The 56,816-nt window shown below is 71.6% G+C and carries 51 protein-coding genes, 1 pseudogene and 2 riboswitches (2 of these 54 cut by a window edge); of the genes and pseudogenes, 24 read left to right on the top strand and 28 right to left on the bottom strand.

What is annotated here, in order from left to right; genetic code table 11:
* Together xylA and HLI28_RS08595 are read left to right on the top strand one after the other, a co-directional pair.
* On the top strand, positions 1–992 hold the 3' portion of the coding sequence (gene xylA / locus HLI28_RS08600) for a xylose isomerase (RefSeq protein WP_171247105.1). Its footprint begins 172 nt before the window's first position; 992 of the gene's 1,164 nt are visible here — the last part of the coding sequence; the start codon falls outside the window, past its left edge; its stop codon occupies positions 990–992.
* Between the two features lie 101 nt (positions 993–1,093).
* Positions 1,094–2,590, top strand: a complete 1,497-nt coding sequence (locus HLI28_RS08595) for a xylulokinase (RefSeq protein ID WP_171247104.1) — start codon at positions 1,094–1,096, stop codon at positions 2,588–2,590.
* A gap of 58 nt (positions 2,591–2,648) precedes the next feature.
* On the opposite strand, the gene HLI28_RS08590 is transcribed toward HLI28_RS08595, so the two are convergent.
* Both HLI28_RS08590 and HLI28_RS08585 read right to left on the bottom strand, forming a co-directional pair.
* Positions 2,649–3,263, bottom strand: a complete 615-nt coding sequence (locus HLI28_RS08590) for a dihydrofolate reductase (RefSeq protein ID WP_171247103.1) — start codon at positions 3,261–3,263, stop codon at positions 2,649–2,651.
* Between the two features lie 2 nt (positions 3,264–3,265).
* Positions 3,266–4,096 (bottom strand): thymidylate synthase, encoded by an 831-nt coding sequence (locus HLI28_RS08585; RefSeq protein ID WP_171247102.1) that lies wholly within the window; start codon positions 4,094–4,096, stop codon positions 3,266–3,268.
* 57 nt (positions 4,097–4,153) lie between these two features.
* Between HLI28_RS08585 and HLI28_RS08580 the strand changes: the two genes are divergently transcribed.
* From HLI28_RS08580 to HLI28_RS15765, 6 genes are all read left to right on the top strand, one after another.
* Positions 4,154–4,744, top strand: coding sequence for a hypothetical protein (locus HLI28_RS08580; RefSeq protein WP_171247101.1), 591 nt, complete (start codon positions 4,154–4,156; stop codon positions 4,742–4,744).
* 36 nt (positions 4,745–4,780) lie between these two features.
* A complete protein-coding gene (locus HLI28_RS08575) occupies positions 4,781–5,248 on the top strand; it encodes an OsmC family protein (protein WP_171247100.1) in 468 nt (155 codons plus the stop codon).
* Positions 5,249–5,259: 11 nt separating this feature from the next.
* A complete protein-coding gene (locus HLI28_RS08570; RefSeq protein WP_171247099.1) occupies positions 5,260–5,742 on the top strand; it encodes an SRPBCC family protein in 483 nt (160 codons plus the stop codon).
* 10 nt (positions 5,743–5,752) lie between these two features.
* Positions 5,753–6,580, top strand: a complete 828-nt coding sequence (locus HLI28_RS08565; RefSeq protein WP_246246553.1) for a hypothetical protein — start codon at positions 5,753–5,755, stop codon at positions 6,578–6,580.
* A 10-nt stretch (positions 6,581–6,590) separates the two neighbouring features.
* A complete protein-coding gene (locus HLI28_RS08560; RefSeq protein ID WP_171247098.1) occupies positions 6,591–7,877 on the top strand; it encodes an aspartate aminotransferase type Ic in 1,287 nt (428 codons plus the stop codon).
* Positions 7,878–8,136: 259 nt separating this feature from the next.
* On the top strand, positions 8,137–9,201 hold the full coding sequence (locus HLI28_RS15765) for a hypothetical protein (RefSeq protein ID WP_171247097.1): 1,065 nt from the start codon (positions 8,137–8,139) through the stop codon (positions 9,199–9,201).
* A gap of 124 nt (positions 9,202–9,325) precedes the next feature.
* Here HLI28_RS15765 and HLI28_RS08550 read toward each other — a convergent pair whose 3' ends face one another.
* From HLI28_RS08550 to ehuB, 4 genes are read right to left on the bottom strand one after another with little or no spacing between them, the layout of a single operon-like run.
* Positions 9,326–10,114, bottom strand: a complete 789-nt coding sequence (locus HLI28_RS08550) for an amino acid ABC transporter ATP-binding protein (protein ID WP_171247096.1) — start codon at positions 10,112–10,114, stop codon at positions 9,326–9,328.
* Positions 10,115–10,142: 28 nt separating this feature from the next.
* Positions 10,143–10,787, bottom strand: a complete 645-nt coding sequence (ehuD, locus tag HLI28_RS08545; protein WP_171247095.1) for an ectoine/hydroxyectoine ABC transporter permease subunit EhuD — start codon at positions 10,785–10,787, stop codon at positions 10,143–10,145.
* A complete protein-coding gene (gene ehuC, locus HLI28_RS08540; RefSeq protein WP_171247094.1) occupies positions 10,784–11,536 on the bottom strand; it encodes an ectoine/hydroxyectoine ABC transporter permease subunit EhuC in 753 nt (250 codons plus the stop codon). The genes ehuD and ehuC overlap by 4 nt, the downstream gene beginning before the upstream one ends.
* Positions 11,537–11,540: 4 nt before the next feature.
* Positions 11,541–12,503 carry an ectoine/hydroxyectoine ABC transporter substrate-binding protein EhuB gene (gene ehuB / locus HLI28_RS08535; RefSeq protein ID WP_304603193.1) on the bottom strand — a complete coding sequence of 321 codons (963 nt, stop codon included), beginning with the start codon at positions 12,501–12,503 and terminating at the stop codon, positions 11,541–11,543.
* Positions 12,504–12,743: 240 nt separating this feature from the next.
* Between ehuB and HLI28_RS08530 the strand changes: the two genes are divergently transcribed.
* A complete protein-coding gene (locus HLI28_RS08530) occupies positions 12,744–13,511 on the top strand; it encodes a GntR family transcriptional regulator (RefSeq protein WP_171247093.1) in 768 nt (255 codons plus the stop codon).
* A 19-nt stretch (positions 13,512–13,530) separates the two neighbouring features.
* Here HLI28_RS08530 and HLI28_RS08525 read toward each other — a convergent pair whose 3' ends face one another.
* Positions 13,531–15,009 (bottom strand): serine hydrolase domain-containing protein, encoded by a 1,479-nt coding sequence (locus HLI28_RS08525; RefSeq protein ID WP_171247092.1) that lies wholly within the window; start codon positions 15,007–15,009, stop codon positions 13,531–13,533.
* A 106-nt stretch (positions 15,010–15,115) separates the two neighbouring features.
* On the opposite strand from HLI28_RS08525, the gene HLI28_RS08520 reads away from it, so the two are divergent.
* Together HLI28_RS08520 and HLI28_RS08515 are read left to right on the top strand one after the other, a co-directional pair.
* Complete coding sequence (locus HLI28_RS08520; RefSeq protein ID WP_171247091.1) at positions 15,116–16,135, top strand: ATP-binding cassette domain-containing protein; 1,020 nt, start codon at positions 15,116–15,118, stop codon at positions 16,133–16,135.
* A complete protein-coding gene (locus HLI28_RS08515) occupies positions 16,132–16,956 on the top strand; it encodes an ABC transporter permease (protein ID WP_171247090.1) in 825 nt (274 codons plus the stop codon). Before HLI28_RS08520 ends, HLI28_RS08515 begins: the two co-directional genes overlap by 4 nt.
* Positions 16,957–17,014: 58 nt before the next feature.
* Here the strand turns inward: HLI28_RS08515 and HLI28_RS08510 are convergent, their stop codons facing one another.
* From HLI28_RS08510 to HLI28_RS08490, 5 genes are all read right to left on the bottom strand, one after another.
* Positions 17,015–18,022 carry a DUF559 domain-containing protein gene (locus HLI28_RS08510; RefSeq protein ID WP_171247089.1) on the bottom strand — a complete coding sequence of 336 codons (1,008 nt, stop codon included), beginning with the start codon at positions 18,020–18,022 and terminating at the stop codon, positions 17,015–17,017.
* Positions 18,023–18,145: 123 nt separating this feature from the next.
* Positions 18,146–19,096, bottom strand: a complete 951-nt coding sequence (locus HLI28_RS08505; RefSeq protein ID WP_171247088.1) for a universal stress protein — start codon at positions 19,094–19,096, stop codon at positions 18,146–18,148.
* Positions 19,097–19,297: 201 nt separating this feature from the next.
* Positions 19,298–20,137 (bottom strand): NlpC/P60 family protein, encoded by an 840-nt coding sequence (locus tag HLI28_RS08500; protein WP_171247087.1) that lies wholly within the window; start codon positions 20,135–20,137, stop codon positions 19,298–19,300.
* Positions 20,138–20,139: 2 nt separating this feature from the next.
* Positions 20,140–20,304: riboswitch (cyclic di-AMP (ydaO/yuaA leader) on the bottom strand.
* A gap of 263 nt (positions 20,305–20,567) precedes the next feature.
* The gene (locus HLI28_RS08495) at positions 20,568–21,365 is read right to left on the bottom strand and encodes an NlpC/P60 family protein (protein ID WP_171247086.1); all 798 of its coding nucleotides are present in this window, start codon (positions 21,363–21,365) and stop codon (positions 20,568–20,570) included.
* A gap of 2 nt (positions 21,366–21,367) precedes the next feature.
* Positions 21,368–21,546, bottom strand: a riboswitch (cyclic di-AMP (ydaO/yuaA leader).
* Positions 21,547–21,666: 120 nt separating this feature from the next.
* Positions 21,667–22,368 carry an iron-dependent transcriptional repressor DtxR gene (locus HLI28_RS08490; protein WP_171247085.1) on the bottom strand — a complete coding sequence of 234 codons (702 nt, stop codon included), beginning with the start codon at positions 22,366–22,368 and terminating at the stop codon, positions 21,667–21,669.
* A 39-nt stretch (positions 22,369–22,407) separates the two neighbouring features.
* On the opposite strand from HLI28_RS08490, the gene serC reads away from it, so the two are divergent.
* Complete coding sequence (gene serC / locus HLI28_RS08485) at positions 22,408–23,535, top strand: phosphoserine transaminase (protein WP_171247084.1); 1,128 nt, start codon at positions 22,408–22,410, stop codon at positions 23,533–23,535.
* Positions 23,536–23,578: 43 nt separating this feature from the next.
* Here the strand turns inward: serC and HLI28_RS08480 are convergent, their stop codons facing one another.
* A complete protein-coding gene (locus HLI28_RS08480) occupies positions 23,579–24,892 on the bottom strand; it encodes an MFS transporter (protein WP_171247083.1) in 1,314 nt (437 codons plus the stop codon).
* Between the two features lie 84 nt (positions 24,893–24,976).
* Between HLI28_RS08480 and HLI28_RS08475 the strand changes: the two genes are divergently transcribed.
* Positions 24,977–25,444: a hypothetical protein gene (locus HLI28_RS08475; RefSeq protein ID WP_304603181.1), complete on the top strand. Its 468-nt coding sequence runs from the start codon at positions 24,977–24,979 to the stop codon at positions 25,442–25,444.
* 146 nt (positions 25,445–25,590) lie between these two features.
* Here HLI28_RS08475 and HLI28_RS08470 read toward each other — a convergent pair whose 3' ends face one another.
* Positions 25,591–26,607 (bottom strand): LCP family protein, encoded by a 1,017-nt coding sequence (locus HLI28_RS08470; protein ID WP_171247082.1) that lies wholly within the window; start codon positions 26,605–26,607, stop codon positions 25,591–25,593.
* 237 nt (positions 26,608–26,844) lie between these two features.
* Between HLI28_RS08470 and HLI28_RS08465 the strand changes: the two genes are divergently transcribed.
* Genes HLI28_RS08465 through HLI28_RS08455 form a run of 3 tightly spaced genes read left to right on the top strand, consistent with a single transcriptional unit; the run spans position 26,845 to position 30,931 of the window.
* Positions 26,845–28,323 (top strand): glycosyltransferase family 4 protein, encoded by a 1,479-nt coding sequence (locus HLI28_RS08465; protein ID WP_171247081.1) that lies wholly within the window; start codon positions 26,845–26,847, stop codon positions 28,321–28,323.
* Positions 28,320–29,945, top strand: a complete 1,626-nt coding sequence (locus HLI28_RS08460; RefSeq protein ID WP_171247080.1) for a glycosyltransferase — start codon at positions 28,320–28,322, stop codon at positions 29,943–29,945. The genes HLI28_RS08465 and HLI28_RS08460 overlap by 4 nt, the downstream gene beginning before the upstream one ends.
* Complete coding sequence (locus HLI28_RS08455; protein ID WP_171247079.1) at positions 29,942–30,931, top strand: LCP family protein; 990 nt, start codon at positions 29,942–29,944, stop codon at positions 30,929–30,931. The genes HLI28_RS08460 and HLI28_RS08455 overlap by 4 nt, the downstream gene beginning before the upstream one ends.
* Before the next feature lie 59 nt (positions 30,932–30,990).
* Here HLI28_RS08455 and HLI28_RS08450 read toward each other — a convergent pair whose 3' ends face one another.
* The 7 genes from HLI28_RS08450 to HLI28_RS08420 form a co-directional block, all read right to left on the bottom strand.
* A complete protein-coding gene (locus HLI28_RS08450) occupies positions 30,991–33,264 on the bottom strand; it encodes a trypsin-like serine peptidase (RefSeq protein ID WP_171247078.1) in 2,274 nt (757 codons plus the stop codon).
* A gap of 75 nt (positions 33,265–33,339) precedes the next feature.
* Positions 33,340–34,008, bottom strand: coding sequence for a LuxR C-terminal-related transcriptional regulator (locus HLI28_RS15955; protein WP_171247077.1), 669 nt, complete (start codon positions 34,006–34,008; stop codon positions 33,340–33,342).
* Positions 34,009–34,246: 238 nt separating this feature from the next.
* The gene (locus tag HLI28_RS08440; RefSeq protein WP_171247076.1) at positions 34,247–34,987 is read right to left on the bottom strand and encodes a methyltransferase domain-containing protein; all 741 of its coding nucleotides are present in this window, start codon (positions 34,985–34,987) and stop codon (positions 34,247–34,249) included.
* Positions 34,984–36,765 carry a methyltransferase domain-containing protein gene (locus HLI28_RS15525; protein WP_171247075.1) on the bottom strand — a complete coding sequence of 594 codons (1,782 nt, stop codon included), beginning with the start codon at positions 36,763–36,765 and terminating at the stop codon, positions 34,984–34,986. The genes HLI28_RS08440 and HLI28_RS15525 overlap by 4 nt, the downstream gene beginning before the upstream one ends.
* Positions 36,762–37,949, bottom strand: a complete 1,188-nt coding sequence (locus tag HLI28_RS08430; protein WP_171247074.1) for a glycosyltransferase — start codon at positions 37,947–37,949, stop codon at positions 36,762–36,764. Before HLI28_RS08430 ends, HLI28_RS15525 begins: the two co-directional genes overlap by 4 nt.
* Positions 37,946–38,893: a glycosyltransferase family 2 protein gene (locus HLI28_RS08425; RefSeq protein ID WP_171247073.1), complete on the bottom strand. Its 948-nt coding sequence runs from the start codon at positions 38,891–38,893 to the stop codon at positions 37,946–37,948. Before HLI28_RS08425 ends, HLI28_RS08430 begins: the two co-directional genes overlap by 4 nt.
* A gap of 57 nt (positions 38,894–38,950) precedes the next feature.
* Positions 38,951–40,546 (bottom strand): DUF2142 domain-containing protein, encoded by a 1,596-nt coding sequence (locus tag HLI28_RS08420; RefSeq protein WP_171247072.1) that lies wholly within the window; start codon positions 40,544–40,546, stop codon positions 38,951–38,953.
* Between the two features lie 129 nt (positions 40,547–40,675).
* On the opposite strand from HLI28_RS08420, the gene HLI28_RS08415 reads away from it, so the two are divergent.
* A complete protein-coding gene (locus tag HLI28_RS08415; protein WP_171247071.1) occupies positions 40,676–41,965 on the top strand; it encodes an ATP-binding protein in 1,290 nt (429 codons plus the stop codon).
* A 15-nt stretch (positions 41,966–41,980) separates the two neighbouring features.
* Here HLI28_RS08415 and HLI28_RS15950 read toward each other — a convergent pair whose 3' ends face one another.
* The 3 genes and pseudogenes from HLI28_RS15950 to HLI28_RS08405 all read right to left on the bottom strand — a co-directional run bounded on the left by HLI28_RS15950 (position 41,981) and on the right by HLI28_RS08405 (position 43,699).
* Complete coding sequence (locus HLI28_RS15950; protein WP_343035734.1) at positions 41,981–42,379, bottom strand: PDDEXK nuclease domain-containing protein; 399 nt, start codon at positions 42,377–42,379, stop codon at positions 41,981–41,983.
* Positions 42,380–42,635: 256 nt separating this feature from the next.
* Positions 42,636–43,016: pseudogene (locus HLI28_RS15945) on the bottom strand (DUF1016 N-terminal domain-containing protein); the annotation flags it as partial.
* 11 nt (positions 43,017–43,027) lie between these two features.
* Positions 43,028–43,699, bottom strand: coding sequence for a hypothetical protein (locus HLI28_RS08405; RefSeq protein WP_171247070.1), 672 nt, complete (start codon positions 43,697–43,699; stop codon positions 43,028–43,030).
* Positions 43,700–44,007: 308 nt separating this feature from the next.
* Here HLI28_RS08405 and HLI28_RS08400 point away from each other — a divergent pair, with 308 nt between their 5' ends.
* Positions 44,008–45,702 carry an ATP-binding protein gene (locus HLI28_RS08400; RefSeq protein ID WP_171247069.1) on the top strand — a complete coding sequence of 565 codons (1,695 nt, stop codon included), beginning with the start codon at positions 44,008–44,010 and terminating at the stop codon, positions 45,700–45,702.
* Between the two features lie 43 nt (positions 45,703–45,745).
* On the opposite strand, the gene HLI28_RS08395 is transcribed toward HLI28_RS08400, so the two are convergent.
* Entirely contained in the window at positions 45,746–46,711 is a 966-nt protein-coding gene (locus tag HLI28_RS08395) for a GIY-YIG nuclease family protein (protein WP_171247068.1), read from the bottom strand.
* Between the two features lie 147 nt (positions 46,712–46,858).
* Between HLI28_RS08395 and rfbA the strand changes: the two genes are divergently transcribed.
* Positions 46,859–47,722, top strand: coding sequence for a glucose-1-phosphate thymidylyltransferase RfbA (gene rfbA, locus HLI28_RS08390; protein ID WP_171247067.1), 864 nt, complete (start codon positions 46,859–46,861; stop codon positions 47,720–47,722).
* Here the strand turns inward: rfbA and rfbD are convergent.
* The gene (rfbD, locus tag HLI28_RS08385; protein ID WP_171247066.1) at positions 47,695–48,618 is read right to left on the bottom strand and encodes a dTDP-4-dehydrorhamnose reductase; all 924 of its coding nucleotides are present in this window, start codon (positions 48,616–48,618) and stop codon (positions 47,695–47,697) included. The genes rfbA and rfbD overlap by 28 nt on opposite strands.
* A 45-nt stretch (positions 48,619–48,663) precedes the next feature.
* Here rfbD and HLI28_RS08380 point away from each other — a divergent pair, with 45 nt between their 5' ends.
* Positions 48,664–49,284, top strand: coding sequence for a dTDP-4-dehydrorhamnose 3,5-epimerase family protein (locus HLI28_RS08380; protein ID WP_171247065.1), 621 nt, complete (start codon positions 48,664–48,666; stop codon positions 49,282–49,284).
* Positions 49,285–49,288: 4 nt separating this feature from the next.
* On the opposite strand, the gene rfbB is transcribed toward HLI28_RS08380, so the two are convergent.
* Complete coding sequence (rfbB, locus tag HLI28_RS08375; RefSeq protein WP_171247064.1) at positions 49,289–50,284, bottom strand: dTDP-glucose 4,6-dehydratase; 996 nt, start codon at positions 50,282–50,284, stop codon at positions 49,289–49,291.
* A 129-nt stretch (positions 50,285–50,413) separates the two neighbouring features.
* Between rfbB and HLI28_RS08370 the strand changes: the two genes are divergently transcribed.
* From HLI28_RS08370 to HLI28_RS08355, 4 genes are read left to right on the top strand one after another with little or no spacing between them, the layout of a single operon-like run.
* A complete protein-coding gene (locus tag HLI28_RS08370; RefSeq protein ID WP_171247063.1) occupies positions 50,414–51,355 on the top strand; it encodes an ABC transporter permease in 942 nt (313 codons plus the stop codon).
* Positions 51,342–52,283, top strand: a complete 942-nt coding sequence (locus tag HLI28_RS08365; RefSeq protein WP_246246551.1) for an ABC transporter ATP-binding protein — start codon at positions 51,342–51,344, stop codon at positions 52,281–52,283. The genes HLI28_RS08370 and HLI28_RS08365 overlap by 14 nt, the downstream gene beginning before the upstream one ends.
* A 26-nt stretch (positions 52,284–52,309) precedes the next feature.
* On the top strand, positions 52,310–53,452 hold the full coding sequence (gene wecB / locus HLI28_RS08360) for a non-hydrolyzing UDP-N-acetylglucosamine 2-epimerase (protein WP_171247146.1): 1,143 nt from the start codon (positions 52,310–52,312) through the stop codon (positions 53,450–53,452).
* Positions 53,449–54,960, top strand: a complete 1,512-nt coding sequence (locus HLI28_RS08355) for a DUF6270 domain-containing protein (protein ID WP_171247061.1) — start codon at positions 53,449–53,451, stop codon at positions 54,958–54,960. Before wecB ends, HLI28_RS08355 begins: the two co-directional genes overlap by 4 nt.
* A 314-nt stretch (positions 54,961–55,274) precedes the next feature.
* Here HLI28_RS08355 and HLI28_RS08350 read toward each other — a convergent pair whose 3' ends face one another.
* Positions 55,275–56,816 carry the 3' portion of a glycosyltransferase family protein gene (locus HLI28_RS08350; protein WP_246246549.1) on the bottom strand. Its footprint extends 591 nt past the window's final position, so only the last 1,542 of its 2,133 coding nucleotides appear in the window; the start codon falls outside the window, past its right edge; the stop codon is at positions 55,275–55,277.

The following is a 56,816-nucleotide window of genomic DNA, read 5'->3' as shown; positions in this document are numbered from 1 at the left end:
CCTCGGAGTCCGAGCGCCAGGCCGGCATCGACGCCGTGAAGAAGGCCGCCCAGGAGTCGGGCCTCGTCTGCGAGATGGTCACCACCAACACGTTCAGCCACCCGGTCTTCAAGGACGGGGCGTTCACCTCGAACAACCGCGACGTGCGCCGCTTCGGCCTGAAGAAGGTGCTGCGCAGTGTCGACAACGCCGCCGAGATGGGCGCCTCGACGTTCGTCATGTGGGGCGGACGCGAGGGCACGGAGTACGACAACTCCAAGGACCTGCACGCCGCGCACGCCCGCTACGCCGAGGGCATCGACACCGTCGCCGCCTACATCAAGTCGAAGGGGTACGACCTGCGCATCGGCCTCGAGCCGAAGCCGAACGAGCCCCGCGGTGACATCTTCCTGCCGACCATCGGTCACGCCATCGCCCTGATCGACACCCTCGACAACGGCGACATCGTGGGTCTCAACCCCGAGACCGGGCACGAGCAGATGGCCGGCCTCAACTACACGCACGGCCTCGCGCTGGCGCTGTACTGCGGCAAGCTGTTCCACATCGACCTCAACGGCCAGCACGGCCCGAAGTACGACCAGGACCTGGTGTTCGGCCACGGCGACCTGCTCAACGCGTTCTTCACCGTAGACCTGCTGGAGAACGGGTTCCCGAACGGCGGGCCGCGCTACGAGGGCCCGCGCCACTTCGACTACAAGCCCTCGCGCACCGAGTACCTCGACGGCGTGTGGGAGTCGGCGAAGGCCAACATGGAGACCTACGACATGCTCGCCGCCAAGGCCGCCGCGTACCGGCAGGACCCGGCGGTCCAGGCCGCCTTCGAGCACGCCGGGATCTTCGACCTCGGGCAGTCCACCCTGGCCGAGGGCGAGTCCTTCGACGCCTTCCTGGCGGACGAGTCGGTCGACGCGCTCGACGTCGACGCCGCCGCCGAGCGTGACTACGGGCTGGTCAAGCTGCACCAGCTCGCGCTGAAGCACCTGATCGGCTGACACCCGCCCCTCGTTGTGGGCATGATTTCTACCGGCCGCCGCCCGCGCGGGCCTGCAGAAATCATGCCCACAACCGGGACCGAGCCCCCTCTGGAGCGAAGATGCCCCTCGTGGCCGGCGTGGACACCTCCACGCAGTCCTGCAAGATCGTCGTCCGTGACGCCGACACCGGCGCCCTCGTGCGCAGCGGCTCGGCGAAGCACCCCGACGGCACCGAGATCCATCCCGACCGTTGGTGGGACGCCTTCCACGAGGCGGCACGGGACGCCGGCGGCCTCGACGACGTCGCCGCGATCGCGGTCGGCGGTCAGCAGCACGGGCTGGTCGCCCTCGACGCCGAGGGTCGGGTGGTCCGCGAGGCCCTCCTCTGGAACGACACCCGCTCCGCCCCGGCCGCCGAGGACCTGATCACCGAGCTCGGCGACGGAGACCGCGCCACGGGCGCCCAGCGCTGGGCCGACGCCACGGGTTCCGTCCTCGTGGCGTCCCTGACGATCACGAAGCTGCGCTGGCTGCGGGATGCCGAACCCGAGAACGCCGCCCGGGTCGCCGCCGTCGCCCTCCCCCACGACTGGCTGAGCTGGCGCATCGCCGGCTACGGGCCCGCCGACGACTCTCCGCTCGGCCCGGACCTCGGCGCCCTGTTCACCGACCGCTCCGACGCTTCGGGCACCGGCTACTACGACGCCGAGGCGCCCGGGGACGACGACGGCATCACCGGTGCGTACCGCCGGGACCTGCTGCGTCTCGCGTTCGATCGCGACGACGTCGCGCTCCCCCGCATCCTCGCCCCGTCCGCGTCCGGCGGGATCGCCCACCCGAGCGTGGCCGGCGCCGACGTCGACGGCGGCGCGCTGCTCGGCCCGGGCACCGGCGACAACGCGGGCGCGGCGCTGGGCCTGGGGATGCAGCCCGGCGACATCGCGATCTCGCTGGGGACCTCCGGCGTCGTCTCCGCCGTCGCGCCGCAGCGCACCGCCGACGGGTCCGGGGCCATCAACGGGTTCGCCGACGCCACCGGCAACGCCCTGATGCTCGCCGTGACGCTCAACGCCGCCCGCGTGCTCGACGCCGCCCGCAGCGTCCTGGACGCCGGGTTCGACGAGCTCTCCGACCTCGCCCTGGCCGCCCCGGCCGGCGCCGACGGCCTGGTGCTCGTGCCCTACCTCGAGGGCGAGCGCACCCCCAACCGGCCCGACGCCACCGGCACCCTGCACGGCATCCGGCTGGCGACCTCCACCCGCGAGCACCTGGCGCGTGCCTACGTCGAAGGGATGCTCTGCGGGCTCGCCGACGGCTTGGACGCGCTGCGCGCCCAGGACGTGCCGGTCGAGCGGGTCCTGCTCATCGGCGGCGCGGCGCAGTCGCCGGCCGTGCAGACGGTCGCGACGCAGGTCTTCGGGCTCCCGATCTCCATCCCGGAGCCCGGCGAGTACGTCGCCGACGGCGCCGCCCGCCAGGCGGCCTGGGTGCTGGCGGCGGCAGCGTCACCGGGTGCTCAGTCGCCGGCGTGGTCGGCAGCCGTGGCCACCACGCTCGAGGCCGACCCACGGCCGGCGGTCCGTGCGCAGTACGCCGCGGTCCGCGACCTCGTCTGACCCTCGCTCCGACGCACGACTCCCACACACGATGTCGCCCGCGAGGTCGTACCTTCCGTCAGGCGGTCGTACCCCGCGGGTGCGACCCCGTGACGGAAGGTACGACTGCGCGGCGGCGGTAGGTGCAGATCCGGTACCGCAGCCCGTCCGTGCCCGACGACGCGACCCAGCCTTCGTCGTCGGCCCCGGTATCCGCGGGTTCGGCCACGAGCTCCCAGACGCCCGGGTCGACGTCGGGGGCGAAGGCGTCCCCCGCGACCTCCAGGTCGACCTCGGTGACCACCAGCCGGTCCGCGAGCGCCAGCGCGTCGGCGTACACCTGGGATCCGCCCATCACCCAGACCTCATCGCCGCCGGGTGCCGCGGCGGCCGCGGCGAGCGCCTCCTCGACCGACCCCGCCACCGTCAGGTCCGCGCGCCGCTCCGCCACCGCGAGCGCCACGACGTCCGCAGCGGCACCGCGGGTGACGACGACGTTCGTCCGCCGGGGCAGCGGCCGCACCCGGTCCGGCAGGGACTGCCAGGTGAGCCGTCCCATGACGACGGGGTGCCCCGACGTCGTGCGCTGGAAGTGTGCGAAGTCCTCGGTCACGTGCCACGGGATGCCGCCGTCGGCCCCGATGACGGGCCGCCCGGCGGCGTCGCGTGCCTGGGCCCAGATGAGTCCGATCACGTTCAGACCGCGACCGGGGCCTTGATGCCCGGGTGGTGCTGGTACCCGAGGACCTCGATGTCCTCGAAGGTGTAGTCGAAGATCGACTCGCGCGGTGCGAGTCGCAGCTCCGGGTACGGGTAGGGCTCGCGGGCGAGCTGGGTCCGCACCTGCTCGACGTGGTTGTCGTAGATGTGGCAGTCGCCGCCGGTCCAGACGAAGTCACCGACCTCGAGCCCGGTCTGCGCCGCGACCATGTGGGTCAGCAGCGCGTAGGAGGCGATGTTGAACGGGACCCCGAGGAACAGGTCGGCCGAGCGCTGGTAGAGCTGGCAGCTCAGCCGGCCGTCGGCGACGTAGAACTGGAACATCACGTGGCACGGCGGCAGGGCCATGTCCTCGATCTCGGCCGGGTTCCACGCGGTGACGACGTGCCGCCGGGAGTCGGGGTTGGTGCGGATCTGCTCGACCACCGCCGCGATCTGGTCGAGGTGGCGTCCGTCCGGGGTGGGCCACGAGCGCCACTGGACGCCGTAGACGGGGCCGAGCTCGCCGTCGTCGTCGGCCCACTCGTCCCAGATGGTCACGCCGCGCTCCTGCAGCCAGCGCACGTTCGAGTCGCCGCGCAGGAACCACAGCAGCTCGTAGGCGATCGACTTCAGGTGCACCCGCTTGGTCGTGATCAGCGGGAACCCGGCGGACAGGTCGTAGCGGAGCTGGCGCCCGAACACGCTGCGGGTCCCGGTCCCGGTGCGGTCACCCTTGGGGGTGCCGGTCGCGAGGACGTCACGCAGCAGGTCCTCGTACGGAGTAACGACGGCAGCGGGCGCGACGGCGGGCACAGCAGCGGTCATGGCGTCGAGTCTGACACGGGTTCGAAGTGCCGACCTCCCTGGGCCTACCGTACGGCCATGGCTCCGACACGACTTGCCACCACCGGCGGACTGGCCGGGCTGGTCTCGGTGCTGGTCGTGCTGCTGGTCATGGCCCGGATCGGCCGCCGGCTGGACGAGCCCGGGGTGTGGCTGATGATCGGCGTGGCCGCAGCCGTGGCGGTCCTGGGCGTGCTGGCCTGGTTCGGTTTCGTCGCGGCGCGGGTGCGCGGCCAGGTGCGCCACGTGGCGCGTCACCGCCCGGGAGCGCCGCTGGTGGTGGGACGCCCGACGACGGCACTGACGGCCGAGGCGCGGTCCCTGCGTGCGGGGACACGCGGCCTGCCGCCCGACTGCCCCGACCGGGAGCACGTCGTCTACGCGTTCCTGCCCGACCGGGTCGAGCTGTGGGTCCGCGGCGACGACGCCCCGCGCTGGTGGGTGACGCTGCCGGCCCCGGTGGCCACCGGCACCGTGCGGCCCGGCCGCCGTGAGCTGACCGCGCTGACCGTCCGCGACGCGGCGGCACGGCTGCAGCTCGTGCCGACGTCGCACGAGGAGCGGGCCTGGCCGACGGCGGCGCACCGGGAGGCCGCCGTCGCGCGGACCCAGCAGCTGCTCGCGCGCTGACATCGGCACCCCGCGAGAAGGTGCGAGGATCGACCCATGACCGATCAGACTGTTGAGGACGCCCCGGCCGCCGTCACCCCGTCGCCGACCGACCCGCTGTGGGTCGAGCGCACCGGCACCCGCACCTACCGCGGGTTCAGCGCACGCGGCGCGACCGTGGAGATCGGCCCGTCGTCCGAGGGAGCCGTCTTCACCCCCGGCGAGCTGCTGAAGATCGCCCTGGCCGCGTGCGCCGGGATGTCCAGCGACACGAAGTTCTCCCGCGTGCTCGGCGACGACTACGAGACCACCATCCGGGTCGAGAACGGCAAGGACATGGAGGACGACCGCTACCCGGTGCTGAGCGAGATCTTCGAGATCGACCTGTCCGGCCTCGACGAGAAGACGCGCGCCAAGACGCTGCTGCTCGCCCAGCGCTCCATCGACCGGGCCTGCACCGTGGGCCGCACGCTCAAGGCCGGCGCCGAGGTGCCGCCCGCCGAGTTCCTCCCGCCCCAGGACTGAGCCGAGGAGCCATGCACCCGCACCGCGTCGAGGTCTCGCGCGTCGTCCCCGTGCCGGCGAACGTCGCGTTCGCCTGGGTCGCCGACCCGCGCACCCACCCCCGGTTCATCCCGCTGACGCACCTCTCCCCCGAACCGACGGCCCCGCTGGGTCCTGGCGACACGTTCACGATGGTGAGCGGTCCGGGGATCCGACGCGGACTACCGGGGTTCCCGGACCGCATGACCATCACCGCCGAGCAGCGGCCGTCCACGCGGGCCGGGACCATCGGACGCAGCGCGGTGCGCAAGGAGGGTCCGTACCTGCGGGGTGTGGCCGGTTTCGACGTCGTCCCCGTGGACCTGGACCGCACCCGGATCGTCTGGTGGGAGGAGGCGTACCTGGCGGGACCCTGGCCGCGCCGCGCCAACGAGGTGCTGGTGGGACTGATCCTGCGCGGCATGATGCACGCGTCGCTCTACCGTCTGAGTCGCCTTCTGCAGCGACGTCGGTAAAGTCGCGGAGATGACCACGCCGCACGACGCACAGCCCCCGCAGGAGCTGGAGTCCTGGACCCGGTACCGGCCGACGCCGGTGCTGGACGCGCTGCTGACCAAGGCCGTCACCATCCCCTCGGCAGCGATCCACCGGCACGTCGACTCCGTGCGCCGCCGCAACCCCCAGGCGGACCCTGCCGAAGTCATCCGGATCCTGGAGAAGGAGTACCTGACGCTCGTCGCGACGGCGGGCGGTGCCGTCGGCGCGGTGGCGGCCGCCCCCGCGGTCGGCACGAGCGCGGCCGCCGTGCTGACGACCAGCGACATCGCGACGTTCTTCGCGTCCTCGGCCGTCTTCTCCCTGGGTGTGGCAAGCGTGCACGGCATCGCGATCGAGGACGTCGCCCGCCGGCGCGCCCTGCTGCTGGCCACCGTGCTCGGCGAGGCCGGCGCCCGTGACGTCGAGAAGGCCGCGGCCGGGTCCCAGATGGCCTGGGGCAAGGTGCTCCTGACCTCGATGCCGCAGTCCACCCTGAAGCGGGTCAACCGCGTGCTCACCCACCGGTTCCTGCGCCGCCAGCTCGCCAAGCAGGGCACGCTGGCCCTGGGCCGGATGATCCCGTTCGGCGTCGGCGCCGTCGTCGGCTTCGCCGGCGGCCGTGCCCTGGGGCACGGCGTCGTCGCGCAGTCCCGCAGCGCGTTCGGCGTCCCGCCCGGCCGGTTCCCCCCGGTGATCGAGCAGCCCCCGGCCGACCTGATCGAGGGCCCGACGGCTCCGTCAGGTAGGCGTCGCCGCAGTTTTCGGCGCCGGAATGTGGCCGTTCCCGACGACGACCGCGGCACCACCGGCGCGTAGGCTCTGAGGCGTGAGTACCTCACCAGCCGACCATGCCGCCGTCGACCCCGCGATCGCCGCACGCCTGCCGGAGCTGCGCGAGCAGTACGCCGCCCTCCAGGCCCGGGACCTGTCCCTGGACCTGACGCGGGGCAAGCCGTCCGCCGAACAGCTCGACCTGTCCGAGCCGCTGCTGGCGCTGCCCGGCGAGGGACGCCACACCTCCGCCGCCGGCACCGACGTGCGCAACTACGGCGGCCTCGACGGCCTGCCGGAGCTGCGCGAGATCTTCGCCGAGCTGCTCGGAGTGCCTGTCGACCAGCTGCTCGCCCAGGACAACGCGTCGCTGCGCCTCATGTACGACTCCGTCGTGCAGGCGATGCTGTTCGGCGTCCCGGGCGGCGAGGGTCCGTGGTCGCAGCAGGGCGAGATCACGTTCGTGTGCCCGGTGCCCGGCTACGACCGCCACTTCGCGATCTGCGAGGAGCTCGGCATCCGCATGGTGACGGTGCCGATGACGCCGGAGGGCCCGGACGTCGACGCCGTCGCCGAGCTCGTCGCGCACGACCCGTCCGTCAAGGGCATGTGGGCGGTGCCGACGTACGCCAACCCCGACGGTTCGGTGATCACCGAGGACGTCGCCCGCCGCCTGGTGTCGATGCCGACCGCCGCGCCCGACTTCCGCATCTTCTGGGACAACGCCTACGCGGTGCACCACCTGACCGAGCACGAGACGCCGACGGCGGACGCGATCGGCCTGGCCGCCGAGGCCGGCGACCCGGACCGCGTGCTGATGTTCGCCTCGACCTCCAAGGTCACGTTCGCCGGGGCCGGGGTGTCGTTCTTTGCCTCGTCGCCGGCCAACGTGGCCTGGTTCAAGCAGCACCTGGCGTTCCGCTCGATCGGCCCGGACAAGGTCAACCAGCTCCGCCACGCGGCGTTCTTCGGGGACGCCGACGGCGTGCGGGCGCACATGGCGAAGCACCGCGAGATCCTCGCGCCGAAGTTCCGTGCCGTCGTCGAGATCCTCACCGACCGTCTCGGAGACACGGGCGTGGCGACCTGGACGGAGCCGGCCGGCGGCTACTTCGTCTCCGTGGACGTCGTGCCGGGCACGGCGTCGCGGGTGGTGCAGCTCGCGCAGGAGGCCGGGATCAAGCTGACCCCGGCCGGCGCGACCTTCCCGTACGGCGAGGACCCGCGGAACGCGAACATCCGTCTCGCCCCGTCGATGCCGCCGCTGGAGGAGGTCCGCGTCGCCATGGACGGCGTCGCGACCTGCATGCTGCTGGCCGCCGCGGAGGCCGCCTCCGCCTGACCCGCACCCTCGCTGTGGGCATGAGATCTGCGGTTCGTCCTCGCGGACGACCGCAGATCTCATGCCCACAAGCGTGTGCAGGGTCGTGAGGCGTCCGTCACAGCACGGAACCTCCCCGGCTCCTCACCGCGGGCGGCACAGCCGCCGACCTAGGCTGCGGGTGAACGCCCGCGGCCGACGCCGGAACCGCAGCAACGCACGGCAGGTCAGCCGACGGGTGGCGCGGGTTCCGCCGTCCCTTCGCACCCAGGAGGCGCCCGTGACCGCGACCAGCCCTCCCCCGACCGACGAGCGCCCGGCCCGCACCGAGGGCCCGGAGAAGCCGGCCGAGTCCACGGCCACGAAGCTCTCGATCACCCAGATCGTGGCCAGCGCGCTCGCCGCCGTCAGCACCACCGTGATGCTCTCCTTCTTCGGCATCGCCGGCACGATCATCGGTGCCGGCGTCGCCAGCGTCCTGACGGTGGTCGCCAACTTCCTCTACACGCGCTCCATCGAGCGCACGCACGCCCAGCTCAAGCCGGTCATGGGCCAGATGGCGCGGACCCGGCCGGGGACGCGCGCGGTCAGCGCCGTGTCCACCGCGGCCGGGACCGTCGTCACCGGGCCCGCCGACGACGGCACCCCTGCGGACGGGACCGGGCCGACCGCCGGCACCGGGCCGATCGCCACGGCGCTGCCCGCCGAGGGGACCGACACGGCCGACCCGCACGACGCCGCCCGACCGGCCGACGAGGCCCCCGCCGCGGGCACGCCTCGCAACGCGTGGCTCCGGCTGATCGAGCGCCACGGCACGGTCCGGGTCCTCGCCGCCTCGGCCGGGGTCCTGTTCGTCGTCGTCATGGGGGTCGTCCTCGTCACCGAGCTCGTCCTCGGCAAGCCCCTGTCGGCCGCCGTCCAGGGCGTCGAGGGGTCCGGGACGAGCCTGAGCCGCACGGTGGACCGGGACGCCGCCGAGACCATCGGCTCGGGCAACAGGATCACGGACGACGAGGAGTCCGGACCGGCCTCCCGCACGGGGGACTCCGGCCCGGAGGACGCCACGACGACGGACGGTTCCACGGACGGCTCGGCCACGGAGACCGAGGACGGCTCGACCGCCACGCAGACGCCGAGCCCCGGAACGACCGAGCCGGTCGAGCCGACCGACCCGGCGGAACCCACCGACCCTGTCGAGCCGACGGATCCGGTCGAGCCGACCGACCCGGCGGAACCCACCGACCCCGCGACGCCCGGCGACGGCGGGACCTCACCCGGCACCGAGCCCGGGACCGACGTCGGGTCGAGCACTGACGGCTCCGGCGCGGACGGCGCCACGGGCTGACCGACGGCGACCGGGCGGGCCGACGGTCCACCCGGCCCGGACGACGAACGGCCCGGGGCGTCCAGAAGAGCTGGACACCCCGGGCCGTTCGTGCACGTCACCCGGGTGGTGCGCTGCGCGGAGCTCAGCCGCCGAGGACGGCCTTGAGGAACTCCTTGGTCCGGTCGTGCGTCGGGTTGGTGAACATCGTCTCGGGGTCGGCCTCCTCGACGATCTGCCCCTTGTCGAACATCAGCACGCGGTCCGACACCTCGCGGGCGAACTGCATCTCGTGCGTCACCAGCAGCATCGTGATGTCCGTGGTCTCCGCGATCTCGCGGAGCACGTCGAGGACGTCGGCCACGATCTCCGGGTCGAGCGCCGAGGTGACCTCGTCGAGCAGCAGGATCTCCGGGTCCATCGCCAGCGCGCGGGCGATCGCCACGCGCTGCTGCTGACCGCCCGACAGCTCGTTGGTGTTGAAGTCCCGCTTCTCGGACATGCCGACCTTCTCGAGCAGCCGTTCGGCGTCGGCGACGGCCTCGGCCTTGGACTTGCCGAGCACGTGGATCGGCGACTCGATGATGTTCCCGAGCACCGTCATGTTCGGGAACAGGTTGAACTGCTGGAAGACCATCCCGACCCGGTTGCGCACCACGCGACGACGCTTCTCCGGCACGGCGACCCACTTGTCACCCTTGTACTCGTGGGTGTACGGGTCACCGTCGATGAGGATCAGGCCGCCGCTGAGCTCCTCGAGGGTCATCAGCAGGCGCAGGATCGTCGTCTTGCCCGACCCTGACGGGCCGATCAGCGTGATGCGCTGACCCTGCGGGACCGAGAAGTTCAGCCCGTCGAGCACGACGTTGTCGCCGAAACGCTTCACGACGTCCCGGAACTCGATGGCGGGCACGTCGCCCGAGGTGTTGGTCATGGTCTGGCTCTCTGCGGAGTTGGTCGGGTCAGGCAAGGCGGATCTCCATCCTGCGCACGAGCAGCGAGGTCGGGTAGCTCACCGCGAGGAAGAGCAGACCGACCATCGTCAGCGCCTCGATGTACGAGAACGTGTTGGCACCGTAGTCCTGCCCCGCCTTGTACATCTCGTTGACGGAGATGGCGAAGAGGAACGGCGTCTCCTTGAACATAGAGATCGCGTAGTTGCCCAGACCGGGCAGGGTGTTGCGGATCGCCTGCGGCAGGATGACGGCACGCCAGGTGCGTCCCTTGGCCATGTTCAGGGCCGTGGCGGCTTCCCACTGGCCCTTCGGCACGGCCTCGATGCCGGCGCGGTACACCTCGGACATGTACGTCGCGTAGTGCACGCCGAGCACGACGAAGCCGACCACGTAGCCGGGCACCCAGGTCAGCAGCAGGTAGACGAACACGAGCTGCACGAGCAGAGGCGTCATGCGGATGAAGTCCACGAGGAACTTCAACGGGGCCGTCACCCACCGGCTCGGTGTGCGCATCGCCAGCGCGATGAAGAGACCCAGGATCGAGGCGATGAGCATGCCGAGCACGGTGATCTGGATCGTGACCGAGAGCCCTTCCAGCAGGAGGGGGAGAACCTCCCAGGCGCGGTCCCAGTCCCAGATGCTGTCGTTCATCGGGCACCCCCCGTCGGCTCAGGGACCTTCGGGGTGTACAGGCCCCGGGGCTTGAGCCCGAGCGTCTCGCGGAGGCTCGGTCGGGTACCCCGGCCGAGCCGACGCTTGGCACGCTCCTCCAGGATGTTCATCCCCCAGGTCAGCAGGTACGCGATGATGAAGTAGACGATCAGACCGGCCGTGTAGCTGAAGAACGTGTCGGCCGTGGCGCGGCGCAGCTCGACGGTCCAGAAGTTCACGTCCTGGAGCGTGATGTAGTACGCCAGCGCCGAGCCCTTGACCAGCTGGATCAGCAGGTTCGCCAGCATCGGGATCATGAGGGCCCACGCCTGCGGGAAGATGACGCGGCGCACCTTGTGGAACCACGTCATGTTCAGCGCGGTGGCGGCCTCCCACTGGCCCGGCGGGACGGACGCGATCGAGCCGCGCACGACCTCGGAGGCGTAGGCGCCGTAGTTGAGGCCGAGGGCCACGACGGCCACGGCGAGCGCCTCCATCTTGAAGCCGAACACCGGCAGCACGTAGAAGAGCCAGAAAAGCTGGACCACCAGCGACGTGCCGCGGAAGAACTCGACGACGACGCGGGACGGCCCGCGCACCCAGAGGGACCGGGTGCGCGAGCCGAACCCGAGCAGCACGGCGATGACGATGGCGAGGAGAGCCCCGCCCAGTGTCATCTGCAACGTGACAAGAACTGCGTCTCCGAGAAGTGGGAGCCTCTCGACGAGTTCCTGGATGTCATCGCCCATGCGTTCAGTAGTCCATGCCCAGCTCGTCGGCGAGGTCCGACAGGTCCTGCTCCGGGTCGCAGAGCTGCTCGGCGGTCAGGCCGGACGGCGGGAACTCCGTCTCGCTGAAGCCGAAGGGCTCCATGACCTCGAGCCAGGCGGCCTCGTCCTCCAGGTAGGTGGAGAGGCCGTCGTTGTACGCGGCAAGGAGCTCGGTGTCGTCCTGGCGGAAGACCTCCGCACCGGCACCGATCTGCGGCTCACCGTTGATCGTCGCGACGAACGCCTCGGTGGCCTCGACGGGCTGGTCGGTCTCCTCGGCGAGGGCACGCAGGGAGATGCCGGTCAGCGCGTAGGCGTCGGCACGACCGGACACGACGGCGTCCAGGCCGGCCTGGCGGTCCGGGACCTCCATGGCGTCGACGTCGGTCTCGCTGGCGTAGCCGGCCTCGATGGCACCCGACGTCACCGCGAGCTTGAGGCCGCTGCCCTCGACGGACTGCCAGTCGGTCAGTCCCTCCGGGTTGCCCTCGGGCACGAGGAAGGCCGTGGTGTACATGATCGTCGGCTCGGCGAACGCCACCTGCTCGCAGCGCTCGGGAAGGATCGACATGCCGGCGCTGACGGCGTCGAAACGGTCGGCGTTGACGCCCGGGATGAGGGCGCCCCACTCGACCTGGGTGCCGGTGACCTCGTCGATGCCGAGCTCGCCGTAGATGGCACGGCCCAGCTCGATGGTGGCACCGGTGAGCTCGCCGTCCTCCTCGTAGCTGTAGGGCACCTCGCCGAAGAACCCGACGTTGATGGAGCCGGCCTCCTGCAGGTCGGCGAGCGTGGACATCGACTCGCCGTCGCCGCTGTCACCGCCGCTGTCGCCGCTGTCCGAGCCGTCGTCGACGCTCGAGCACGCAGCGAGGGCGGTCAGAGCGAGAGCAGAGCCGGCCGCGGCCAGAGCCCGGCGGCGATGCGTGGTCCTGATGGACTGCACGGGAGTCTCCTTCCGTCGCCCCGGACGCGTGACGCTGCGGGGCTGGATGTGTGGACAATTCGTTACGGTAGCCGCGTTCTGAACGATCCGACAATGGGCGTGTCGTTGCGTCTGATTGTCCTACAATCGCAGAATCGGCGTGATCACGCCGCTCGGCACGGCGGAAGTCACCCGGCGATACCTGCTGGCAACATCCACGGCCCCGGATCGTTGTCGTGTCGTGACCTCGGAAGGAGCTCCATGCCCCCGTCACCGCCCCCGTCACACCGTCCCGCACCCGGTGCCGCACCGACCCTCTCGCGCGTCACCCGGCCGTCCACGGTCGACCTCATCACCGTCGAGCTGCGCAACGCGATCTACACCGGCGCGCTGCGGGTGGGGTCGCCGATCCGGGAGGTCGAGGTGGCCCGGCAGCTCGGTGTCAGCAGGGGCCCGTTCCGCGAGGCGGCGCAACGGCTGGTGTCGGAGGGTCTCGTCGTCGCCACGCCGGGGCGCGGCCTGTCGGTGCGGCAGATCGACCGCGACCAGGTCCGCCCGCTCTACGCGGCGCGCGCGACGGTGGAGACCTCGGCGGCCCGGATCGCCGTCGACCAGGCCACCGACCAGCAGATCGCCATCGTGCGCACGGCGCACGAGGAGCTGGCCCGCGCCGACGCGACCCACGACGCGCTGCGCGTCGGCGCCGCGGACCTCAACCTGCACTGGCAGCTGGTGGCGGCGAGCGGCAACGCCTGGTTGATGGGGTGGATGAGCACCCTCATCGTCGAGGTGCGCATCGCCAGCTTCACCGTCAGCGAGGAGTACGTCGTGCGCAAGGACGCGGCCGAGGCGCACTCACCGCTCGTGGAGCGGCTCGAGGCCCGTGACGCCGACGGGCTGGAGGCAGCGATCCGGGCGAACCTGGACGACGCCGTGATGCGGCTCCTCGCCCCGGAGTCCGTCGGCGCGGAGACCCTCGAGGACCCCAGCCCGCTGCCGCCGCCGCACCTGGACCCCCTGCACCTGTGACCGGCCGGGCCGGCGGCACCTAGCCCGCGGCGTGCGCCCGCCGCTGCCGCTCGAACGCGTCCGCCGGCCAGGACGTCAGGCCGCCGACGACGACGGCGCTCGGCAGACCCGCCGCGTCACGCAGCACCTGGATCGGCTCGCCCACGGGGCCGAAACCGGCGTGCGGCTCCGGCCGCAGCAGGTCTCCGTCGACCGTGAGCCGCTCGGCACCGTCCAACGGGTCCGCACGTCGCGGGTCGATCGCCCACACCCGGTCGCCCAGCCGGGCGAGGTCGGTCATCCCCCACAGGTTCGCGAACCGGCCGGTCCACCGGTCCAACGGGTGCGCGGCGGAGACGTCGTCCGGGGCGTCGCCCCCGGCATCCGGGTTCTTCCCGTGCTCGGGGTCCGTCCCGTCCAGCGCCGCACCGACCAGCCCGAGCATGCCCAGCGCGAGCACGTCGGCCGGGCCGTCGATCGCGTTCGTCAGCACCGCGACGGCGATCCGCTCCTCCGGGTCGAACCAGGTCCGCGTGATCTGCCCCGGGAAGCCACCCGAGTGCCCGACCAGCCGCCGTCCGTCCACCACGCGGCTCTCGAAGCCCAGGCCGTAGCCGCGCCGGGCGCTGTGCGGACGGTCGATCACCGACTCGTCCCGCTGCAGCAGCCGGCGGGTCTCGGGGCGGACCAGCGTCGCCCCGCCCGCGTGCGCGTCGGCCCAGCGCACCAGGTCGCGTGCCGTGGAGCAGAAGCCGGTGGCCGCGGCCAGCGCTCCCGTCGTCACCGCAGCGACCGGCAGCCGGCCGTCCGCGAACGCCGTGGCCAGGCCCGGGGCGGCGAGAGCGCGGGCGCTGTGGCCGACGACGGCGCGGCGGGCGACGTCGTCGTCCAGCTCGGGTGAGGTGTCGGCCAGGCCCAGGGGCTCGAGCAGGTCCGCCCGGACGTGGTCCGCGTACGACGCGCCGGTGACCTCCTCGATCACCATGCCGAGCAGGCCGTAGGCGAGGTTCGAGTACTTGAAGTGCTCGCCGCGGCCGTACACCTGGCCGTGGTTCAGGACCTCGTCGAGCAGGGTCGCGCGGTCCGGGAACGGGGTGGCGAGCTGCCAGTAGTCGGCGTCGCGACCGTCGCGCAGCATCCCGCCGGTGTGCCCGAGGGCCTCACGGACCGTCACCTGCCCGACGTCGGTACCGCCGAGCTCGGCGACGTGCCGGGACAGCGGGTCGTCCATCCGCAGCCGGCCGGCGTCGACGAGCCGGGCGACGGCGGTGGCGGTGAACGTCTTCGAGTGCGAGGCGACCCGGAAGACGTGGTCGGTCCGCAGCGGTGTGCCGGAGGTGAGGTCGGTGACGCCCCACGCACCGTCGAGCACGAGCTCGCCGTCGACGCTCACCGCGTACTGCACGCCCGGCAGCCGGGCCAGTCCCGCCTGCGTGGCGACCCAGTCGGCCAGGTAGGCGACGTTCAGGCGGTCGGCGGTCGCGCCGACGCGCGCCCGGGGCGAGGTGCGGGAGATCATGCCGAAACCCTAGCGACCCCGGGATCCGGTGTCGGCCGGCGATGAATCCTCTGTCGGTCCCTCGTCCTACGTTCTAGATTGACGTCAGGACCATCGAGGAGACCCCATGACCGCATCGCCTCAGCTCGCCGTCGAGGCCGCCGGACTCGTCCGGCACTTCACCTCCGGCAAGAAGACCACCAAGGCGGTCGACGGGGTCGACCTGTCCATCCCGACCGGCAGCGTGTACGGCCTGCTCGGACCCAACGGGGCGGGCAAGACGACGGTCGTCCGCATGCTCGCCACCCTGCTGCGGCCGGACGCGGGCACCGCGAAGGTCCTCGGGCACGACGTCGTCGCCGAGGCCGACGCGGTCCGGGCCGCGGTCGGGCTGACCGGCCAGTACGCGTCCGTGGACGAGGACCTCACCGGCACCGAGAACCTGCTGATGCTGGCCAGGCTGTACGGGTTCCGGGGCCCGGCGGCGCGACGCCGGGTCGACGACCTGCTCGCCGCTTTCGGTCTGACCGACGCCGGAGGGCGCCAGGTCAAGACCTACTCCGGGGGCATGCGGCGCCGGATCGACCTCGCGGCGTCGCTCGTGCTGTCACCCCGCGTGCTGTTCCTCGACGAGCCCACGACGGGCCTGGACCCGCGGTCGCGCAACCAGGTGTGGGACATCGTGCGGGTGCTCGTGGAGGACGGCGCGACGGTTCTGCTGACCACCCAGTACCTCGAGGAGGCCGACCAGCTCGCGGACCGCATCGGGGTCATCGACCACGGCCGGCTCATCGCCGAGGGCACGTCCAGCGAGCTCAAGCACTCCGTCGGCCAGGGGGCGGTCGCCCTGCGCCTGGCCGACGCCTCCCGGCGCGCCGAGGCGGCCGGGATCGTGCACCGGGTGCTCGGCACGGAGCCGACGTTGCCCACCGACCCCTACGCCCTCACGGCCCGGGTGCCCGACGACGGCACCCACCACGTCGCGCACGTCCTGCCGGCGCTCGGTGAGGCCGGGATCGAGGTGCCGGAGTTCTCCCTCGGGCAGCCCAGCCTGGACGAGGTGTTCCTGACGCTGACCGGCCGGCCCCTGCCGGAGGACGACCAGGGTTCCGACGAACCCGCGATGGAGCAGGAGATGTCCCGATGACCGCGACCGAGCTGAGCACCACGACGCTGCGGGAGGCCGTCGCGCTGGAGGAGCGACCGGCGCGACCCTCCGCGGTCTCGACCTCCCTGACCTTCGGGTGGCGCGCCCTGCTGAAGATCAAGCACGTGCCGGAGCAGCTCTTCGACGTGCTCGTCTCCCCGGTGATCTTCACGCTGATGTTCACGTACCTGTTCGGCGGGGCGCTGGCCGGGTCCACGGACGCCTACATCCAGTTCCTGCTGCCGGGGATCCTGGTGCAGACGATCATCATCGTCACCGTGTACACCGGCTACACCCTGAACACCGACATCACCAAGGGGGTCTTCGACCGGTTCCGGTCCCTGCCGATCTGGCGGCCCGCCCCGATCGTCGGGGCGCTGCTCGGGGACCAGGTGCGATACACGATCGCGTCGATCATGTGCATCGGACTCGGGCTGCTCATCGGGTTCCGGCCGGCCGGCGGCGTCCTGGGCGTGGTCGCGGGCGTCGCGCTGCTGCTCGTCTTCGCGTTCGCGCTGAGCTGGATCTTCACCATCCTGGGCCTGCTGCTGCGCACCCCGAACGCCGTGATGGGCGTGTCGATGATGGTGCTGATGCCGCTGACGTTCGCCTCGAACATCTTCGTCGACCCCTCGACGATGCCGTCGGGCCTGCAGGCGTTCGTGGACGTCAACCCGGTCTCCCACCTGGTGACGGCGATCCGCGGCCTCATGGCCGGCGTCCCCGTGACCGGCGACATCGTGACGGTGCTCGTCTCGGCCGTGGTGATGACGGCGATCTTCGCGCCGATCACGATGTACCTGTACCGCAACCGCCGCTGACCCCTGCCAGCTGTGGGCATGAAATCTGCAGGCCTGCCGGGGGTGACGGCTGCAGATTTCATGCCCACAACGGGGTGGGGGGCGTGGGTGGCGGCGCGTACGGGACGACCACGGTCCGCGGCGCCCCCGGCGGCAGCGGCGGCACGGGCGTGGCGAGCAGTGCACGCACGCGCCCGACGACGGACCCCGCCCCTGCCGTGAGCGCCTCGACGAAGTCGTCACCGACCACCACGACGACCGTGTACCCGAGCCGCTCCGTCCACCGCCGTCGCCTCACGTCGTCGCGCCACTGCGCGCGGTCGCGGCGGTGCTGGTCGCCGTCGTACTCGACGATCACGCGGTGGTCCGGATACAGCAGGTCGCAGCGTTTGACGTAGGTCCCGTCGGCCAGCCGGAGGGTGGCGTTGACCAGCGGTTCCGGCAGGCCCGCGTCGGTGAGCCGCAGGCGGGTCCGCGTCTCCATCACCGAGTCGGTGCCGGGTCGGACCCGCGGGACCTGGGCGCGGACCTGGGCGATCCCCTTGACCTTCCGCGTCCGTCCGGCGAGGTCGGCCAGCTGCGCGGGCAGCACGAGCTCGCGCCGGTGCCGCATCATCGCGTCACCGAGCACGACGACGTCGTCCGGCACCCGGAGGCCGGCCGCGACATGCACGAACGTCTGCGCCGGCGTGGTGACCGGGAGCCCCCGGACCACCATGGTGTCCAGGAGCTCCTGCCGTGACCGGTGGGCGACCACGTCCTGACGCTGCGGTCGGTCCGCCGCGCGCGAGGTGACGACGTGCGGCGGCACGTCGTCGCCCGCCTCGTGCCGCAGGGTCCACGGCACGTCGACCCCGAGCAGCCGCAGCGCCGTGACGTGGCTGAAGACGACACCGTCGTCCAGCACGGCCATCAGTGCCCGGCACCGTCCCTCGAGGTCGGAGACGGACGCGGCAGGGGCGCGGACGCCGTGGAACGGCGCGTCGAGGTCGACCCGGCGCAGCGCGGCGGGGTCCGCCCCCTGAGCGAGCGCGTCGGCGACGCGGAACGGTTCACGGGTGGGTCCCTCCGCCGTGGTTCGCAGCACGCCACGACCGTGGCAGAGCCGTGCCCCGCCGCGGGCCCGTCATCCACAACCCCGCGTTGTGGGCATGGAATCTGCAGGCGCGGACCCGTGTCGGGCTGCAGATTTCATGCCCACAACAGGAGGTCAGGCGGCGGAGTCGGCCTGCAGCTCCTCGTCGCACCGGCGGGTGACCACGAGCACCGGGCACTTGGAGTGGTGCAGCACGGCCTGGCTCGTCGACCCGAGCAGCAGCCCGCGGAACCCGCCCCGCCCCCGCGACCCGACCACGACGAGGTCCGCCGCACCCGAGAACTCCGTCAGGAGCTCGGCGCCGGACCCGTCGAGGACGTGGCGCTTGATCTTCAGCCCCGGGTGCTCGGCCGCGACCCGGTCGACGATGACGTCCAGACCTGCCTTGACGTCGTCGAGGATCTGCTCGTGGTCGATCTGGGACGGCAGCCACGCCAGCACGCCGGCCCCGCTGCCCAGCGGGACCCCGGCCACGGCGACGAGCTCGGCGTCCCAGGTCTCGGCCTGCTCGACGGCGTGCCGCAACGCGATCTCCGCGGTCGGCGACCCGTCGACCCCGACGACGATCCGCCGCACGTCGTGGATCCGGTCGCCGTCGCGCCGCTCCGGGTCGTCGGTCTCGGCGACCTCCTGCCGGTAGGGCACGACCACCGTCGGGCAGTGCGCGTGGGCCGGCAGCGCCGAGGACACCGTCCCCAGCAGACGCTCCGTGAATCCGCCGCGCCCGCGCGTCCCCACGACGGCCAGGCACGCCTCCGCGGACATCTCGACGAGCACCCCGGCGGCGTCCCCGGTGGCGACCGTCCCCGTGACCGGGACGCCGATCCCCTCGACCCGGGCCGTGGCCTCGGACAGCACGGCCTTGGCCCCCTCGGCGATCGCGGTGTCGTCGAGGGCCGCGTAGCCGCCGTCCAGGGAGGCGGCCGTGAAGGACGGCAACGAGTAGCTGCACACGACGTGCAGGCTCCACCCGACGCGTGCCGCGTACGCCGCGGCCCAGTCCAGGGCGTGCATGCTCGCGTCGGAACCGTCGACCCCCACCAGGACGACCTCAGGACGTGTCATCTCGCGCCTCCCGTCTGCGTCCGGACCTCGCCGTCCGGCATCCGCCTGGTTCAAGCCTAACGAAAGCGCCCCGCAAGACGCAGCAAAGGCTGCCCGGCGACACCGCGTGGCGCGATCGCAGGCCGGGCCGTCCCCGGACGCACGACGCCCCGGCACTCACGCGGAGTGCCGGGGCGGCGGGGCGGACGAAAGGGGGATCGGTCAGCCGGTCACCCGCAGGAAGGTCGGGCTGGACTGCCACAGGCTGGACTGACGGACGATCCACCCGCCGGGACGCGTCGCCTCGATCTGCTGGCCGTTGCCGATGTAGATCGAGATGTGCCCCGGGGACCAGATGAGGTCGCCCGGCTGCGCCTCCGACTGCGAGATCCGGGTCGTGTTGGGCGCTTCGAGCTGCGCCGTCGAACCGTGCGGGAGCGAGACGCCGACCTGCTGGTACACGTAGGTCACCAGGCCGGAGCAGTCGAAGCCGGACGGCGAGGCGCCGCCGACGACGTACGGCGTGCCGATGTAGCGGGCCGCGATGGACGCGACCTGGGCACCCCGCGAGCTGTCGGCCGTCGGCGCGGAGGAGGTCGAGCTGGAGCTCTCGGTCGTGCTCGACGAGGAGGACGACGTCGAGCTCGAGGTCGACGTGGGCTCCCGCTCGGCGGAACGCGAGGTGGTCGTCTCCCGCACGGGCTCCGGCTCGGGCTCGGGCTCGGGCTCGGGCGCCGCCTTGATGTCCGCGCGCTCGACGATCTTCGGCGTCACGCGCTCGACCTGGAGCTTGGCCCCCGAGTCGACGGTGACCACGGGCGCGGACTCCAGGGCCTCACGGGCCTGGTCGGTCAGCGAACCGAGGTCCACGGTGCTCAGCTTCTTGGCCGCGTCGGAGTCCACCGGCGCGGCGTGCGCGGCGGTGGCGCCACCGATCGTGGAGACCAGCAGACCCCCGGCGGTGGCCATCACGGCAGCACGACGGCTCGCGGCTGCAGATGGTGCGGTGATGGGGCGTCGGGCGGCCATGTGCCGACCGCGCGTCGTGGTGCGTGCGTTCACGTCTTCCCTCTCCTGTCCGCCTACGAAGTCAGCTGTCGGGTTCGGGTGGGAGAAATCACCCGGTCCCACGGTTCGGACGAACCGTGGGACTTCACCCCGAGGACACCGTGTCCGGTGCCCGAGAGTGGGTCCCCCGCCCCTGCCTAGGGTCTCGGTTCCCGACCGGCGGCAGGGCTCGGCGTCCGGTCGAGGTCCGGCAGACTGCTCCACCGGACGCGAGAACGGTATCTGATACACGCCCCGATGTCACGTTTCGATCACGATCTGCGGTGATACCCGTCCGAGGGGCCCCGCAGAGCGCTCTGCACCCCCCGCTGAGTCCCTCGAGGGGTGTCCGGCGCCCAGAACCCCCGTGAGCACCTCGGAGCGCGACAGAGGGCCCTGCCGCGCTCTGCGCGCGACAGGGCCCTCGGTACGAGGTGCTGGTGTCTCAGCCGACCCGGATGAAGGTCGGGTTGGACTGCCAGATGTTCCGGAACTGGATCGTCTTGCCCGGGCGCGGGGAGTCGATCTGCGTGTTGCCGCCCGCGTAGATCGAGATGTGGCCCGGCGTCCAGATGAGGTCGCCCGGCTGCGCGGCGGAGCGGGAGACCACGGTGCCGGCGTAGCGCTGGTCCGAGGACGACCGCGGCAGCGAGATGCCGGCCTGGGCGTACACATACTGCGTGAACCCGGAGCAGTCGAAGCCGTCCGGCGTGGTGCCGCCGGAGAGGTAGGGGACACCCACGTAGCGCGAGGCGATGGAGACGATGGTCGACCCGACGGCGGAGTCCGGCACGGCCGTGGTGGCCGAGGAGGACGTCGTCGTCGAGGAGGACGACGAGGAGCTCGAGAGCGACTCGCGCTCGGAGGAGCGCGACGGCGCCGCCTCGCGCACGGGCTCCGGCTCGGGCTCCGGCGCGGCCTTGATGTCCGCCCGCTTGACGATCGTGGGCGTCACGCGCTCGACCTGGACCTTGGCCTCGGCGTCGACGGTGACCACCGGGGCCGCCTCGAGCGCCTGGCGCGCCTGGTCGGTCAGCGCACCCAGGTCCACGGTGCTCAGCTTCTTGGCCGCGTCCGCGTCCACCGGCGCCGCGTGGGCGGCGCTCGCGCCACCGATCGTGGAGACCAGGAGACCACCGGCGGTCGCCACCACAGCAGCCCGACGGCCTGCGGCCGCGGACGGGGCCGCCATCATGGGGCGGCGTGCGGCGCGGTGCTTACCGCGCATGCTGCGAGCAGTCACGTTCAACCTCTCCGTTCGCCTACGAGGTCAGCTGTCGGGTTCGGGTGGGAGAAAACACCCGGCCCCGCGGTCCGTGCGAACCGTGGGACTTCACCCCGAGGACACCGTCACCGGTGCCCGAATCGTGGGTCCCCCGCCCCTGCCGTGCGGTCATCCGTGGGAACCAGGGCGGTGACAGGGTTAGGCGGCCGTCCCGGTACTCGCGCGGGACACCCGCGCGAGCGAGTCCGACCGTACCGGAACCTCCCCGCCGATGTCACGCTCCGGTCACACCTCTTTTCCGGAGCGCCGCGTCGACCCGTCAGCGGGCCGCGACGAAGAGGTGCTTGGCCAGCTCCTCCGGCAGCTCCAGGGCGCCGTCGCCGTCGACCAGCCGGACGACGAAGTCGTCGCCGGCGCGCTCCACCTCGATGCTCGCGCCCGGGAACAGGCCCGCGTCGGACAGCCGCAGGAGGAACTCGTCGTCGACCTGGACCGGCTCGGCGATGCGGCGCAGCACGACCGTCGCGGGTGCCTCCGCCCCGGACTCCAGGTACAGCGGCAGGGACTGCACGCCCTCGAGGAACGGCAGCTCCTCGTACTGCTCCCCCAGCTCCGACAGCCCCGGGATCGGGTTGCCGTACGGGTCGTGGTGCGGGTGGTCGAGCAGGGTCACCAGCCGACGCTCGACGAGGTCGCTCATGACGTGCTCCCACCGGCAGGCCTCGTTGTGCACCTGTGGCCAGTCGAGCTTGATGACGTCGGTGAGCAGACGCTCGGCCAGACGGTGCTTGCGCATGACCCGCACGGCCTTCTCCTGACCGTCGGCGGTCAGCTCGAGGTGCCGGTCACCGGTGACGACGACCAGACCGTCCCGCTCCATCCGCGCGACCGTCTGGGAGACGGTCGGGCCCGAGTGCCCCAGACGTTCCGCGATCCGGGCGCGCAGCGGCGTGATGCCTTCCTCACCCAGCTCGTAGATCGTCTTCAGGTACATCTCGGTGGTGTCGATCAGGTCCGTCACGTCCGCTCCCGTCTTGAGGCCCGGGCCTAGTCTATTCGCATGACCCTCCAGATCCCCGCGTCGATGCTGCCCTCCGACGGCCGCTTCGGCTCCGGCCCCTCCAAGGTGCGCACGGGCCAGGTCGAGGCCCTCGTCGCGGCCGGCGACCCGGCACGCCCGGTGCTGGGCACCTCGCACCGGCAGGCGCCGGTCAAGGATCTGGTGCACCGGGTGCGCTCGGGCCTGACCGAGCTGTTCGACCTGCCCGCGGGGTACGAGGTGGCCCTCGGCAACGGCGGCTCGACCGCCTTCTGGGAGGTCGCCACGGCGTCCCTCGTCCGGCAGAGGGCCCAGCACGCCGTGTTCGGGGAGTTCGGGGCCAAGTTCGCCGCCGCCACCGCCCGGGCACCCTTCCTCGCCGACCCCGAGGTGGTCGAGGCCGCACCCGGGACGGTGGCCCACCTGACGCCGTCGGACGCCGTGGACGTCTACGCCACCCCGCACAACGAGACCTCGACCGGGGCGGTCGCCCCCGTGCGCCGCCCGGGCGGCCCCGACCAGCTCCTGCTGACCGACGCGACCTCGGGTGCGGGCGCGCTGCCGGTCGACCTGCACGAGACCGACGTCTACTACTTCGGCCCGCAGAAGGCCTTCGCCGCCGACGGCGGCCTGTGGCTGGCGCTGTGCTCCCCGGCGGCCGTGGAGCGCGCCCGGGAGGTGGAGTCGTCCGGCGACGGCCGGTGGGTGCCGGAGTTCCTGTCGCTGACCACGGCGCTGGAGAACTCCCGCCAGGACCAGACGCTGAACACCCCCGCCGTCGGGACCCTGGTCATGCTGGCCGACCAGGTCGAGTGGCTGCTCGAGCACGGCGGGCTGGACTGGTCCGTGCGCCGCTGCGAGCGCTCGGCGCAGGTCCTGTACGGCTGGGCGGCGGCGACCCCGTGGGCGACACCCTTCGTCGCCGACCCGGCGGAGCGCTCCCCCGTGGTGGGCACGATCGACCTGGACCCGTCGGTCGACGCCGGGGCCGTCGTCGGAGTGCTCCGCGACCACGGGATCCTCGACGTCTTCCCCTACCGCAAGCTGGGCCGTAACCAGCTGCGCGTCGGCATGTTCCCCGCGGTGGACCCGGACGACGTCGCGGCGCTCACGGAGTGCATCACCTACGTGGTCGACCGGCTCGGCTGACGAGGCTGACGGGGGCGGCGAGCACGGCCGCCGCGCCCGAGGGTCAGGCTGGCCGGACCTGCTCCGCCGGGACCGGCTCGTCCCCGGCCGGGACCGGCGGGTCGAGATAGACGACCTCGAGGTGCGGTCGGCGCAGCAGCCGGTAGCGCACCGTGACGCGCCAGGACCGCATCGCCCAGACGGTGGCCGCGAGCGCCACGGCGAGGGTGGTGATCGACCCGACGAGGATCGACCAGCGCGGCCCGAACGCCTCCCCGATCCAGCCGACGACGGGTGCGCCGATCGGCGTGGAGCCGAGGAACACCATCATGTAGAGGGCCATGACCCGCCCGCGCATCACCGGGTCGATCGAGGTCTGGATGGTGGAGTTGGCCGCGGTCATCATCGTCAGCGCGGACAGGCCGACCGGGATGGTCGTGACGACGTAGAGCCAGTAGGTCGGCATCAGGGCGTTGACGGCGGTGGCGACCCCAAACGCGGCCGCGGCCCCGATCACCAGCCGCACGCGCGGGCGCTCGCGCCGCGCGGCGAGCAGCGCGCCGGTCAGCGACCCGATCGCCAGCACCGAGCCGAGCAGCCCGAACTCGCCGGCACCGCGTTCGAACTCGACGCGCGCCATCATCGCGCTGGTGAGCTGGAAGTTGAGGCCGAACGTGGACACGACGGCCATGACCACCATGATCACGACGATGTCGGAGCGTCCCCGCACGTACCGCAGGCCCTCGAGGATCTGCCCCTTGCCGCGCGGTGCCCGGTCCTTGACCCACATGGCGGCGGGGCGCATGAGCGCCACGGCCGCGATCGTGGCGGCGAAGGTCAGGCCGTTGATGACGAACACCCAGCCGGAGCCGACGGCGGCGATGAGCAGGCCGGCGACGCCCGGTCCGACCAGTCGGGCGGCGTTGAAGGACGCGCTGTTGAGGCCGACGGCGTTGGACAGCCGCTCCGGGGGCACGAGCTCGGCGACGAAGGCCTGGCGCACGGGGTTGTCGAAGGCGGTCGCGACCCCGAGGCCGAGCGCGAAGGCGTAGACGTGCCAGAGCTCGGCCGCACCGGACAGCACGAGGACTCCGAGGCCGAGGGCCAGGACGCCCATCGCGCCCTGGGTGGCCATGAGGAGCTGCCGGCGGGGCAGCCGGTCGGCGAGCAGCCCGGTCCAGGGGCCGATCAGCAGGAACGGCAGGAACTGCAGGGCGGTGGTGATGCCGACGGCGACGCCGGAGTCGTCGGTGAGGTCGGTGAGCACCAGCCAGTCCTGGGCGATGCGCTGCATCCAGGTGCCCACGTTGGCGATGAGGGCAGCGCCGAACCACAGGCGGTAGTTCGGGTAGCGAAGGGAGGAGAAGGTGGCACTCATCAGCGCCCGGGTCAACCATCGCACGGCGAGATGTATTCCCTGGGGGGTTCAGTCCGGTTCGTCCGTTCCATTACCCTGTCGCGGGTGCGCACCGAAATGACTCTTGCAGACACCCTTCACACCCTCGGCCTCCTCGGCGGCACGACCCTGCCCCGCTTCGTCACCGACGTCGGCGGCCGGGGCGACGTCCTCGAGGTCGTCGCCGACGCCCGTGCGGTGAACAACCTCCCGGGCCCCCTCAAGATGGCGACGCGGCTGGTGCCGGCCGTGCGGACGCGCCTGCGCGTCGAGGAGTTCGACGGCGGCGTCGCGGTGCTGAGCGTCGACGCCTCCGCGGGCGGGCTGCCCGCCCACAAGCTGCTCGGCCTGGCCAAGAGCCGGATCGAGTCCGTGCTGGCCGCCAAGGGCCTGCCGCCCGGCTCGGTGGAGATCCGCCCCGACGCGCGCATCGCGCTGGACGTGCAGCGTCTGGTGGCGCACCGCTACCCGGGCACCACGGTCACCAACATGACCTTCGCCGACGGGCAGGTCGCGGTCGACACCGCGGCCTGAACCACCCGGCCCTGCCCGCTCCGCCCCGCTCGGGGCCGCGGGCAGGGACGATGCCGCCTCGCACCGGTGCGAGGCGGCATCTTTCACGCCCACAGCTGGGCGGACGCGCGGAGCGGGCGGGCGGGCGGGGCCGCCGGCAGGACGGCCTACTTGACGGTCGCGGGCAGCAGCTCGAGCTCCTCGCCGTGCTCCTCGATGAACGACATCGCCTCGCCGTCTCCGATCGCCGTCATCAGCTTCGTCATCGGGTCCTCGTCGAGGACGACGATCGACTGACCGTCCGCGGAGCGACCGACCCCCTCGTACGGCACGGTCATGAACACGACGTCGTTGGTGGAGATCTCCGAGGCCTGGTCGAACAGCTCCTGCATGCGGTCGATCGTCAGCTCGTCGTCCGCGGCCACCGACTCGCTGACGGTCTCGAAGAACCGGGTCATCTTCACCGGGTCGCGGCGGTTGTTGTTGACCTTGCCGAGGATGGCCCGCATCCAGTTCTGCTGACGCTGCACCCGCCCGAAGTCGCCGTTCGACAGCCCGTACCGCTGGCGGGTGTAGGCCAGGGCCTCCTCGCCGCTCATCATGTGCACGCCGGCGGAGAAGAAGACCTCGTCGCCGTCGCCGATGTCCTCGGGGACGCGGATCCGGACGCCGTCCAGCGCGTCGGTCATGCTCACGAACGAGTCGAAGTCCGTCACCACGAAGTGGTTGATCCGCACGTCGGTGAGGTTCTCGACGGTCTGGATCATCAGCGACGGCCCGCCGTAGGAGAACGCCGCGTTGATCTTCGCCTGCCCGTGGCCGGGGATGTCGACCCAGGAGTCGCGCGGGATGGAGACGACGACGGCGTTCTCCCGGGAGGCGGGAAGGTGGACGAGCATGATGGCGTCGGTGCGCTGGGCGCCCGCCTCCCACTGCGAGGGGTCGCCGGCCGAGATGCGCGAGTCCGATCCCAGGACCAGGAAGTTCACGTCGGTGAGCTCCTCGTCGGCGCTCTCCGGCTGGGCCGGCTCCGGCCGCTCGCTCACGGCGGCGAACGGGTCGCCCAGCTTCTCGACGTTCTCGTCGAGGCGCTGCTGGAACCACCACATGCCGCCGAAGGCCGCCCCGGCCAGCACGGCGACCAGGACGCCGACCACGACCAGGGACCGGCTCGTGGTGCTCATCCCCGGTCGTCGCTTGGCGTGCCGCTGCGGCGGGGGGTCGTCGGGGACTCCAGGGACCAACGGCTCGCGCGGGGGATGCGTCACAGCGCAGATGATAGGCCCCGGCATCCGACGGCGACGCCCGGACGTGCAAAGACGGGGTGATGAAAGTGTGTCCGGTTGCCTCTATCATCTACCGGGGACGACCGCACCTCGTGCGGCACCCGCCCGGCCCGGACCACGAGACGAAAGTGACGGATGAGCTCCACGACGACACGGTCGCGGCGACATCTGCTGCTGGTCACCCATCACTACGCTCCCGAGCACGGCGCACCCCAACGACGGTGGGGCTCGTTGACCCCCCGGCTCATCGAGGCCGGCGTGGACGTGTCCGTCCTGACCCCTCCCCCGCACTACCCCAGCGGTCGCCTGTTCGCGGACCTGCCGGAGTACCGCCCCGGCCGCGTCAGCCGCGGGGTGCACGGGGAGCGGATCGTGCGCACCCGGTTCCGCGAGCACACGAACCGGCTCCGTTCCCGCTCCGTCGACCAGGCGGTGGCGGCGTGGAGCACGGTCGTGCTCGGGCTGCGCCTGTTCCGTCACCCGGCCCGGCGACCCGACATCGTGGTGGGCACCGTCCCGGGCATCCCGTCGATGTTCGCCGCCTGGATCGTGGCACGCCTGCTGCGCGCCCGGTTCGTGGTGGAGATGCGCGACGCCTGGCCGGACCTCATCGAGCCGGCCGGCCTGTTCCGGGCCCGACGCTCGCTCAAGGCCCGGGTGCTGGGAGCCGCTCGCGCCGTCGTGCACCGCACGGTCAGCCGCCTGCAGAGCCGGGCCGACGCGGTCGTCACCACGACCGAGACCTTCGCCGACGTGCTGCGGTCACGGGGCGTGCGACGCGTGGCCGTCGTGCGCAACGGCACGTCGTTCGAGTCGGTGCGCACCGGGTCCGCGGAGCCCACCGCCTCCCCGGAGAGCCCGGAGAGCACGCACCCGCTGCACCACCGCCCCCTGCGCGCCGCCTACGCCGGCACGATCGGACGGGCCCAGGACCTCGAGACGGTCGTGCGGGCCGCCGCCCGGCTGCGCGACCGAGGCCGAGCCGTCGAGGTCCGGATCGTCGGCACCGGCGCCGAGCTCGGGACCGTCCGTCGCCTGGTCGATCAGCTGGACGCTCCCGTCGTGCTGGGCGACCCGGTCCCCCACGAGCAGATCCGCGACCTCTACGCCTGGGCGGACACGGTGCTGGTGTCGCTGCGCGACTGGGAGCCGCTCGAGTGGACGGTCCCGTCGAAGCTGTACGAGGTCATGGCCTCGGGGCGTCTCGCCACCGCCTGCGTCGCCGGTGAGGCGGCCGACCTGGTCGCCACCACCGGCGCCGGCGCCGTCGTCATGCCGGGCGACGTCGACGGCCTGGTCGACCTGTGGGGCACCTGGGTGGACGACGGCGCGGCCCCGACCGCCTCGGCGGCCGCGGCACGCTGGGTCCGGGCCAACGCCGACGACGACGTGCTCGGTGCGCACTACGTCCAGCTCGTCGACCACCTGACGGACGCCGCCGCGCACCACGCGACCGCCGACCGCCGCGGCCCGTGCCAGGCCTGCACCGCGCCCGCGGCCCCGTCGGCCGGACCCGAGGTGCTGGTCACGCGCTCGGTGTCGCCGCGCGCCACGCTGCCGTCCCCGTCACGGCCGGCCCCCGAGGGGGAGCTGCGGCCGAGGACCGCGCGGTGAGCCGCGCGGCCGAGCTCGCGCGCAACCTGCGGTTCACGGCCTCGTTCGTCCTCGGGGCCCTGGTCACCGACCCCGCCTGGCTGGTGCTCCAGGCGAGCCGCCGCCTGCCCGCCCGGCTCAGCGCCGTCGTCGTCCCCCGCGTCGAGCGCGTCGTCGGGGACGGCACCTCCGGGCCGGCGGGCCGGCTGCGCGCCGCCTGGGCGGCCGGTGACGTCACCGCGATCCGCGACGCGGAACCGCAGCGTCGCACGGCGCGACGGGTGCGCCGGTCCCTGCTCGGGCAGGTCGACACGCTCGCCCCGGACCCGGCCGCCGAGGCAGCCGCCGGCGGCACGACGCCCCGCGCGCCGCAGCACCCGGTGGCCGTGCACCACCACCTGACCAACTCGCTGCCGCACACCCAGAGCGGCTACACGCTGCGCACGCACGCGATCCTCACGGCCCAGCGCGCCGCCGGCCACCGGGTCACGGCGACCACCCGGGCGGGATACCCGCTGACGATCGGAGCGCTGGGCGCCCGCGGGACCGACGTCGTCGACGGCGTGCCGTACTCCCGGCTGGTCCCGCGCTCGCTGCCGTCGGACCCGGCCCGCCGTGCCGAGGACGCGACCGCGCTGCTGGTCGAGGCCGTGCGAGGGTCCGGGGCCGACGTCGTGCACGCGACGACGCCGTGGACCACGGGAGCCGCGGCCCGCGAGGCCGCCCGCCGGGCCGGCCTGCCGTGGGTCTACGAGGTGCGCGGCCTGCCCGAGGAGACGTGGGCGGCGTCGCACCCGACCGCGGAGGCGCGCGAGGCGGCGACCGCGTCCGAGCGGTTCGCCCTGATCCGCGCCAAGGAGACCGAGCTGGCCCGGACCGCCGACCACGTGGTCACGCTCAGCGGCACGATGCGCGACGAGCTGGCGGCCCGGGGGGTCCCGACCGACCGGATCACCGTCGTGCCGAACGCCGTCGACGAGGCGCTGCTCGACGCCGACCCGTTCGACCCGCGCGCGGCCCGCGAGCGCCTGGGGCTGACCGGCCCCCGGTACCTGCTCGGCACGGTGAGCTCGGTGGTGGGCTACGAGGGCATCGACACGATCCTGCGCACGGTCGCCCGGCTGCGGGACGCCGGGGTGGACGCCGGCGCGCTCGTGGTCGGCGACGGCGTGGCCCGCCCGAGGCTGCTGCGGCTCGCGGCCGAGCTGGGGATCGCCGAGCACACCACGATGCCGGGCCGCGTGCCGCGGGACGTCGCGCACACCTACCTGGCCGCCCTGGACGTGGTCCTGGTGCCGCGACGGCCCGACCGCGTCACCCGCCTGGTGACGCCGCTGAAGCCGGTGGAGGCCATGGCCCTGGGCCGTCCGGTGGTCGCCAGCGACCTGCCGGCGCTGCGGGAGGTCTGCTCCCCCGTCGACGGCGGCGACCCGGCGGCACTGCTCGTGACGCCTGACGACGAGGCGGCCTGGGCGGGCGCCGTCGAGCACCTGCTCACCGACGACGACGCCCGGGCCGCGCAGGTGACGGCGGGTCGGGCGGTGGCGGCCGGGCGGACCTGGCGCGAGCTGGTGGCGCGCTACGACCTGGCGTACGCCGCGGCGGCGGGCGCCGCCACCTCGAACCGGAAGGACCTCGGATGACTCCCCGTTCGCGCCTGGCGCGTCTGACCGCCCTGGCGACCGCGGGGGTGCTCCTGCTCGCCGGGTGCACCGACGCCTCGACGACCGCGGAGCAGGCCCCCACCGAGACCGTGCGCCCCGAGCCGAGCACGGCCCCCAAGCAGTCGGTGCCTGCCCCGGAGCGGGAGGACCCGCTCGGCGAGGGGGCGCACGACATCATGCTCATCGGCACCGACTCGCGCGACGCGTCCTCGCTGTCCGGCAACGCGGACACGATGATGCTCGCGCACGTCCCCGCGGACCGGTCGGCGCTGTACCTGGTGTCGTTCACCCGGGACATGTGGGTGGACATCCCGGGGCTCGGCGAGGGCAAGATGAACTCGGCGTTCGCCCGCGGCGGCACGCAGACGCTGATGGACACCGCCTCGGGGCTGCTCGGCGGTGTCGAGATCGACGGCGCGATGCAGACCAACTTCACCGGGTTCATCAACCTGACGCGCGCCCTGGACGGGTTCGAGGTCGACAACAAGCACCGCTCGACGGTGGAGGTGCTCTCGACCGGGCGCGTGGTCGACTTCCCCGAGGGCCGGATCACGCTGGAGAACACCGACGGCCTCATCTACGTGCGCGAGCGCAAGCGGCTGCCGCTGGGCGACCTCGACCGCACGGAGCGGCAGCGGGCGGCGGTGATCGGGATGATGGACCGGATCGCCGAGACGTCCGACGACCCGACGGCGGTCGCCGAGCTGGTGGCCCTGATGTTCAACAACGTCAAGGTCACCGGTGACCTCGGCGTGGAGGAGTTCGTGGACCTGGTCCCGCTGGCCGCGTCGTTGACCCGCGACGACGTGGTGGGCCTCATGGTGCCGATCACCGGGTTCGGCACGGTGGACGGGGCGTCGGTGAACCTCGTGGACGAGGCGCAGACGGCGGCCCTCGGCGAGGCGCTGCGCACCGACACGATGGACGAGTACGTCGCGGAGTACGGCACCGACTACGCGCCCTGATCCCCGGTGCCGCGGACGGTCCGCCCGCGGCACCGGGGACCAGGGACCCCCCGGTCCCGTCAGCCGAAGCAGTGCCGGTAGAAGGTCAGCACCCACTCAGCGAACTCGGGGCTCCACACGATGTGCTCCGAGGTGTTGTACGTGCTGAACACTCCGTTGACCGCCGTCGCGTCGTCGGACGCGAACCACGGCCCGCCGCTGCCGCCGGCGGTGAGGTCGTCCGCCTTGGCCACGATGCGCTCCTCGTCCGAGGCGAGCCGGGCACCCGAGCTCTGCCACGGCCGCTGCCCGTCGAACGGGAACTGCGCGATCGCCTGAGCGGGGTAGCCGACGTCGTCCCACCGACCCACGTCGGGACGCGTGGTGATGCCGACCCATCCCACCACGTCCCCGATCTCTGTCCCGTCGGGTGCTGTCGCGACCCGGCCGAAACCCAGGTCGTCGGCGGTGGACCGTCCCTGCGGCCACGCGTCGGGCCACGCGACGGTCGGGACGGGCCAGCGGCCGTACGGCGCCTCGCCGTCGATGTAGGCCGGCACGAAGACCAGGCTGTGCGCCTCGTGGTCCATGACCAGGCAGTGGGCCGCGGTCATGATCCCGCTCCGGTGCACCACGACACCCGAGGCCACGCAGTCCTGGTCGCCCATGACGAAGAACAGCTTGCCCACGGTCCGGGCCGGGTACTCCCCGAACGCGGCGACCGGCGTCGTGGTCGCCTCGGCCGTCACGGTCTCGCTGGGCCCCACGTCCTGAGGACGCACGGCGACGGCCAGGGCACCCTCGTGGGCCGTCGAGCGGTCGACGGGTGTCGCGGCGCGCATCCGCTCGGCGGTCCAGTACTCCTCGACCGGCGTCACCTGGGGGGCCTCGTGCACCGTGAACCCCGAGGAGTGCACCGCGTCGGCGGTCCAGGGACCGACAGGGTAGAGCGAGGCATCGACCGTGTGGAACGTCACGGACCAGTAGCAGCTGCGCCAGTAGTCGCTCTTGACCCAGACGGTGCCGCCGTCGCGACCGATGATCCGGTCGCTGCGCTTCTCCCAGTCGCCGCCGAAGTCGTTCCACTGGCACACGACGTCCCAGCCCACGACGACGCGGGAGGTGTTCCGGTAGGTGAACCCGTGATCCTGCCAGCCGAAGGCCTTGGCATCCGCCTTGTAGTCGAACTTCTCGCTCCTGACGTCCACGCCGGGGCGCGTGCCGGCCTGGAAGCCGTACCCCCACCGGACGGTGCCCTTGTCTGCGTCGATGCGGTGCCCCTTCGCCGGTTCGGTGGCGGCAGCCTTGACGACCTGGGAGTAGAAGGCCTGCCGGTTGTCGATCTCGTCGAGGGTGCCCAGCAGGTCCTCGACGTCACCCGTGTACTTGCGGACCGACTCCGGGTCGGTGGCGAGCGAGGCCTGGTGCGCCTCGAGGTCGATGCGCAGCCGCTCGAAGGGTCCGGAGACGAGTCCCTTGCCGAACGCGGGACAGGTTCGCTCGCGCGACCGCGCCACCCAGAAGGCGGAGTAGAGATAGCTGAGGTCCGCGAACACGGACGGGGCGATCGGGACCTCGCCGGAGATCTCCGGGTCGATCATCCGGTAGTGCTCGAGGTAGCTCTCCAGCGGCACCGGCACCAGGTTCTCGATGAACCAGGGGATCACCTCGGAGATGATCGTCCCCGGGGTCCACCCGTCCTTCGGGGGCAGCAGAGTGCCCCGGACCCCGTCGACGACGACGTCGACGTTGACGCGAGCCTCGTGCGAGCTGGCGACCTTCTGGAAGGCCACGCTGCCCTCGGCGCTGAGGACGTCGGGCACCTCGGCGGAGAGCGCGGCGGCGAACTCCTGCCGCTTCTCCGTGGACGAGAACCGGCACTGGTAGACCGCGTACAGGGAGGATCCCGCCCGGTAGCCGGCCACGAAGTAGTCGCCGTGCCGCTCTCGGAAGTCCGGGCCCGGGGTGACGGCCAGGACGTAGTCGGGGGCGAGCGAGTACTCGCTGTCCTCGACGGAGATCGCGGCGACGATCGTGACCGCGAGCTCGGAGACGACGACCTTCTCCAGGAACGACGTACTCGCCGAGGTCTTGACCCCCTCGATGTTGTAGGAGCCCTTGAGGGAGGTCTCGACGAGCTGCTCGAGGTCCTTCTGGGACTCCATGAGGGCGTAGCTGTACTCGGTGCGCTGGTTCTTGCTCGGGGTCAGCGTCGGCTTCTCGATCGCCGAGCTGCGCAGCTGGCCGGTCACGGCGTCGACGCCGGCACCGACCTGGTAGGCGTCCGCCCAGGGCTGGCCCACCACGGTGGTGTTCAGCAGGGTCGACGAGGGGTTCTTCACGTCCTGTCGCACGGCAGTCCTCCGGTGTGCGGGATGGTCGACCGGTGCCGGAGGGGTTGCGCGATCCGACGAAGGTCGCTGTCCCTTTCACTGTCGGCCGCCGCACACGAGGTCGTCGTCACCAGAATTGGTGAACTTCACCATCGCGTCGAACAACCACTCCATGCACCCCGCACGGTGCGCGACGGCGACGGCCTCGAGCTGGGACCGGACGCCGAGCTTGGCGAGCACGGCCTTGATGTGGGTCCGGACGGTGTTCACCGAGGCGTGCCGATGGAGACCGATCTGCGCGGCGCTGGCTCCCGCGAGCATCGCCCGCAGGATCGCGTCCTCGGTGCTCGTGAGGAGGTTGAGCCCGTCCCGCTCCGCCAACCGGCGCCGCAGCGTCAGCGCGGCCACGGCGAGGTCGGCGGGCGCCGCCCGGGTGACGGCCGTCTCGACGTGGCACACCAGTGTCAGCATCGGGGCCGACTGGTTGAGCACGACGGCTCCACGCCGCTGCATCGCCAGCAGGCCGGGCAGCGACCGCACCGATCCGATGCAGATCCAGGACCGACCGACCGCGAGGGGCCGCCGGCAGGTCCAGTTGCCGTGGTCGTCCTCGACCAGGACCACGACGTCCTGTCCGCCGAGGTCCGGCAGGACACCCTCGGTACGCCGCATCATGACGGTCCAGCCGCGGCTGGCCAGCGCGGCCGCGAGAGCATGGCCGAGGGTCGCGCCCTCGGGGCTCACCAGCGTGATTGCTCGGGGCACACTCGGCATGAGACGTCTGTAATCAGCGTCTCGCCGACCGGCAACCGGAGAGCGGACCTCGCAGCGGGATTCACCCGTCGGCCCGTTGCGCACCCCGGCCCGTCCGCCCGGCGTTGCGCACCCCGGCCCGTCCGCCCGGCGTTGCGCACCCCGGCCCCTTCCGCCCGTTGTGGGCATGAAATCTGCAGGTCTGGCCCCCTGCGGAGCTGCAGATTTCATGCCCACAACGCCACGGGGGTCAGGGACGGCGGCCCCAGGCCACCAGCGCCGGACCCGTCCGAGGGAACGCCCGCTGGGCGACGCGGAACGGCCAGGTGGCGGCCGTGACCGCCGCTCCTGTCGCGGCGGACGACGGCTGGAACAGCCGCCCGGAACGCGCGGTGCGTTCGGCGGTCGTCGTGCCGTCGGCCGCCAGTCGGCGCTCAGCCACCCGGTTGCGCACCGCCTCGAGCGCGTAACCCAACGGCATCCCGTAGAGCCGGCCGCCGATGTCGGTGAGCCCGGCGCCGCGCAGCAGCTCGCGCATCTGCGGCGGGTCGTAGCGGCGGTGGTGCCCGACGGCGGTGTCCATGGGGCCGAACCGTGCCTGCCAGGCAGGGGTCGAGACGAGGACGAGCCCGCCCGGGCGCAGCAGCGGCAGCCACGAGGCCAGCGCCTCGGCGTCGTCCGCGAGGTGCTCGAGCACCTCGAAGGCGCACAGCACGTCGAACCCGCCGGCCAGCCCCGCCGACTCCACCGACCCGTGCACGACGCGTCCCGGCAGTCCGGCGCCGGCCAGCCGGGCGTCGGCGACCTCGGCGCTCGCACGGTCGATCTCGACGCCGGTGTAGTCGTACCCGGCGGCGGCCAGACGCACGCCCACGGCGCCCTGACCGCACCCGACCTCCAGGACACGCACACCGGAGGCGGGCAGCCGGCGGCGGACCACGTCCCAGCGCAGCGCGCCGAACAGGGTCAGGGGCGGCAGGTTCGTGCTCACGGGTCACTCCTGTGCTCGGGGTCCGGCGGGCGGGTGCCGACGGCGACGAGCCCGGTCCCGGCGTGCGGCAGGGCCCGCTGCAGCAGCCGGAACGGCCAGGTGCCGACCGCCGTCGCGATCCCGGTGAGCCGGGCCCGTGGCTGCAGCCGGCGCCCGGAGTCGGCGGTGCGGGCCGCGAGCCCGGGGTCCGACGCCGCCGCACCGGCCGGTCCGGCCGCGCCGGCCGGCGCTTCCGCGACGACGCGGACCGGCTGACGCCGGGCGAGCCGGTCGCGCACGGCCTCGAGCAGGTACCCCAGCGGGGCGTCGTAGCGGCGCACGACGACGTCGGCCAGCCCGGCAGCGCTCAGGAGTTCCCGCAGGTCGTCCGGGTCGTAGCGGCGGTAGTGGCCGGCCATCTCGTCCCACGGGCCGAACCGGTCGGGGTCGGCGGGGGTGGACAGCAGCAGCATCCCGCCGGGGCGCACCCGGGCGGCCCACTCGACCAGCGCCGCGGCGTCGTCCTCGACGTGCTCGCTCACCTCGAACGCGCACACGACGTCGAACCTCTCCTCGGGCGGCAGCACCGTCAGGTTGCCGTGCAGCGCCCGGGCGTCCGGGTCGACGGCCGCCACGCGCTCGCGCGCGACGCGCCAGGAGTCGGCGTCGAGCTCGACGGCGGTGTAGTCGTGGCGCACGGCGATCCGCATGCCGAACCCGCCCTGCCCGCAGCCGATCTCCAGCACCGTGGACCGGGTGGCCGGCAGCAGGCGCCGCACGACGTCCCAGCGCAACCAGGCCCGCGGCGCCAGCGGGGCGAATCGCACCCCGGCGGGCCGGCGCCCGAGCGCCCCGAGGCCCGCGAACAGCAGGTCGGCGAGGGTGACCAGGACCCGGCTGACCAGCACGACGAGCAGCACCTCGGCGTGCGGCAGCGCCCCGGCGAGGACGGCGAGCAGCACGAGCTCGCGGGCCCCGGCACCGGCGGGCACCACGACGACGAGGAACCCGACCATCCAGGCCAGCGCGTACCCGCCCACGGCGAGCGCCGCGGTGCGCACGTCGCTCGCCATGCCGAGACCGGTGGCGAGCAGCCACACCTGGCCGCCGGCGAGCAGCCACCCGGCCACGGCCCAGCCGGCGGCGGCCCCCAGGCCCCGCCAGGACAGCGGGTGCTCCAGCGGGAGGCGACGGGCCAGGCGCAGCGCCGCGTCGAGCAGCCGGTTCAGCACGGGCGGCAGGAGCAGCACGACGACGGCGGGCAGCAGCCAGAGCACCCAGCTCCAGCCCTGCAGGGTCTCGACGGCGAGGAACGGCAGCGCGACGACGCCGACGACCGCCCCGGAGACGAGCCCGACACCGGTGGCGACCGCGGTGGCGGTCACCGTGCGGCGGCGCGGGACGTCGTGGTCGGCTCCGACCTCGGCCGCGGCGACGACGTTCCACACCCCGCCGGGCACGTACTTGCCGAGCTGGCTGATGCCGAACACGGCGACGGCGGTGCGCAGCCCGAGCGGGGAGCCGAGGTCGGCCAGCACGGCCCGCCAGGACAGCAGCGTGCAGCCGACGAACAGCACCGCGAGCAGCGCGGCCGCGCCGAGCCGGCCGGCGGACAGCGCGGTGGCGGCGTCGGCCAGCTCGTCCCGGACGGAGACCACGGCGTACACCGCGAGCGCCAGCGCCAGGACGAGGAACCCCCAGCGCACCCACGGCGAGCGCAGTACGGCGAACAGACGGGCGGCGGCGCCGGGGCGTCCGGCACCGGCGACGTCCGTGCGGCCGGCAGGCGTGCCGGTCACGGCCGCACCCCGCGGGCGGCGAGGGCGTCGAGGAGCGGGCCGACGACGGCGGCGGGCCGGACGGCGTCCCGCCCGGCGTGGGCACGGGTCCGGGCGGCGGCCAGCTCGGCCGGGTCGGTCAGCGCGACGAGCCGGTCGGCCAGGGCCGCGGCGTCCCCGGCAGGGACGAGCTCGAGGTGGTCGCCGAGCAGGCGGCGCTGCGGCGGGGTGTCGGAGGTGACGACCACGCAGCCGGCGGCGAGGCCCTGGAAGACCTTGTTGGGCACGACGCGGAGCGCCTTGGGGGTGGCCCCGAGGATGCCGAGGCAGACGTCGTGGTCGGCGACGAGCCCGGGCAGGTCGCCGGCGTCGACCCAGTCGTGCCAGGTGACGCCGGGGACGCCGGCGAGCGCGGCACGGGCCGCTTCGTGGTCCTGGCCGGTCCCCGCGAGGGTGGCGGTGATCGGGCGGCCGATGGCGGCGGCGCGGGGCAGGGCGTCGGCGAGCGCCTCGGCGATGACCACGGCCCCCTGCAGCGGGGTGAACAGACCGAAGAACACGACCCGCAGGGGTTCGGCGTCGTCCCGGGTGCCGTCGTCGGACGTGCCCTCGTCGGACGTACCGCCGTCGCGCACGGGCGCGAACCACGCCTCGGGGGCCCCGACGGGCACGACGACGGCCTGCCGCATCCGGCGGGCGCCGCCACGGTCGGTCGGCGCGGACAGGCCCCCGGGCAGCATCGCGCGGTGCTCGTCGGTGTCGACGACGACGACGTCGGCGCAGGCCAGCGCGAGCCGGTCCAGCCCGTGCAGCAGCCGCACGCGCAGGCCGCGGGCGCCGCGGTCGGTCGCGGTGTCGGCGGCGAAGACGAGGTGGTCGAGGATCACCGGGGTGCGGGGGTGCAGCAGGCGGGCCAGGACGACGTCGAAGTGGCCGAGGTAGCCGACCAGCAGCGCGTCCGGGGCGCCGTGCGCGCGGCGGTGGGCGACGTCGTCGCGCACGAGGGCGAGCCAGCAGGTCAGCAGGCGCACCACCAGCAGCGGCAGCCGCCAGGGCTGGCGCAGCATGCGCACCCGCTCGGCGGTGGAGAACCCGAGGGGGCGGTTCAGCTCGTCGACGCGATGGCCGTGCGCGCGCAGGCCGGCGATCAGGACGCCGGTGCGGGGGTGCCGGGCGGCGTCGTACGTGCCGAACGCGACGATCACGTGTCGCGCCCGTACTGCAGGTTCTTGACCCGCTCCAGGGTGTCCTCGACGAGGATGCGGTTGGTGCGTTGCAGGTCCGCCAGCACCAGCAGCGCGAGGCACAGCAGGGTGCCCACCAGCATCGCGGCGGCGAAGATGAGGGACTGCACGTGCCCGTCGCCCTCCCCCTGGGCGAAGAACACGAGGAACCGGACGGCCGGCACCGCGGAGGCGAGGAAGAACAGCGCGGCCAGGGTCAGGAACACCAGGTGGGGGCGGAACATGATCGAGCTGCGCACGATCGCCCGGGCGGAGCGCCCCATGTGCTGCCAGATGTTGCGGAACAGCCGCGACTCGCGGGTCTTGGCGTTGGTGACCACCGGCACCGAGACGATCCGCAGGTGCTTGTTGCCCGCCTGGATGATCGTCTCCATGGTGTAGCTGAACTGCGTGATGACGTTCAGGCGCAGCAGCGCGGCGCGCGAGTAGGCGCGGAACCCGCTGGCGGCGTCGGGCAGCGAGGTGTTCGCGGCGGCGCTGACCACCCGCGACCCGAGGCGCTGCATGCGCTTCTTGAACGGGCTGAAGTGTTCGATGGTGGCGGTCTGGCGGTCGGCGACCACGATGTCCGCCTCGCCGGCGAGGATCGGCGCGGCGAGGTCCCCGACCCGGTTCGAGGGGTACTGGTTGTCGCCGTCGGTGTTGACCACCACGTCGGCGCCGTGGGCCAGGGCGAAGTCGATGCCGTCGCGGAAGGAGCGGGCCAGCCCCATCGTGGCGGTGTGCCGCAGCACGTGGTCGACGCCGAGGTTGCGCGCGACGTCGGCGGTGCCGTCGGTGGAGCCGTCGTCGATGACGAGCCACTCCACCTCGTCGAACCCGTCGACCTCGCGTGGCAGGGTCGCCAGCACGAGCGGGAGGGTGTCGGCCTCGTTGAGGCAGGGGATCTGCACGACGAGCTTCATCGAGCCCTCTCCGGTCCGACGGCGGTGGGCAGCGCCAGGGCGCTGACGTGCGCGAGTCTAGCCACGCAGGTCCCGCGCGGCGGGGTACCACCGCCACGCGGCGACCAGCCCGGCGACGAACCCGAGCGCGACGACCGCCAGCACGACGACGATCGCGGTGCCGCTCAACGGGCTCCACGCGGCCCAGCGCTCCCACGCCTGTGCCGCGGACTCCCCCGGCCCGCGGTACATCGCCCCGAACGCCCACACCAGTCCCGCGGCACCGGCCGCGACGGCGAGCGTCGTGAACCCGGGGACGACGACGGCGGTCCAGCGTTCGCGGCGCAGGCAGAGCTGCCACAGGGCGACGGCGAGTAGCGTCGCCAGCGCGGCCAGACCGCCGAACACGTAGCGGCCCTGCAGGGCGACGAGCACGCCGGTCTCGGACCAGCCCTGCAGCGCGTTGCCGACGACGCCCGCGGCCAGCGCGAGCGGCAGCAGCGCGACGGTCACGGCCCCGCGCCGCGCCCCGGGCAGTGCGACGGCGATCAGTGCCGCCACGACCAGCACCGTCGAGCCGGTCGCGACGAAGGTGCCGGGCAGGTGGATCTCCAGCCAGGACAGGTTGCCGAAGAACGCCTGGGCGGTGCGGCCGAGCGCCTCCTCCAGCACCTGGTCCGCCGGCACCCGGGTCATGCCGTCGTAGTCGCGCGGCAACCCGACCGGCTGCACGGCACCGTCGACGATCCAGTTGCGGGCCCACCACCAGCCCCCGACGACGAAGGCGACCGCCAGGGCGACGAGGCCCCGCCCGCTGCGGACGAGCACCGGGGGGCCGGCGCGCGGCCGGGAGCGCGGCCCCGGGGCGAGCAGGTAAGCGGCGACGACGGTAGGGATCGCGAACGCGAGCATCACCTTGGTCAGCAGGCCGACCCCGAGCACCAGACCCAGGCCGACGGCGGTGCGCCAGCGTTGGTCCCCGGTGACGACGCGGGCGGACAGGTAGGTGACGCCGGCGCCGGTGAGCACCACGAGGGCGTCGTTGTTCGCGGCGCCCATGATGTGCCCCACCTGCGGGATCAGCAGCGGGAACGGGGCGGCGAGCAGCGCGGCCGAGCGCGACCCCGTCAGCCGGCGGGTGGTCGCGGCGGCGAGCGGCACCGTCGCGGTGAGCAGGGCGACGTCGAGCAGGCGCAACGCGAGCAGGGCGACGTCCCACCGGGCGTCGGCCGTGCCGGTGAGGCGCAGGACGCCGGCACCGAGCACGTAGTAGGCGGGCGGATGCTGCGTCATCTGGTCGACGGTGGCGTTGCTGCCGGGCGCGGGCAGCGCGTTGCCGACGTCGATGCGGACGCGCTCGTCGGCCGGGACGGGTGTGAGATCGACGAACTGGGTCTCGTCGGGGCGGTACCGCCAGCGTCCGGGCAGGTCGGCCGGGTAGGCGGCCTCCTCGACGGCCTGCTCCGTCACCGGCGCGAACCGTGCCTCCCCCGGCGGCGGCCACCCGCCGCCGTAGGCGATGCGCACGGCGCTGTTGAGGTGGTTCTGCTCGTCGGGCGACCGGAAGCCAGGGGTGAGCACCGCCCAGGCCGCCGACCACAGGGCGACGACGAGGGTCAGCAGGGCGAGGGTGCGGCGATAGGCACGCTCGGCCGACGGCGTGTCTCGCGTCACAGCGTCATTGTGGCAGGCGGACGACGGTGTCGCCTGCGACAGCTGCCCACCGGAAACCTGCGTAAAGTGCTGATCGAAAGGCTGCGGCAGGTGTACATTGAGGCCAGGACCGCTGGTGGGAGGCGCAACATGTACCGACCGCGCGTCGTCGACGAGGAGATCTCCGACGGCCTGCAGACCGCTGGAGCCGTGCTCGTCGAGGGGCCGAAGGCCTGCGGCAAGACGTCGTCGGCCCACCGGGTCGCGGGGACGCGTGTCCACCTCGACGACGTGGCCGATCCGCGGATCACCGCCGCCCTCGAGGTGGATCCGTCGCTGCTGCTGCGGGGCGAGGCCCCCGTCCTCCTGGACGAGTGGCAGCTGGCGCCCGACCTGTGGAACCTGGTCCGCCGTGAGGTCGACCGGCGGGAGCACCCGGGGCAGTTCATCCTCACAGGGTCCTCGACGCCCGACGACGACATCCGCCGTCACAGCGGTGCCGGACGCTTCACCATCATCGAGATGCGGCCGATGGCCCTCGCCGAGAGCGGCCACTCCAGCGGTGAGGTGTCGCTGGTAGGCCTGTTCGACGGCGCGGATGCCGACGGGTACGACAGCGCCTGGAATCCGACCGACGCCGTCCACGAGATCGCCGAGCGGGTCGTCGGGGGCGGATGGCCCACCAACGTCGACAAGCCGGTTCGTGCCGCAGCACGCGCCAATCGCGACTACCTGGACATCATCCGGAACTACGACATCCCGCAGGTGTCGCGCATCCGCCGCGACCCGGACAAGGCGTGGCGTGTCATGCGCTCCCTCGCCCGGAACGTGGCCACTCTTGCCGGGGACGCCACGATCGCCAGGGACGTCCGCGAGGGCGACCCGGACTCGGGCGCCGACGCGACCCACCGGGCGACCGCCACCGAGCACCTCGACGCCATGCGGCGGCTCAGGATCGTCGAGGACCAGCCCGCATGGTCCCCGCACCTCCGGTCGCGCACACGTGTCGCGTCACGGTCGAAGCGGCACTTCGTCGACCCCGCCCTGGCAGCAGCAGCCCTGGGTATCCATGCCGGGCCGCTCACGGAGGACCTGCAGACCCTGGGGTTCCTCTTCGAGTCTCTGGTCACCCGAGACCTCCGTGTCTACGCCCAGCCGCTCGGTGGACGCGTGCTGCACTATCGCGACGAGCGCGGCCTGGAGGCCGACGTGGTGGTCGAGCTGCCGGACGGTCGGTGGGCGGCCATCGAGGTCAAGCTCGGCTCCCGCCCGGAGACGATCGATCGGGCCGCCCACGGCCTCACGACGTTGCGCGACAAGGTCGACACCTCACGCAGCGGTGAGCCGGCCTTCGCCGCCGTGATCACGAACGGCGGCATCGCTTACCGTCGCCGTGAGGACGGAGTGCACGTGATCCCCGTCAGGATGCTCGGCCCCTGACCCGGGGCGCTGTGCCTACGTGTCGTCCGCCCGCCCCCGCAGCTCGGCGTCGACGATCGCCTCGAGCTCGACCTCGCTGGGCAACGCCGCACGGGCATCAGCCGGCAACCCGCGGTAGTCGGCGACGGCGACCGGCACCGCCGTGGAGGCCAGCAAGTACTGGACGGTGGCACCGCTCTTGCCGGTGCACAGCAGGATGCCCACCGTCGGCGCGTGGATCTGAGGATCGCGGAGCTGGTCGTCGACCGCGGCGACGTAGGCTCCGAGCTGCCCGAGGTGCCCCGGCTCGAACGACGAGACCTTGAGCTCGACGACGACGTAGCGGAGCTGCCGGGTGTGGAACAGCACGAGGTCCATGACGAACTCGGCGCCGTCGTCCAGCACCAGCCGGTACTGCCTGCCGACGAGGGCCATGTGGCGCCCGAACTCCAGGAGCGTCCTGCAGACGGTCCATCAGGGCCTGTTCGATGTCACGTTCCCGCTGCGACGAGGCGAAGGCGAGGTGCTCGAACACGTACGGGTCCTTGACGAGCTGCTGGGCGAGCTCGGAGTCCGGCCCGACGAGGGCATCCGCGACGTTGGACGGCGCTGCTCCGAGGGCACCGCGCAGGTCCATCGCGATCTGGTGCTCGAGGACGGCGCGGGACCATCCCTCGGCGCCCGCTCTGTCGGCATACCAGTCGCGCTCCTCACGTGTGGCGAGTCGGTCCAGCAGCACGGTGAGGTGCCCCCACGGCAATCGTGCAACGGCCTGTTGCACAAATTCAGTCTCGGTCGGCCAGACCTCTGCGGCCCTGCGCATGTAGAGCAGGTTGCGGCGTGACCAGCCTCTCTGCTCGGGGAACTCGCGCTTGAGGTCGGCGGCCAGGCGATCGACGACCTTGCTCCCCCACCCGGATTCCTGCTGACGCTGCAGGATGTCGCGACCGATCGACCAGTGCAGCCTCAGGACCTCCGTGTTGGCGGCACGCGCCGCTCGAAAACGTGTCCCGCGCACCCGTGCCTTGAGATCGGCGAGCAGCTCCACGTATCCCGGTGGGTCGTTGTCCATCTCGGTTCCGGTCACGCGCTTACCCTCCCGGCAGCCACCGACAGGGAGCGCACCGCCGCCCGTGTGGCGGCGATCGTCGCGGCGCGCGGCGGGTGCGCGGAGGCCGCTGCGGCCTCGGCACGCAGGCGTTCCTGGACGGGCGACGGGCGTCGTCGAGCGCCCGACGACGGCGGCGCGGCGGGCGGCGCCGTCTTCCTCCGCCAGGAGGGGAAAGCCTGCCACCGTGTCAGGTTGGGGACGCGCAGACCGGGCGCTCCGCCCGGCCGGGCGGCCCGACGTCGGGCGCGGGCGTCCTTCGCACGTCGGGCGGCGGGCAGCAGCGCGACCAGCACCCGCTTGGGCACCTGCAGCAGGGACGGCACGCCGCGCAGACCCTGCCGGGCACCGCGCCGGAGCATCACCACGACGCCGCGGTGCTGGAGCCATGTACGCGCCCGGATGACGGTGCGCACGGAGACTCCCGCGCGTTCGGCCGCCTGGGCGTCGGTGGTCTCGACGACGGCCGAGCGCGCGTCGGCGAGCCGGGCCAGGGCGAGCAGGTAGCTGCGCACGCTCTGCGGGGCGTCGCGCAGGTCACCCCAGCCGGCGGCGGCCAGGGCGTCGACGAGGCGCCACAGCGGCGCATAGGCGTTGAGGCGCACCGGGGGTGGCGGGGGCGCGCTGATATCGTCGGCCGTAGCCATCAGAGAGGTCCGTTCTCTCGACGTGGTCAGGCCTCGGACGAGTGTTGGCGCACTCGCCGGGGCCGTTTTCGGTTGTGGTGGGCGTCACACTAGCGCATGACGCCGATGGTCCGGCAGGGGTCGGGGCACGCCGACTCGTGACGGCGCCACTTGCCTATACCTCACGCCTCCCGGCCGCCTCTCCTATAATTAACACACCTGTTAATTATGATCGAGGTGAGCGGGGCCCGATGAACACACTCTTCGACGACAGCCCGGTCCAGATCGCCGTGCGTTCGATCCTCGACGCCCTCGACGACGGCCGCCCCGTGGACGAGAGCGTCGAGCGACAAGTCGTCGACCTCAAGGAAGAACACGGCCGCCGGGACAAGAGCGGCGCGGTCGGACCCGGACTAGCGAACAACGAACTGGCAGCCAGGGAGCTGGCCGCTGCGGCCGCCTGCATGGCCAACACTCCCGGCGGCGGAGCGCTCATCGTCGGCGTCTCCGACGACGGCGACCTGATCGGCACCGAGCTCGATGCCGACTGGCTGCGCCATCGGCTGTGGGAACTGAGCAGCCGGTCTCTCACCGTTGACATCGGGGTCCGCACCTGTCGCGGCACCAGGCTCCTGGTGGTCCTTGCGCCTCAGGCGTTGGAGCCGATCCGCGTCGACGGCCGGATCCGATGGCGCGTGGGTGCCAACTGCGTCGACGTCGATCCCCACACCTGGCATGCGAAACGGATGGCCGCCCTGCACTACGACTGGTCTTCCGACCCGTCGACCGTCACCGCCGATCAGGTCCGACCGGGCGCCGTGCAGCAGGCTCGGGACATGCTGCTGGCTTCGACAGAGCCGCACGCAGCGGAGCTCGCACGACAGCCGGACCTCGACCTGCTCCGCCGGCTGAATGTTGTGACCCCGGACGGATACCTCACCAACGCCGGCGTCATCGCGTTCGTCGGCCGCGGGGACCCGTGTCTCGACTACGTCAAGCGTGAGCACCAGGGCGGCGACAGCCTGACCCGAGTGCGACGCCGCGACCGGTCGCTGCTCGAAGAGCTCGGCGAGCTGCTGGCAGCCCTCGAGGCCAACACGCCGGCTGTGCACGTCCGACGAGGGCTCGTGATCGGGCAGCAGCGAGAGATCCCCCTGCGCGCCGCACGCGAGGCGGTCGTCAACGGTGTCGCCCATCGCGAGTGGGCAAGCCCGGAGCCCACCCTTGTCGAGCAGGTCGGCCGGTCTCTGCGCGTCACGAGCCCCGGCGGCTTCGTGGGTGGCGTGACGCCGGACAACATCATCACGCACCCGTCCAGGTCACGGAACCGTGCCCTCAGCGAGCTCCTCGCGGCACTCCGCGTGGCTGAGAGAGAGGGCGTGGGCGTGGACCGGATGATCGGCGAGATGATTCGACGCGGCCACCCCCGGCCGCAGATCGAGGAGATCAGCGGACCGAACGTTCGGGCGTCGCTGATCGCCGAGGAGGTGGACGAACCGTGCGTCGCCTGGCTCGACGAGGTCGAACCGATCGAGCAGTCCGACGACGTCAACACTCTGCTCGTCCTGCGACAGCTGGTCGATCGTCGATGGACCGACCCGCTACAGAGCTCTCGTCTCATCCAGGACACCGTCGAACGGGCTTCAGGAGTCCTCGCCCGACTCTCACGCGCTTCCGTCGGAGGACGACCGTTGGTCCAGAGGCTCAACGGTGTTCCTGACTCCGCAGACCCTGTGTGGACACTGACGTCCGCCGCGCGGGAGCGCCTCTCCGACCTCGACCAGGAGCTGGCGTACACCCGGCCGATACCCCGCCGCGAGACCATCGCCCGGGACTACGTGAGGGAACGCGGACGCATCAGCTCCACCGAGCTCGGAGGGCTCGTCGACGCATCCCCCACCAACGTCGGGGGAACCCTCCGCATCCTCGAGGACGAGGGCCTCGTCGAGCCCGCCTGGCCCTCTCGCCGGGGCAAGGGGTTTCACTACGTGCTGTCGGCACCCTCACGGACCGCCTCCCGCTGACGACCGGGATCGCGGGACGACGGGAGGCACCCTTGGGGAACACCTACTCCTCGAGGATCTGACGCAACAGCTCCGGTGTGTGCCCCTTGGTCTGGATGGCACCCCGGCGCATCCGCGCAAGTGTCATCACCCGTGCGGCACGCAGCAGCTGCACCTGCTCGAAGAACTCCGTCATCGACCGGTGGGACGTGAAGTTCACGTCCTGGTAGTAGCCCAGCCCCTTGCCCTCGCCGGCATAGGAGGAGAGCTTGAACGCGGTGACGAGCCACTTCCAGCGCTCACCCCACCCGTTCAGCTCCGGTTCGGCCACGATGGCGTTGGCGACGAGACGTTCGCCCTGTCGAGACCGAACCTCGAAGACTGACAGGACGTCCAGCCCATAGAAATGCACCCGGGCCAGCTCACGGCCGAGGGTATTGTCACGCCGGGCCCGCGGCAGCGGCTCGACGCTCCAGAACCGACCTGCCGTAGCTTCGGGAGCGATCACCGCTGACCGGACGAAGGTCGACAAGAACGCCCTGATCTCCGGCCAGTCCTCGCGGTCCAACAGGCGTCGCAGCTTGGTCGAAGGCGCATGCTCCGAACCGACGTCGGCGTTCCCCTGCACGCCCGACGAGACCTCGCCCCCTCGTACCCATGCGTCCTGATCCTCCGGTCGGACGACGTCGTTCAGTGCGCAGCCCTCACCATCGGAGAGCGTCATCAACAACTTGTTGCGCAGGTTGCCCGCGCCCTCGAAGTACCAGACCGTCTCCAGCTCTCGCTGGCTCAGGTCCTCCCGCTTCTCGACGCGGAAGTCGAGGCCCACGATCTCCAGCGGATTCCAGTCCTTGACGTGCTGCTTGTACCGCTGGACGACATCGATCGCCTGACCGACATAGGCCGTCCCGTCGGCGAAACGCAGACGGTAGATCCCGCACCTGCTCCGCGAGCCCAGAGCATCCACGAGACTGCTGCTCGACGAAGCCTCCCACTTCACACCGAAATACCCCGGCGAACGACGCACCATCGACGTGCTCCCTCACGCTCAGACCTCAGAATGGCAGCAAGCAGGAATGACGCTACCAACGGGCGCGCGTCCGTCCGCTTCCAGGAGTGGGCGAATTCCAGAGGACGTGAAGGTATTCGTGAGATCACGCGTGACATCATCGGCACCATGCGCGGCATCATCCTGGCCGGCGGGTCCGGCACGCGGCTGCACCCGATCACGCTCGGGGTGAGCAAGCAGCTCGTGCCCGTCTACGACAAGCCGATGATCTACTACCCGCTGTCGACGCTGCTGCTCGCGGGGATCCGGGACATCCTCGTCATCACCACCCCGCACGACGCCGAGCAGTTCCGGCGGCTGCTCGGGGACGGTTCGCAGTTCGGCATCTCGCTGGAGTACGCCGTGCAGGAGGAGCCGAACGGGCTGGCGCAGGCGTTCGTGCTCGGCAAGGAGTTCCTCGCCGGCGGGCCGGCCGCGCTCGTGCTGGGCGACAACATCTTCTACGGACAGGGCCTGGGCGACCAGCTCCAGCGCTTCACCGACGTCGACGGCGGCTCGATCTTCGCCTACCGCGTGGCCGACCCGACGGCGTACGGCGTCATCGAGTTCGACGACGACGGGATCGCCCAGTCCATCGAGGAGAAGCCCGCCCGGCCGCGGTCGCGGTACGCGGTGCCGGGCCTGTACTTCTACGACGCCGAGGTGGTCGAGATCGCCAAGGGGCTGACGCCGTCGGCCCGCGGCGAGTACGAGATCACCGACATCAACCGGCACTACCTGGACCAGGGGCGCCTGCACGTCGAGGTGCTGCCCCGCGGCACTGCGTGGCTGGACACGGGCACGTTCGACTCGCTCATCGACGCCAGCGACTTCGTGCGGACGGTGGAGCAGCGCCAGGGCCTCAAGATCGGCGCCCCGGAGGAGGTGGCGTGGCGGCGCGGGTTCCTGTCCGACGACGAGCTGCGCGCGCGGGCCGAGCCGCTCGTGAAGTCCGGCTACGGCACCTACCTGCTCACGCTGCTCGACGGATAGCCGACCTCCCGGGCCCCGCGCACGTCGGCGATCCCCGCCAGGACCGACGGCGCGGCGACGTCCCAGCGGTCCGCCCAGTCCCCGATCGGCTCCACCCCGGCCCGGCGCAGCGCATCGTGGCCGAGCACGGAGAACTGGGGGCGGCGCGCCGGCCGGGGGAACGCCGCGCTCGGGACCCGGTCGACCGGGACCGACGACCCGGCGGCCGCCAGGACGCGTCGCGCGAACCCGTGCCACGACGTCCGGCCGGACGCGGTGCCGTGGTAGGTGCCCGCCGGTGCCCGGGCGGCGACCAGCCGCACGATCAGCTCGGCCAAGTCTCGGGACCACGTGGGCTGGCCCACCTGGTCGTGCACCACCGCGAGACGGTCACGCTCGGCGGCCAGCCGGGCGATCGTGCGGGGGAAGCAGTGTCCGTGCGCGCCGTAGAGCCAGGCGGTGCGCACGATCAGGTGGTCGAAGGCCTCGTCGCGCACGGCCCGCTCCCCCGCGGCCTTGGAGCGGCCGTAGACCGACTCCGGCGCCGTGGGCGCGTCCTCCGGATACGGGGCGGCGTGGTGGCCGTCGAACACGTAGTCGGTGGACAGGTGGACCAGTCGCGCACCGGCCAGCCGGGCGGCCCGGGCGACGTGAGCGGCGCCGACGGCGTTGACGGCCATCGCCTCGGACTCGTGCGTCTCGGCGCCGTCGACGTCGGTCCAAGCGGCGGCGTTGACGACGACGTCGATCCCGGCGAGCGCGCGGCGGGTGGCGTCGGCCTCGGTGATGTCCAGGTCAGCGTGCGTGAACGCCCGTACCGAGACACCGGCGTCGGTGAGGACGTCGACGAGGTCGTGGCCGAGCATGCCGCCCGCACCCAGGACGGCCCAACGCTGGGCCCGATCGACGGGAGCCATGCGTAGCATCCTAGGGGCGGGACCATCGACACCGGGAGGCCGTCCGTGCAGTTCAGTGAGCTGGGAGTGCCCGGCGCGTACGAGATCACGCCCCGCCAGCACGGCGACCCGCGCGGCGTCTTCCTCGAGTGGTTCAAGGCGTCGACGTTCGCCGATCACCTGGGCCACGAGCTGGACCTGCAGCAGGCCAACTGCTCGGTCTCGGCAGCCGGCGTGCTGCGCGGCATCCACGTCACCGACGTCCCGCCCGGCCAGGCCAAGTACGTCACGTGCCCCCGCGGCGCGGTGTTCGACGTCGTCGTCGACCTCCGGGTCGGGTCGCCGACGTTCGGCCGGTGGGACTTCGTGCTGCTCGACGACGTCGACCGGCGGGCCGTCTACGTCGGCGAGGGCCTGGGCCACGCCTTCCTGTCCCTGGAGGACGACTCGACGGTGATGTACCTGTGCTCGTCGGGATACGACCCGGCGGCGGGCCACGGGGTGCATCCCCTGGACCCGGCGATCGGGATCACGTGGCCGACGACGGCGCGCGACGGGTCACCGATCACCCTGCAGCTCTCTGACAAGGACGCGGCGGCGCCGACGCTGGCCGAGGCCCAGGAGCAGGGCCTGCTGCCCGCCGTCGAGGTCGTCGAGGACTACCTGGCGACGCTGCGGCGCCGCTGATCCCTCACTGACCGGTCCTGGCGTACCGCGCCTCGGCCGCGGCCTTGGCCGGCCGCCACCACGCCTCGTTCTTCCGGTACCAGTCGACGGTCGCTTCCAGGCCGGCGCGGAAGTCGGTGTACCGGGGCGTCCAGCCGAGCTCGTCGCGCAGCGTGGTCGCGTCGATCGCGTACCGCAGGTCGTGGCCGGGGCGGTCGGGAACGTGGTCGAAGTCGTCGGCGTCGCGGCCGAAGATCTCGAGCAGCGTCCGAACGACCTCGAGGTTGTTCCTCTCGCCGTCCGCGCCGATCAGATAGGTCTCGCCGATCCGGCCATGGTCGATGATCGCCCACACGGCGGTGTTGTGGTCCTCGACGTGGATCCAGTCGCGCACGTTCAGCCCGGCGCCGTAGAGCCGGGGCCGCACCCCGTCGAGGAGGTTCGTGATCTGACGCGGGATGAACTTCTCGACGTGCTGGTAAGGCCCGTAGTTGTTCGAGCAGTTCGAGATGGTGGCCCGCACCCCGAACGACCGCACCCAGGCGCGCACCAGGTGGTCGGAGCCGGCCTTGGTGGCCGAGTAGGGGCTCGACGGGTCGTACGGGGTCTCAGGCGTGAACTTCGCCGGGTCGTCCAGCGACAGCTCGCCGTAGACCTCGTCGGTCGAGACGTGATGGAACCGCACGCCGTGCCGGCGCACGGCCTCCAGCAGCGTGAACGTGCCCACGAGGTTGGTCTGCACGAACGGCGACGGGTCGTCGAGGGAGTTGTCGTTGTGCGACTCGGCGGCGAAGTGGACGACGACGTCCGCGGCCCCCACCAGGCGATCGACCAGGTCGGCGTCGGTGACGGAGCCGTGCACGAACTCGATCCGCCTGGCCACCGGCTCCAGCGAGCTCCGGTCGCCCGCGTAGGTCAGGGCGTCGAGCACCGTCACCTCCGCGTCCGGGCGGTCCCGGAGGGTCTGCAGGGTGAAGTTCGCGCCGATGAAGCCGGCGCCGCCGGTGACGAGTACCCGCACGCGTCCACTCCTCACTGCTGGTGTGGAGCCAGGCTAGCGGTCGACCGAGGGCGAATCGTGACCATCTCGTTGACCACGTGGCGGCATCGGAGGGGATCCGGTCACGCCATACCCTCTAAGATGCACGCGATGAGTGCCCCGGTCCCCACACCGCAGCCGACGTCGTCCGCGACATCGGCCGATGTCGCGGATCTCTACAAGGAGATCTTCACGGGGCAGCAGAAGGCGCTCGAGGTCGTGTCGACCGACCGTCTCACACAGGTCGGAGCGCGTCCACCAATCTCGACGTACCTGAGCCAGCTCTGGGGCCGTCGACACTTCCTGTGGGCCGAGGCCCGCGCCAAGGTCACCAGCGGAACCCGCCAGACCCTGCTCGGCCAGGCCTGGCTCGTCATCAACCCCGTCCTCAACGGCCTCGCCTACTACTTGATCTTCGGCCTCATCCTGAACACCAGCAGGGGTATCGAGAACTTTCTCGGCTACCTGGTCATCGGGGTCTTCCTGTTCCAGTTCACGACGCAGTGCGTGACCAACGGTGCGAAGTCGATCCAGAGCGGGCGCAACCTCATCCGCGCGTTCACGTTCCCCCGCGCCTCGCTGCCGATCTCGGTCGTGCTGCGGAGCATCCTCAACTTGATCCCGACGCTCGCGGCCATGCTCCTCATCATCGGCCTGCTACCCGAGGACGAGGACTGGACGGCGGCGGCCTTGCTCTTCCCTGTCGTCCTTACCCTCCAGGTGATGCTCGCAACGGGCCTCGCTCTGCTCTTCGCGCGGATGACCACCGTGATCCCGGACATCGCTCAACTCCTGGGCGTCGGCATGCGCATCTGGCTCTACGCCTCGGCGGTGTTCTTCTCCATCGACCGGTTCGAGGAATACCCCTGGATCGTCGGGATCATGGAAGCCAACCCGATGTACATGGTCCTGGACGCGGCACGGGACTGTCTCCTGTACGCCACGGTGCCCGATGCGGGGACCTGGATCGGGCTCGGGGCCTGGGCAGTCGGCTCGCTGGCCATCGGATTCCTCTTCTTCTGGCAGGGGGAGGAGTCCTATGGCCAGGCCTGAGATCGATCCCTTCGCCCATGCGACGGTGGCTGTCCAGGACGTGCATGTGCGCTACCGCGTGCCGTCGACTGACGCTGCCGAACGCCGCCGCGGAGCCAACTTCGTCAAGCGGGTGGGCCGCACGGTGTTCGGCAACGACCCGAAGGTGCTCGTCCGCGCGCTGTCCGGCATCTCCTTCGTCGCCAAGTCCGGGGAACAGATCGGGCTCGTCGGCCAGAACGGCTCCGGCAAGAGCACGTTGCTGCGCATCATCGCCGGCCTGGAGAACCCCGCCAAGGGACGGGTTCTCGCGGAGAGCACGCCCGTGCTGATCGGCGTGAACGCCGCACTGGTACCGGAGCTCTCTGGCGAGCAGAACATCCGTCTCGGCTGCCTGGCAATGGGGCTGACCCCCGAGCAGGCCGAGGAGGCCGTGCCGGACGTCACGCAGCTCGCGGGCCTCGGCAAATCCATCTACCTGCCGATGAAGACCTACTCCTCCGGCATGGGAGCCCGGCTGCGGTTCGCCATCGCGACCGCTGCCAATCCGCACATCCTGCTGATCGACGAGGCCCTGGCGACGGGTGATGCTGCCTTCCGTGAGCGGAGCGAAGCGCGCATGCAGCGACTCCGGCAAGGAGCCGGAACGGTGTTCCTGGTCAGTCACGCCGCCCAGACGATCGAAGAGACCTGCACCCGGGCCATCTGGCTCAACCACGGCCGCCTCGTCCTCGACGGCCCTGCGCAGGACGTCGCGCTCCGCTACCGCAAGTGGGCCTGGGCCGTCGCGAAGGAGAAGCCCGAGGAGGCGAAGCAGATCATCGAGACGGCCTTCTCCGAACGCGAGCAGACCTACGTCCAGGTGGAGGAGAGCGTGCAGCCCCGGCTGTACACCCCTCGCCACGTCCGCAGCAGCAAGACCGCCCCACCGAGAGCTCAGGGAAAGTAGCCGCCGTGAAACAGCGCCCCCTCATCATGACCGTCTATGGCACACGCCCGGAGGCGATCAAGGTCGCACCCGTCATCAAGGCGCTGGAGGCGAGCGACGTCCTCGACTCCGTCACCGTCGTGACCGGCCAGCACCGGGAGATGCTCGACCAGGTCAACGAGATCTTCGACATCAGGCCGGACCATGATCTCGACATCTTCGAGCACGGCGCCACGCTGTCGACGATCGTGGCTCGGGTCCTGGAGCGCCTGGACCCGGTGCTCGAGGCTGAGCAGCCTGCTGCGGTGGTGGTCCAGGGTGACACCTCGACGTCGACCGCGGCCGCTCTCGCCGCGTTCCATCGTGGAATTCCGGTCGTCCACGTCGAGGCCGGCCTGCGATCGGGGAACATCCTCTCGCCGTTCCCCGAAGAGGCGAACCGCAAGATCACGTCACAGATCGCGGCGCTTCACCTCGCCCCTACCGCCACCAGCAAGGAGAACCTGCTGCGCGAGGGCGTGGCCGACGAGGACATCGTTGTGACGGGCAACACTGTCATCGACGCTCTCCTGATGACCGTCGAGCAGAAGACCCCGTTCTCCGACCCGGAGCTCGAGGACCTCGCGGACTCCGGGCGGCCCGTCCTACTGGTCACGACACACCGTCGCGAGAACTGGGGCGGCGCGATGGAAGGCGTCGGCCGTGCCCTCGCACGCCTGGCACGATCGTTCACGAACATGCAGATCGTCCTACCGGCGCACAGGAACCCCGTCGTGCGTGACGCGATACTCCCTCAGCTGGACGGTCTGGACAACGTTACCGTGACCGAGCCCCTTGCCTACGGCGAGTTCACCCGCATGCTCGCTCTCGCCACTGTCGTCCTGACGGACTCCGGGGGCGTTCAAGAAGAGGCTCCCAGTCTCGGCAAGCCCGTCCTCGTCATGCGCGAGAACACCGAGCGGCCGGAGGCCGTCCACGCCGGGACAGTCAAGCTAATCGGCACCGACGAGCACCGGATCGTGGCAGAGGTTTCGGCTCTGCTCGCGGACCAGGCCGCCTACGAGTCGATGGCCCGCGCGACCAACCCGTACGGCGACGGACGCGCTGCGATGCGATCCACGGCAGCGATCGCCGAGCTCACCGAGACCGGAACTCGCGAGCCCGACTGGTCAACCGAGGGAGCATCATGAGGAAAACGCGTGTCTTCATCTACGGTTCATGCGTCTCTCGTGACACCTTCGAGTTTCTCGACCCTGCAGAGTTCGAGCTCGTGCATTACGTGGCGCGGCAGTCGGCGATCAGCGCCTACACCAAGCCGGTCGAGCTGATTTCTCCGCCGGCACTCGATTCGCGGTTCAAGCAGCGGGTCGTGGAGGATGACTTCTCATCCAGTCTGCGAGAGACGATCGCTTCGCTGGAAGACATCGACCTCGTCCTGATGGATCTGACGGACGAGCGGCTAGGCGTCTACGTCTTGCCCGACGGATCCGTCATCACCCGTTCGGTCGAGCTCATCGAGTCCGGCGCCGAGCAGCACCTGCCCCACGGCTCGCACCACATCCCCTTCGGCTCCGACCTCCACCTTCAGTACTGGTCGACCGGAATCTCCGAGGTCGCCAAGCTCTTCCACGAGTACATGCCTCGCACGGCGATTGCGCTGCTCGGAATCCCTTGGGCAAGCTACTCGGAAGACGGCACACCGACCCCCGATAGCTTCGGCATGTCTGCGTCGCAGATCAACCCGGTCATGCGCTCCTACGTCGACTACGCGGCGAGCACAGTAGGGGCACGCCTGATTGATGTGAACTCCGACCTCGTCCGGTCCAAGCCGGACCACCCATGGGGCAACGCTCCGTTCCACTATTCGACGAGCGTCTACCTGGATGTCACCCGGAGCCTGACAGGTCGAGACGGCCGCGATCCGTGGAGCAACGCCCCAGGTTCGGCCGTGACCAGCGATACCCCGTCGGGGACGGAACTCCGGGCGGATGCCGATACGCCCCCGGACGCTCAAGGGTCGTCGTTGAGCAGCACCAACGTCCTCCACGAGGCGCATGTGACCGATCCACAGAAGCCAACTCTCGTCTATCTGGAGAGCGTCCGAGAGCTCACGGCGGACTGGCCCTTCAGGGACGCGCTCGTTGACAACGGAACGAACTACGTCCGCATCGCAGATCCCACCCTCACCGACCACCCTGATCTCACGTTCGGTTGGGGCATCGGGGGCCGCCACGGTGCCGGGACCCGGCGCATCATCGACACGGTTCGCGAATGCGTTGGAGAATCACCACTCATCTTCGCCGGCACCGGCCCCATGGGATACTCAGCAGTCCGCTGCGGCCTCGAATCGGACTCGCCGATACTTGTGCACAATCCGGACCTCTTGTGGAACACCAGCGACAGCGAATCGGTTCAAACTGTCCTCGCGCACGCCGGGAACTACGGCCTATCGGCTGAGCACCCGCAAGTAGCACAACTGTCGCCCCCTTCGCGGCCCGTGCGCCTCCTCGCTTCCGCGAACACGGCAGGCCCCACCGCACGAACCCGTGTGATCCCTGGTCTCCTGACACTCCTCAACGACGGAGATCGGATCTCTCAGTCGAATTCCACCGTGTCGCTGTTCAGCGACCCGAAGAGCCCGTACTCGCCGTGGACACCGAAGACTCTCGTCGAACGACTGCAGGAAATCACCGGATAGCAGGCGGCGCCATGGCCACGATCAGTGGCCATGGCACTCGCCAGCAGGCCGCTCCCGCATCCACAAAGCGGTGCTGAGCACGCTGTCAGGAAGCGGATCGACGTTCTCATCCGAAGGATTGCCGGGATAGCTTTCCACGGCGTGTCTGGCCTGACACTTGCAGGACGCGCCCTGGAACGCCGAGAGCGCCTAGAGCCGGGTTCGAGATCCGAACCGTACGCGGGTTCTCGAACCCGGCTCGATACGCGGTGGCCAACCACCGGTGTGGTGCGGTTTGACGCACCGGGGCTCGGTCCGCCCTGTTGACGGGGCGCCTAGCAGCTGACCTCGTCAACCAGCCACCCGTGCCCGGCGATGTTGGAGCCCGCGAGCAGCTCAAGGTCTCGAACGTTCCACGTGTGACCATCGCCGTTCATGCTCCGGAACTGGGCGAAGTTGAACCGGTCAGACGAGTAGACGTGGACGCCATCTGCCTTCAGCGCTCGGAGCAGGCGCGAGTCCTCTCCACGCGTCACGTCGGCGAATCGGTAGCGGCGCAGCAGGTCGGCGTCCGCCACCAGGGTCGGACCAGCGACAAACTCGGTGAACCGGTGCTCACGCTCCGGCGACCGGAGAAGCGTCACGTTCTGCGCCTCGAGATAGAGGTACACCGCCTCCTTGCCGACGAGCTCGGCACCCGAGTAGAACATCGCCGCGACCTGATCAGCGAGGTAGTGGTCACCGTAGAAGTCGTCGTCGTCCATCTTGGCGAGAACTTGGCCCTCTGCGTCGTCGATCAGGGTGTTCAGACACGACCCGAGAGTCTGGGAGGCAGCTGCCGAGAAGAGTCTCGCGTTGTCGACACCGTGCCGGTTGCAGGCTTCCTTGAAGTCGCGTTCGCCCACCTCGAACCCGTGTGTCATGACGAGCAGCTCGGCATCGACATTCTTCTGGCGAGCAAACGTCGACAGGATGTGGTCGAGCTGCGCCTGCCGAATCGTGGGTGCGAGCACGGAGATCGTACGGTCGCGCGGCAGCGCAGGCCGACCGGCGACGCGGTGGACGCCAGCCCGATCGGCGATCTCAGAAACCCGGTGAGAGTAAGTGTGGTGGGCCCAGATGCGTCGCTGACCCCGATGGACCATCCGGTCCCGCTCCGTCTTGTTGCGCACCAGATGGCGCAAGGTCCACGTCGCCTCTTCCTCAGTGTGGACCTGAGCAATCTCGTCGTCGGCGAAGGTTGCCTCGAGAGCAGGGCTGGGTGTGCTCACCACCGGCGTGCCACTCGCGGTGATCTCGAAGACCCGACGCGCACACATGGTCGGTGAGTCGACGATGGTGTTCACGTTCAGGAACACCTTGTAGAGTCGGTAGGCGCCGATCATCTTCTCGTACGGAAGTCCACCGACGACTCGCGCATCGAAGGGCTTCGGGAATTGATAGCGCTCGTTGCCGCCATGCTGACGGGAGAAGATGTCGAGGCCCCCCGCCGCCATCTTTGCACTAGCCTTCTCAGCCGCCCGAAGAAGTAGATCGAGTTGCTCTCTGCGGGCCTCGTGCGTGTGCGCGAAATACATGCCGCCAAAGGCGACGTCGCGCTTGTGCCGCAGCTTGGGGTCACGAATCGGGTTGTGGATCGCGGTCTGCGCTGCGAACTGGAGCAGGTGGACTCGGTCGTGCCCGAGCTCGCGCCGGTAGGCGTCGACCATGTTGCCGTCAGAGGTCAGAACGACGTCGAACAGTCGGGCCGCGTCGAGGAATTCCTCGAAGTGGACAGGGTCCTCCTTGTTCCAGAACACCGTCGGGATACCGCGCCGGCGACACTCGGCAACCAGGTCCACGATTTCCCGTCGCGGCGCCGTGGGACCGACGAGCTG

The organism is Isoptericola sediminis (assembly GCF_013085345.1).
GTDB lineage: Bacteria > Actinomycetota > Actinomycetes > Actinomycetales > Cellulomonadaceae > Isoptericola > Isoptericola sediminis.
Note: the sequence above shows the minus strand (reverse complement) of the source record. Positions and strands in the feature narration are given on the sequence as shown.

What these genes read in the sequence shown, in the direction of transcription:
- HLI28_RS08595 (WP_171247104.1), top strand. Translation starts at nt 1,094, where the DNA reads ATGCCCCTCGTGGCCGGCGTGGACACCTCCACGCAGTCCTGCAAGATC.
- HLI28_RS08585 (WP_171247102.1), bottom strand. Translation starts at nt 4,096, where the DNA reads ATGACCGCTGCTGTGCCCGCCGTCGCGCCCGCTGCCGTCGTTACTCCG.
- HLI28_RS08580 (WP_171247101.1), top strand. Translation starts at nt 4,154, where the DNA reads ATGGCTCCGACACGACTTGCCACCACCGGCGGACTGGCCGGGCTGGTC.
- HLI28_RS08575 (WP_171247100.1), top strand. Translation starts at nt 4,781, where the DNA reads ATGACCGATCAGACTGTTGAGGACGCCCCGGCCGCCGTCACCCCGTCG.
- HLI28_RS08570 (WP_171247099.1), top strand. Translation starts at nt 5,260, where the DNA reads ATGCACCCGCACCGCGTCGAGGTCTCGCGCGTCGTCCCCGTGCCGGCG.
- HLI28_RS08565 (WP_246246553.1), top strand. Translation starts at nt 5,753, where the DNA reads ATGACCACGCCGCACGACGCACAGCCCCCGCAGGAGCTGGAGTCCTGG.
- HLI28_RS08550 (WP_171247096.1), bottom strand. Translation starts at nt 10,114, where the DNA reads ATGACCAACACCTCGGGCGACGTGCCCGCCATCGAGTTCCGGGACGTC.
- ehuD (WP_171247095.1), bottom strand. Translation starts at nt 10,787, where the DNA reads ATGAACGACAGCATCTGGGACTGGGACCGCGCCTGGGAGGTTCTCCCC.
- ehuC (WP_171247094.1), bottom strand. Translation starts at nt 11,536, where the DNA reads ATGGGCGATGACATCCAGGAACTCGTCGAGAGGCTCCCACTTCTCGGA.
- HLI28_RS08530 (WP_171247093.1), top strand. Translation starts at nt 12,744, where the DNA reads ATGCCCCCGTCACCGCCCCCGTCACACCGTCCCGCACCCGGTGCCGCA.
- HLI28_RS08525 (WP_171247092.1), bottom strand. Translation starts at nt 15,009, where the DNA reads ATGATCTCCCGCACCTCGCCCCGGGCGCGCGTCGGCGCGACCGCCGAC.
- HLI28_RS08520 (WP_171247091.1), top strand. Translation starts at nt 15,116, where the DNA reads ATGACCGCATCGCCTCAGCTCGCCGTCGAGGCCGCCGGACTCGTCCGG.
- HLI28_RS08515 (WP_171247090.1), top strand. Translation starts at nt 16,132, where the DNA reads ATGACCGCGACCGAGCTGAGCACCACGACGCTGCGGGAGGCCGTCGCG.
- HLI28_RS08505 (WP_171247088.1), bottom strand. Translation starts at nt 19,096, where the DNA reads ATGACACGTCCTGAGGTCGTCCTGGTGGGGGTCGACGGTTCCGACGCG.
- serC (WP_171247084.1), top strand. Translation starts at nt 22,408, where the DNA reads ATGACCCTCCAGATCCCCGCGTCGATGCTGCCCTCCGACGGCCGCTTC.
- HLI28_RS08480 (WP_171247083.1), bottom strand. Translation starts at nt 24,892, where the DNA reads ATGAGTGCCACCTTCTCCTCCCTTCGCTACCCGAACTACCGCCTGTGG.
- HLI28_RS08470 (WP_171247082.1), bottom strand. Translation starts at nt 26,607, where the DNA reads ATGAGCACCACGAGCCGGTCCCTGGTCGTGGTCGGCGTCCTGGTCGCC.
- HLI28_RS08465 (WP_171247081.1), top strand. Translation starts at nt 26,845, where the DNA reads ATGAGCTCCACGACGACACGGTCGCGGCGACATCTGCTGCTGGTCACC.
- HLI28_RS08455 (WP_171247079.1), top strand. Translation starts at nt 29,942, where the DNA reads ATGACTCCCCGTTCGCGCCTGGCGCGTCTGACCGCCCTGGCGACCGCG.
- HLI28_RS08425 (WP_171247073.1), bottom strand. Translation starts at nt 38,893, where the DNA reads ATGAAGCTCGTCGTGCAGATCCCCTGCCTCAACGAGGCCGACACCCTC.
- HLI28_RS08415 (WP_171247071.1), top strand. Translation starts at nt 40,676, where the DNA reads ATGTACCGACCGCGCGTCGTCGACGAGGAGATCTCCGACGGCCTGCAG.
- HLI28_RS15950 (WP_343035734.1), bottom strand. Translation starts at nt 42,379, where the DNA reads ATGGCCCTCGTCGGCAGGCAGTACCGGCTGGTGCTGGACGACGGCGCC.
- HLI28_RS08405 (WP_171247070.1), bottom strand. Translation starts at nt 43,699, where the DNA reads ATGGCTACGGCCGACGATATCAGCGCGCCCCCGCCACCCCCGGTGCGC.
- HLI28_RS08395 (WP_171247068.1), bottom strand. Translation starts at nt 46,711, where the DNA reads ATGGTGCGTCGTTCGCCGGGGTATTTCGGTGTGAAGTGGGAGGCTTCG.
- rfbA (WP_171247067.1), top strand. Translation starts at nt 46,859, where the DNA reads ATGCGCGGCATCATCCTGGCCGGCGGGTCCGGCACGCGGCTGCACCCG.
- rfbD (WP_171247066.1), bottom strand. Translation starts at nt 48,618, where the DNA reads ATGGCTCCCGTCGATCGGGCCCAGCGTTGGGCCGTCCTGGGTGCGGGC.
- HLI28_RS08370 (WP_171247063.1), top strand. Translation starts at nt 50,414, where the DNA reads ATGAGTGCCCCGGTCCCCACACCGCAGCCGACGTCGTCCGCGACATCG.
- HLI28_RS08365 (WP_246246551.1), top strand. Translation starts at nt 51,342, where the DNA reads ATGGCCAGGCCTGAGATCGATCCCTTCGCCCATGCGACGGTGGCTGTC.
- wecB (WP_171247146.1), top strand. Translation starts at nt 52,310, where the DNA reads ATGACCGTCTATGGCACACGCCCGGAGGCGATCAAGGTCGCACCCGTC.
- HLI28_RS08355 (WP_171247061.1), top strand. Translation starts at nt 53,449, where the DNA reads ATGAGGAAAACGCGTGTCTTCATCTACGGTTCATGCGTCTCTCGTGAC.